This window comes from Pseudoalteromonas sp. CO348 (assembly GCF_004208845.1).
GTDB classification, from domain to species: Bacteria; Pseudomonadota; Gammaproteobacteria; order Enterobacterales; family Alteromonadaceae; genus Pseudoalteromonas; species Pseudoalteromonas maricaloris.
In genome coordinates, this window is the sequence record NZ_SGPI01000021.1 from 1 (window position 1) to 57,671 (window position 57,671).

The following is a 57,671-nucleotide window of genomic DNA, read 5'->3' on the forward strand; positions in this document are numbered from 1 at the left end:
AAGTAAGAAGTAAGAAGTAAGAAGTAAGAAGTAAGAAGTAAGAAGTAAGAAGTAAGAAGTAAGAAGTAAGAAGTAAGAAGTAAGAAGTGTTGTCGCTCCGAGCTGAATGTCCAGAGATATTCAATCAGTTGACTCAAGTAATCAAGGTAAGGCCAGCTATCACGCCAGCCTTACATTTTACTATTTCTAGTAGATGCACTCGGGTTACGGGCACCAAAATACGGTCAAATTAATATCAGGGTGATTTAATACAGCGCGCAGTGGTACTTCATACTCTGAGCCGGGTTGTTTTGCCGCTTCATACACCGCCTTTTTTTCATCACCAGAGATCAATAAAACAGCCGCCTTAGAGTTAGCTATTCCCGCCAAAGACAAACTCATGCGCTCGGTGATCTCACCTGTCACTTCGCTTTGATGAGCATTAATTGCGCACACAGTGTTTGTGGTCGTTAACGCGTGCTCTAGGCCCTTTGCATTTGGAAATAAACTGGCGGTATGACCATCCGGCCCCATTCCTAAAATGGTTACATCAAACGGTTTTTTCAACGCTGCATAAGCAGACTCACATAAATCAGCGCCCTCTTCTGCTGACAATGCAGCATTCTTCATCGTCACAAATCGAGCATTTGCCGCTTTGTCTTGCAGTAATGTCGACTTGATAAATGCTTCGTTAGACTTTTCGTGTTCCGGTTCAACCCAACGTTCATCAACCATAGCAACCGTAATTTTGTCCCAGCCTAGTTCAACACCAGAAAGGTAACGATACGCTGGAGCCGGTGATGAACCACCAGATACTAACAGCACAGCTTCACCGTCCTGCTCAATACCTTGACTGAGCCCAGCTTGAAGTAGCTCTGCAAGCGCTGCTGTCATCTCGTCTTTGGAGCTGAAATTTCTTTCTGTTAACTGTGCCATTACGCTTGCTCTCCCGCGTTGAACCAAACATGTTTGTTTTCTTCTAGCAGTTCATCGGCGTCTTCAGGACCCCAAGAGCCAGCACGATAAAGTGACGGAGCCCCTTTACTCTGCCAACGCTCAATGATTGGATCAACCCACTGCCACGCTTGGCGCACTTCGTCACGGTGAATAAATAAAGCAGGGTTATTTGCAGCGGCGTCAAGCATTAAGCGCTTATATGCGTCTGAATGATAGCCATTGTTATACTTTTCACTCAATGAGATATTTAGCGTCACTGGCTCTAGTTGCATTTCAAGGTTATCTAGACGCTTAGACATTAGCGTTAACTGAATACTTTCTTCAGGTTGTAATCTTATTACCAGACGGTTTGGCTGAATTGGACCCGCCGCATCGCCATAAACATTGTGAGAAACAGGCTTGTACTCAACCACAATTTCAGCACAACGCTTTTTCATACGCTTCCCTGTTCTTAAATAGAAAGGCACGCCAGACCAACGCCAGTTATCAATGTGAGCACGAATAGCAACAAATGTTTCTGTTTTACTCGACCCTTCGCCCAACTCTTCTAGGTAGCCAGGTACCAGCTTACCTTCAAGGTCGCCTGGCACATATTGACCACGCACAACATTATTATCTACATCCGTGTCAATTAGCGGTCTAAGCGCTTCTAATACTTTAAGCTTTTCGGTGCGAATACTGTTAGCATTAAGTTTATGTGGTGACTCCATGGCAACCAAGCAAAGTAGTTGCAATAAGTGATTTTGCACCATATCACGAAGTGCACCCGCTTTGTCGTAGAAGCCAGCTCTGCTTTCAAGACCGACTGTTTCAGAGATACTGATCTGAATATTATCTATGGCTTTAGCATCCCATAAATTCTCGAACAGTGCGTTTGAGAATCTAAGTGCCATCAGGTTTTGAACCGTTTCTTTACCTAGATAATGATCGATACGGAATACTTGCTCTTCCGAGAAGAACTCACCGATTTTGGCATTAATTTCTTCTGCAGATTTGCCGCAATAACCAATAGGCTTTTCAACAACTACACGTGATTGCTCAGTGATTAGCCCTTTGATTGACAATAGCTCACAACAACGGCCATAAACCGCTGGAGGAAGTGACAAGTAGAATACACGAGACTTATCTTCCCCATCAGCCAAAATATTCTTTAGCGTATCCCAGTGTTCATCTTCTTCAGTAACGTTGACTACCACGGGCACTAAAAACTGTTCAAATGCGGACCAATCTTTCTTGTTGTATTCGCCTTTGCCAAGGTGAGTTTGTAATGCGATATGTGCCGTTTCGATAAATTCTTGTTGTTTGTTTTGTTCACGAACGGTCGGTAAGATGCGAGTGCCTTCAGGTAAGTTACCTTCTTGATATGCACGATACAAGGCAGGTAGGAGTTTGCGAAGTGCTAAATCGCCTCCCCCACCAAAAATTACGATGTCAAAAGGATTAAGCATAATTCACTCTCATTAGGTTAGGCGTGCACTACAAGCACGCAGTGTTTATTTGATTTGGAGCCACTCCAAAGCCTACCAAACTCATTGTGTAACGGGTGATGATTTCGATTACAATGCACTAGTAATATCAATTCGACTTAAGACCTGCTCAATTTGAGAGATTAAGTAAGTTGGTATAAATGAGTCTTAGAAACCTGTATTTCCTCTCACAAAAATACAGGTTCTAAGTACTCCAGCGCTACCCGTTCAAAGGTATTCTGTTTACTTCCAGTTCCACTCGAAGTATTAATTTGTTCTCTTTTGCTTGTAATAAGCGATTAGACCCGCCGTTGAGCTATCATGCGGGTTAGTAACGCCTTCTTGCGTTAGCTCGGCTTCAATATTTGAAGCAAGCCCTTTACCAAGCTCAACACCCCATTGGTCAAATGAACACACATCCAAAATAATACCTTGGCAGAAAATTTTGTGTTCATACAAGGCAATTAGTCGGCCCACAGCTTTTGCATCTACCTTATCTAAGATAAATGAAGAGGTTGGACGGTTACCTTGGTGTATTTTATGCGGGATCAACTTGTCGATTTCCGCATCCGACTTACCTTTAGCTGTTAAATCTTCACGAACCTGCTGTGCATCTACACCCGCCATCATCGCTTCCGTTTGCGCGAAGAAGTTAGACAGTAAAATATCGTGATGCTGGCCTACTTTGTTTTGCGGTTCAATCGAAGCAATAAAATCAGCCGGTACAATCACATTACCTTGGTGTAAACACTGATAAAAAGCATGCTGGCCATTTATCCCTGTCATGCCCCAAATAATTGGCACAGTCGTATAGTTTACCTGCTCTCCTGCAAAAGTAACATGCTTACCATTACTTTCCATTTCACCTTGTTGTAAATACGCAGGCAGCATATGAAGCGCCTGATCATAAGGCAAAATCGCTTGTGCTTGATACCCCAAGAAGCTGGTATTCCAAACACTGAGTAACGCCATCAACAGTGGAATATTGTCTTCGTTGTTTGCCGTTTTAAAGTGCTCATCAATTTCAAACGCACCTTCAAGTACTTCGACAAACTTATCGAAGCCTAAATAAAGTGCGATTGGTAATCCTATCGCGCTCCAAAGCGAGAAACGACCGCCAACCCAGTCCCACATCGTAAACACGTTGTCATCGCTAATACCAAACGCTCTGGTCTTCTCAAGGTTGGTGCTCACTGCAACAAAATGCTTGGCGATTGCCGCTCTATCGCTTGCAGCATTCAAAAACCACTCAACGGCAGTCTTTGCATTGGTCATGGTTTCAGAGGTTGTGAAAGTTTTTGATGACACAACAAACAGGGTTGTTTCTGCGTCCAAACCTTTTAGTACTGAAGCAATCTGTACACCGTCAACATTCGAAACATAATGCACGTTTAGCGTGTCATCTGCATACGCAGCAAGCGCATCAGTTACCATTTGCGGGCCTAAGTTAGATCCGCCAACGCCAATCGCAACCACATCTTTGACAGCTTTGCCTGTATACCCTTGCCACTCACCTGAACGAACTCGGTTACTAAATGCTTGTAGTTTTTCTAATTCTGCATTGACTTGTTCAGTAACGTTTACACCATCCACATAAATAGGTGTATTAGCTCGGTTACGCAGTGCTGTATGTAAAACAGCTCGGTCCTCAGTGATATTTATTTTTTCACCTGAGAACATCTTTTCTCGCCAAAGCGCAATATCACTCTCTTTTGCGAGCTGCATCATCTCAGAGAATGTTTGGTCATCAATGCGTTGCTTGGAAAAGTCGAACAATACACCTGAGATTTGACGAGAAAACTTTTCAAACCTTTGTGCATCGTTTGCAAACATCGTTTTTAAATGCTGTTGCTCTACTCGCTGCGCAGAACCACTGAGCTTTTGCCAACTATCCAAATCTACACGACCACCCATTACATATTCCCCTAAGACGTAAGTGATTGTTAGTTACCTTACTTTTCAGGTAGTAACAACAAAGAAACATTATTAAACAAGCACATTATGCCAAAATGACAACGCTGTCAAATCGCTTCTTTTCAATTTTACATTGCGAATAATAACCTAAAATAAAATTTTTGACACCGGTATCATTCATTTATTTCTGCGAATTGTAGTGCTAAATTCTGTACTTATTAGATAGACTAAGAAAAACAGATGATCCTTTTATTAAGCCGATGGTCGCCTTAGCGGCTAAATATCTCAGAAATTGGGCGCTAGCTTCTGCATACATAAAGCGCTACTATTCCTCTGTGCTTAATAATGATCGATACAGACCTGTAAATAGAAGAACAACTACATGAAAGTCACTATTAATGATGTTGCCAAGCTAGCTGGCGTATCTATGAAAACCGTATCGCGGGTAATCAATAAAGAACCTTCGGTTAGAAAAAAAACCTACGATCAAGTAATGCAGGCTGTCAAAGAGCTTAATTATCAGCCTAATATCGCTGCGAGAAACTTAGCTGGTACTTCTTCATTTGCAATTGGCTTGGTCTACGACAATCCCAATGCGTATTATGTCATTGATATGCAAAACGGGGTGTTATCTCGCTGTAGAGATGAAGGGTATGAGCTCGTCATCCACCCCTGTGAATCCAATTCGGAAAATATGGCCGAAGAATTCGTCACTATGATCAAACGCTCACGTCTTGCAGGTTTAGTCTTGACTCCTCCTCTATCCGAGCAACAATCCATTATTGATATGCTAGATGAGCTGGGCATACATTACGTGCGTCTACTTTCTGGTCGAGCGCAAGAAGCGAAAAATAGCGCAAATAACTGTATCTTTGTTGACGACTATGCTGCAGCCTATGAAATTACTGAGCATCTGATCCAACTTGGACATAAAAAAATTGCGTTTGTACTTGGGGATGAAGAACACAAATCAACGACGGAACGGTTAGCCGGATATCGCGATGCCCTAAAAGCACACGATATAAAACAAGACGATACACTGCTCTATCACGGTACTTACTCATTTGAATCCGGGGTAAAAGGCGCTAAAGCGCTGCTGGCCGATGGCAATCCAAACCAAATCACTGCAATTTTAGGTGGTAACGATGAGGTAGCCGCTGGAGCTTTATTTGCTGCGCGGCTGATGAATATAGAGATCCCGGGTCAATTGTCTATCAGTGGCTTCGAAGACTCTCCATTCTCCCGCCAAACTTGGCCAAAGCTTACGACTGCACATCAGGCTAACAACATTATTTCTGAACATGCTGCGCGTTTATTGTTTTCTAAAACACGGGGACATCGAAAAAATGATAAAGAAGTCTCACATGTGTTCACACCGAGTATGGTGGTTCGTGAAAGCACGGGTAGGATCACACAATAGCTATTTATTTAGTCGGCTCTTGAGCCGACTAACATCAAAAATTCTCACTATTTCGCCAACAGTTCTTCACTCTTACTCGACCATGCATTGATCAGCGCCTTGACCAGAGATGCAAGTGGAATCGCAAAGAATACCCCCCAAAAACCCCATAAACCACCAAAAAATAGCACTGCAACAATGATATAAACAGGGTTAAGATCCACTGCTTCTGAAAACAATAACGGCACTAAAACATTACCATCTAATGCTTGAATAATGCCGTACGCGATGAGAATAGTCCAAAATTCTGGCGCTAGACCAAATTGAAACAAAGCAACTGCGGCAACGGGTAAGGTAACGAGTGCAGCACCAATAAATGGGATAAGTACAGAGAGCCCAACCAACGTCCCCAGTAGTGCGGCATAACGTAAATCCAAAATGGAAAAGGTCACAAAGCTCACTACACCAACGATAACAATCTCAAAAACTTTACCACGAATATAATTCATGATTTGTTGGTCCATCTCATGCCACACTTGTGAAATGAGCTTTCTGTCCTTGGGTATAATTTTTGACACTCCAGATGTAAGCTCTGACTTGTCTTTCAACATGAAAAAAGCAAGCAGCGGCACTAAGACTAAATAAATCATCCAAGCGACAACGTCTTTTAATGAAGTTAATGAGGCTGACACAATGACTTCGCCAAGCTCTAACAGTTTGCTTTCCACAGAACTCACAATTGCCTGTACCTGAGTTGTAGAGATCAGCGTCGGATAGTATTCAGGTAAATGTAAAAGGAAGTCCTTACCCTCTTCGACCATGGTTGGACTTTCTTGGAGCAGGTTACTTAACTGTTGCCACAAAACGGGAACGATACCAAATACCAGCCCCAAAGCGACCCCCACAAATACCGCCATTACCACTACTGCTGATAACATCCTACTGCCAGTCACTCGGGTAAGCTTGTTCACTGGCCATTCTAGTAAATAAGCTATGACAATTGCGACCAGTACCGGCATGACATAACTGCCAAAAAAGTACAGCAAAGCAACCGTAGCAACTAGCATCAGCAATAGAGTAACGGAATGTGGATCTGAAAACTTTTTGATATACCACGCTTTTACTAACTCAAACATCCATGATCTCCAAACACACTTCACCGCTTTCAATTTCAATAATTTGGTAACTCACCGAGTTACCATCCAAATATTTTTTTATGTCTAACAAGCTTTGATCCTGACTCATCAGCAACTTTAGTTTGCCTAGAGTATAGTCATGGCGCTTTAACCGCCACTTAAACTGAACAAATAATGCGGGACAGGTAAATTCTCGCAAATCATGCACAAATTTTGTTGTCTTGTCTCCACACAAATCACTCAATGCGGTAGCCCTCAAGGCGTTGATGGTTTATTCTTAATAGCATACTCTACTTCTTGGGAATCTTAATGCCAGGCGTTAATAATAAGGCCCGATTGCCAGCCAATCCAACACTAAAAGAAATAAATTGGTACAAAAAGCAAATTAATTGGGGTGAACTTCCGCCTTTTTATCACCTTGTCGCCTCAGCGGTAAGTGAATGTGAAGGTCTGCTCCATCACGGCTTTGATAATGCGGTAAAGCGTTTACTAGATAAGCGAAACTGGAATATAGAACTGTTAGGTGGTTATGAAGATGACAGTGGCATAATTCACTGTGACAATAAACCTCAAATAGCATTACATCAAGCATTTACTGATAGAGGCTTTGAGCTTTGGGCTTACCCAATAGCCAAAGGCACCAAGATTGATGCCTATGTTAAAGATAATCGTTTTTTAGAATTCCGAGTGTGGGATCCGCACACGATGAAAAACTTACTGCGCATCAACCAGCTCCATAAATTCATTGCGTTTTACTTTGAACGTGGTGATATAGCCGACAAAGCTTTAATACTTCATGCGCACAAAGTGCTACATATGACAGTGACGTTTTTGCAAAAAGAATTGAACATCACAGGTGTTGATGGGGTCTCAATAAAAGATTTTTACCAACTTTGCGAAAAAGATGCTCGAGCATGCAATGATGAAGTCGACTTAGCTAGGATCATGCTCGGAGAAGACCTTAAAAGGGATTAAAATGCGGTTAAAACCCCTATTAAATTCAATCGTTTTAACATTTGTGCTCGCTGCATCAAGCAGCGCTATTGCACAAACAGAGCTGAAACTACCAGATTTAGGCACTTCAGCTCTCCAAGTACTACCTATTGAAAAAGAGCAAGCGATCGGCGAAGTCATGATGATGCAGCTACGCTCGCGCTCCCCTGTGGTTGGCGATCCGGTACTTGAAGAGTACTTAACTAGCCTGGGCAATCGCCTCGTCGCCAATGCTAATGACGTACGCTTTCCATTTACCTTTTTTTGGATAAATAACAAAGATATTAATGCCTTCGCTTTTTACGGAGGCCACGTTGGTGTACATACGGGACTCATTGCGCAATCCGATAACGAGAGTCAGTTAGCATCCGTTATTGGCCACGAAATTGCGCACGTTACCCAACGTCATTTAGCACGCCGCGTACAAAACGCAAAAGACAACAGCGCCTTGACCATAGCGGGGCTTATTACTGGCATTTTAGCAACCGTTGTTGCCCCAGATGCGGGTATCGCCATTTTATCCGCAAGCCAGACCCAGTCGTCATTGAACCAACTAACGCATAGCCGAAAAGCGGAGCAAGAAGCCGACCGATTTGGTATGAATACACTACATAAAGCAGGCTTTGACCCCTATGCGGCCAGTGAATTTTTAACTAAGCTCTCGGATCAAATTCGCTTTAAAAATAAACCACCCGCATTTTTGCTTACGCACCCGTTACCCGACAGTCGAGTATCGGACGTTAGGCTTAGAGCACAACAATTCGAGAAAAAGCATTACCCCTCAAGCCTTTCCTACGCGTTAGCTAAAAGCCGTGTGCTTGCACGATACTATTATTCAGAAGATGCTGGAGAAGCATTTTTCAGAAACGCGCTAAAACACTCAGCAGAGCTCGACAAGCGCGCTCTACAATACGGATTAGCAATCACGTTACTCGACCAAAAAAAATACAAGGAAGCTGGTAAACTATTGGATGAGTTGTTAGAAAAGGATCCGAATAACCTGTTTTATCTTGATGTGTATACCGATTATTTAATTGCGACAGAGCATTCTGGCAAAGCCGTTGAGATGCTTCAGGCCCAGCATCAATTTAGGCCCAATAACCAAGTTATCACGCTGAATTATGCTAATGCCGCCATAAAAGCAAAACAGTATGAAGTTGCTGAGCAATTGCTCAAGATCTTTTTGCTTGAGAAACCGGATCATATTCTCGCCCGCGATTTACTCACACAAACCTACGAAGCCCAAGAAAACAAGGCTGCGTATCATGAGTCAAAAGCCGGGGTTTACGCACAATATGGCGCATTTACTAAAGCTGCGGATGAAGTCCAGCGTGCACTCAATCATGTCGAAGATAACGAAGATATCAAACGTACCAGATTAAAAGCGCTACTTAGCCAATACCGTAATATGCAAAAAGAAATCGCTAAGCTATAAAGCTTAGCGATTGCTTACGGCTTCAGTTTAATGGGTATTTAAGCCAATTTTCTTGCACATCACTTTTCGTCCTCACGACATTAAGCTATGATCCGTTCACATTACGAATTAGAGCAAAATAGAGCGAAATCATGTCAGTAGAAATCTATCACAACCCGCGTTGTTCAAAGTCACGTGAAACCCTAGCTTTACTAGAGTCCAATGGCGTTAATCCTACCGTTATTGAATACCTCAAGACGCCAATCGATAGTGACACTTTGGCTAATTTACTGTCTAAGCTTGGATTTAGTTCTGCTCATCAGCTTGTACGTAGCAAAGAAACGCTCTACAAAGAGCTTGGACTATCGAAAGAGTCGGATGAAGCGACACTGCGCACTGCCATGCTTGAAAACCCTAAACTGATTGAGCGTCCTATCGTTGTTAAAGGTGATAAGGCGGCGATTGGCAGGCCTCCAGAGTCGGTGCTTGATATCCTGTAATGAGTAAAATTCTTATTTTATACCACTCTAGTCATGGCTCTGTGGCAAATATGGCGCACGAATTTGCAGACACCATAGTGTCACAAGGTGGTGAAGCTGTAGTACGCGTATTTGAGAAACGCCAAGACCATGATGTGGTCGTAACAAAGCAAGACTTAATATCCTGTGACGGTTTGGCGTTTGGCACTCCAACACGCTTTGGTATGATGGCGGCTCAAGCGAAAGCGTTTTGGGAAACCACCAGCGATCTGTGGCTTAAAGGCGCGCTCATCGATAAACCAGCCTGCGTATTTTCTTCTTCAAGCAGTATGCACGGTGGCAACGAGGCTACTCTACTCAACCTCTCCTTACCGTTATTACACCACGGCATGATGTTGTTAGGTATCCCCTATGATGTTCCAGAGCTTTTGGCAACCGAAATGGGCGGAACGCCTTACGGTGCAACACATGTTGCGGGCAGCCAAAACAATACTTCTCTCACTCAAACAGAAATCAAAATTTGTCGTGCAGCAGCGAGTCGACTGCTACGCGTCGCGGAAAAGTTAACATGAATGAAATTGCAAAAAAGCCCATCACTAGACGCTTTCAACTCTGTGCGCTAGTTGGATATTTTGGTCTCCTGATCCTGATGCCACTGTGGCTCTTTGTGCTTGCACCAAGAGAAGGTTACAGCTTGGGCTTTGTCTTTGTGGTGTACGTTTTACCTTTATTACTCCCGCTTAAAGGTATTTTACAGGATAAGCCATACACTTATGCGTGGGCAAACTTTATCGTGATGTTTTATTTTATCCACGGCTTTACCCTGTTGTGGACATCTCCTGACGAGCTAGTGTTAGTCCTGCTTGAGATTGGCTTTGCAACATCCATGTTTATTGGTTGCACTTACTATGCAAGACACAGAGGCCAAGAGTTAGGATTGAAGATCCGCAAGTTAAAAGAAGACCTTGCCGACGAAAAGGCAGCTCACGAACATAAAGAGTCATAATCTCGCTTGCGTAACTCCATTAAAAAAGCGCAGTCTTCAATGAAGTAGCTGCGCTTTTTTCGTATTCATGCCTTGGTATTATTCGATATGGTAAGCTACTGCAACGAGAGTACGGCTATCAACACCAATACTGAAAACAATACCTGCACACCAATACTGAGCCAAGCTAACGCATTTACCCCGATGAGTGACCAAGGTGTTGAGCTGCTCGGATAGAGGGGATTACTGCGTTTTCGTCTCGCAAAAACAAAAATTGCGATAGAAGCAGCCGTAGTGACAAGTGTTGCAATGGTTTTTTCATCAACCTCATCAGTAAAAAATAAAAATAACTGAAGTGGTAGCAAAATCGCAGCAAAGGCATAAAGAATATGGACGGTTTTTATTTTTTGATACTTTGCTTCGTTAGAAAGCTCGATAATACCGCGCTGTTCAAATGTTTGCTTAGAAGTAAGTGCCTGATTTTTCATAGCAACACGGTAAGGGGTGTCGCCATGAATATCCGCAAGCGTCGGGTCATCACCATGTTCAAAAATCATTTCGATCATAGCAGCAGAGTTCGATGCCGCCGCATAATGCATTAAGTTCCTGCCCGATTCGTCCAACTCATTTACTTTATGGTGCGGCAACATGGTTTCAACTGCACTCACAAAACCATTTTCAACCGCTAACATAATGGCAGAGCGCCCGTTGCTATCTCTTGCCGTTCCTTTCGCGCCCTGCGTTACCAGCGTAATAATAGCTGATTGCTTCACCTGTTGCTGGGTTAGCTGGAACAATAGCGCTTGTTCCAAAAGACCCGTCACTTCATCTTTGTCACACATAGCGCAAAGCAGCTCAAAGGTCTGCTGTCCATCCAGCAAACTATCCGTTGCTAGTTTAGCAGTAGCGGCTCGGTCAAGCAGACAAGTATCAATATGAGTCAATAGTACCGTCTGTGTTGCCTCCGAGCTGTTGCACCACAGAGCAACAATTTCTTTCGCGCTAAACTTAAGTCCTTTCTCCAATAGCCATATCAGCGTCTTTTCATAATTTTTGTCATAGAGCAACTCTACAAACGATAAACTTTGCTCTTGTACCTGAGCTTGAATGTTAGAGTACTGACCAAGACGCTGAATAAGAGTTTTTATTAGCTCATCCTGATCAGTATCATTTTCCTCAATGTGTTGAATTACGCTATTAACGTATTGACGCTGTTTATCGTCATAGTCATCAATATGCTGAAAATAACAAGCTTCGAACGGCTCTAGCGGTCGTAGCCAAGCGAGGTAAAATAAAGGAGGTAGAACAGTGGTCGTTACGCCCTGCTCATCTTTCATTTGTTGGCAATTCGGCCATGCCTCTATGGCATCTAGAATGTAAGCACCGTTTTGTTCGATTAACCCCTTTAACAGCATGGGATACTGGGCAGGCCAAATTAACACTTGTTCCATGAATGCGCTATTATCCTCAGAATGTAAATATATGCAGCATAATTATCGCGAAATGACTAGGTGGTGAATAATATCAACAGTCGCGCTAAAATGCTCACCTATTTCAGGACAAATTTAAAAAATAGGGCTTTTTTGAGGAGCTAGAATGGGCAATCAATTAGAAACATGGCAAGTGATCTTGATCATTGCTGGTGTGTTAGGGGTGATTTGGAGCAATATTGCGTTGTTAAAATATTCCGCCAAATTTGAAATGAAAAAGAAAATAGACGAGCAAACGGCGCCTTTTGACAAAGATAAGGTAACGCCCAAAAACAACACGCCTCAAAATAATCCAAAAAAGGATGAAGATTGAAGCATGTTGCGACGTTAGACGTGCTGACTAATCATTCATCCACATTTGAAATTTAATCGCACATCATAAGGATTACCGAGCGCACCATCGGCTATTCCTCCACCTATGGTCATTGCAGCCCCTGCATCATCGACACTATTTCGACCAAAAATCCACATCGCCATACCAGCAGCCTCAACGGCGTTAGCTACGCCTTTTTGCGTGATATAAGTACTCTCAGGCGTATCGCTGTTATAAATAATATCTAGATCCACAACATACGCGACCATATCGGCTTGTTTGCAATAGTGCTTGGCCTGCTTTAATGCTTCTTTACTACCCGCATCACGGCTGTCGGAAAATAACATAATATTATGCACACCATCAGACGATGGACGCACATCATCATGATGAGCACACCCGGATAACCAAACCGCTAAACCAACACTTAATAGAATTCTTTTCATCACACTCTCCTATTCATTAAGCGCAAGCTTAGGGGTTATTTCGGTTTAGTTCCGTTAGTCATTGTTTAAATTTGTAATAAGCGACACAATTGACCAATCACAGCGGTCATTTAACTTCCACGTCTACCCAAACTAAACGGTGATCGGAGCTGGCATGACGACTTTCCACTAAACGGAATAATTCATCTTCTTTGCTTGGCCAGAAAACCCCGCTGCTAAGTACTCGAAAACCGAACTTGGATGGCAATACGTAATCTACACGAGCCCCCCAATGTGCGGTATAACTGCGACTCTCACTTTCCTTGCTATGTTCACTTCCCCCTCTGCTTTTTGGCGTAAAGTTCGAGAATACTTTAGGATTATCTAATAATTGTTCTATCACGCCTAGTCTATGTTTATCGCCTTTATCAGCAGCGTTTAAATCACCGACGATGATAAATCGTGTATCATTTTTAAGGCCACCTTTAACACCATTGTCATCATAAATGTACTGGCTACGTTTAGGGTCGATATAATCAGCCATTAAGCGGATCTCATCGTGATTTCTGTTGCCATTCCTATCCTCTTCACCATCAAAGACAGGAGGCGTTGGGTGCATAGCCAGCAGGTGAAATAATTTACCGTTCACTTCAATTGGCAGATCCCAGTGAGATTTTGAGCTTAGCCTCAAGCTTTGCCACTCTTGCTCACTATACCAAGGCTGTCTCGTCGTCGGATCTATTGTCACCATATGGTTTGGCATATCTTTCCAAAGAAATGCCTGCAGAGTTCGGGCCTGCTCTTTTTTAATCGGATACTTTGACAGCACAACCATCCCATATTGCCCCTCATATAGCCCAAACCCTTGGGCATCACCGCCATAGTTAGATTGCTTACCGTCATTATCTAAATCAAACGGTGTTGGTAATCCAGTATTGACTGGCGCAATATAAAAGTAAGGGTACGATATCGGCTGCTGATCCGCTTGAGGTTGTGCTAGATAGTTATTTACAAATGCCTGTACACCTTTATTTGGTTCAGCGATGTAATCAAATTCATTAAGTAGAATCACATCTGGACGAACACGCTGAATGATTTCTGCAATATTCTTGATTTGTTGATGTTGACCATTTTGTAGCAACTTACTGAGCTTTTGAGAGTCCAGTGCTTGCCCTTTTTGTTGATAGTTCGTTGCTTCCATACTGACATTAAAGGTAGCAACACGAAGTGTTTGTGCACTCACGACCGTTGTCATTAATAAAAAAAGTAGACCTACGTATTTCATAGACTTGCCTTAAAAAATTGTGATAAATCCCGCGATGACTATTTTATTCATAATCCTTTGAAAAACGGAAATTATCTCGACAGACTCAAACGATTTAATGTTGGCAAGTTAGCAAAGAGCGGTTAAAGTTAAATGATTAACTGCCTTGTACTGCCAATGTGAAATTTGTGAGTATTTTAAAACGATTACACCTCATCACCACAAACCAAGACACCACATTTGAAGAAAAAGTGACGGCGCTGCTGACTCTTGGCCTCGATGTATTTGAGCTTGATATTGCAATCGTCAGTGAAATCCAAGCTGATGTATACACAGTAAGGCATGTGATCACTCCAGATAATTCTTTGTTAGTAGGTACGGATTTTGAACTGGCAAACACCTATTGCTGGCACACTTTACAAGCTGACAGCGCACTGTCTTTTCATCACGCTGGTACCAGCGAAATTGCCACTCACCCTTGCTACGCAAACTTTGGCCTAGAAAGCTACATTGGTGCGCCGATTATTGTTGATGGTAAACGCTATGGTACCGTCAACTTTTCCGCATCAAGCGCCAAAGCCCAAGCGTTCAGTCAAGAACACTTAGATTATGTGAGTTTATTAGGTCAATGGATTGGTGTTGAAATTTCTCGGCAAAAGGCGTTAAAAAAAATACAACACCGATCACAAGCATTAGCAGCGATGAGTCGTCTTGCTGATATTGGCTCATGGGAAGTCGACTTTAAAAAGAACAAAGTGTATTGGAGCCAACAAACGCGACTCATTCATGGCGTTGATGATAACTTTACACCAACACTCGACAATGCCATCAGCTTCTACAAACCCGGCGTTCACCAAGGAAACATTAAACAAGCCATAGACGACGCCATCACCTCCAAAACCAAATGGGACATAGAATCCATTATTATTGATGCCAACGGCAACGAAAAGTGGGTCGCCTCTCACGGTCAAGGTGAATATGAAAATGGCGAATGCGTTCGGGTTTTTGGAGCAATTCAAGATATTGATGAACAAGTCAAAATGCGTATTGCATTAGAGCAAAAGCGCGAAGAAGCGGAGCAACTTCTTAAGACCCGGAGTGAATTTATCGCCAAAATCAGCCATGAATTAAGAACCCCGCTGAATGGTTTAGTCGGTATGCTTCATGCGTGCAAAAAAGAAACCGACATAAAAGAAATCAAGAGTAACCTGAGCGTCGCGGTCAACAGTGCAGATATGTTGATCACATTGATAAACGATGTATTAGACTTCAGTAAGTTAAATAGTAACAACCTGAAGCTAGACAATACCGCATTTGATCTCCATCAGCTAGTCGAACAGGTAGTAGGTCTATACAGTCCAGCCTGTCGCGAAAAAGGGCTTGCAATCAACTTCCATATTCATAATCAAGGCACAAATTGGCTCTATTCAGATCCGACTCGAGTTAAACAAATTATTGCAAACCTCGTGAGTAACGCCGTCAAATTTACACCAACGGGTAGTATCGATATTTATGCCGACGTGCTGGGAAGTGAAACTTCACCGTTGCTACAATTAAGTGTCTCAGATACAGGCATTGGGATTGCTAAGACCAATCAAGTGCATCTTTTTCAGCCATTTAGCCAAGGCGATGCCAGTGTAAGTCGGCATTTTGGTGGTACTGGTCTTGGCCTTTCAATCGTATTTGAACTTTGTAATTTGTTGCAAGGCGAAGTACAGGTAGAAAGTGAGTTGGGTAAAGGAAGTACCTTTATCGTTACCTTCCCAATAGAATTTGCAGACGAGGCCGACGACGTACAAGCGCAAAAGGCTGAAGAGCAGCGTATTTCCTTATCAGAATGTAAAATCCTGCTTGTAGATGATAATCAAATCAACGTACTGGTGATGGAAAAGTTACTGAATCAGTTTGGTGCAACGCACATCGACAAAGTTTATAACGGCGAGCAAGCCGTAAAATCATGCCAAGACAAAGCTTTTGATATTGTTTTTATGGATTGCGTCATGCCGATTATGGATGGCTTTGAAGCCACTCGCAGTATTCGTCGGCTTGAAAAAGATAAACGCCAAGGACCACATATTATTGCGTTGACCGCCAATACTTCTGAGTCCGATAAGGCAGCCTGTTATGAGGCCGGCATGAATAACTTTCTGTCTAAGCCTATTCAGCTTGACGCACTAAGAGGCGCGCTTGAGCCCTTCACGCAATAAAAAAGGAGCTTGACCTAGCTCCTTTCGTGTTATGACGTAGCGGTATTATTCCGCTGCTTTTTCTTTGCTCGCTTTAGTGCCGTTACTGCTCTTCTTTGATTGACCAGTGCGATTAAAGATCCCTAAGCGAATTCGAATAAAGTGTAAAATCTCTCTCGCCACATCAATGTCTACAGCCTGTTCTAGCCCTTCAAAACCTGGACTTGAGTTTGCTTCACAAATTTTAAAATGCTCTTCATCGAATAATAAGTCGATGCCAGCAACATCTAGATTCAGGATATTAGCGGTTTGTGTTGCTAGCCATTCGATTTCAGGGGTGATCGGGTGTGGGCTACCTTTTGCACCTAAACTCACGTTGGCCTTAAAGTTCTTACCGCCAGAATTACGCTCCATACAAGCAACAGCACGGCCGCCAATGGTCAATACACGTAAGTCTCGACCATGACTCGACTTCACAAAACGCTGCAAGATGATATTTGCTTTTGGATTTGTTGCTTCAATAAGTTGCATCAAATCATCAAATTCACCGCGTGATTTTGACAAAAATACGCCGCTGCCCTGCGAGCCTGATAGCGTTTTAATCACAACCGGGAAACCAATTTGCTTCTCTACCAGTTCAATATTTACAGGGAACTTAACCAACATAGTTTTTGGTGTTGGTAAGTTTTGCTCTGCAAGGATCTGCTGCGCATACAGCTTATCTTTTACAGTTTCGATAGACTGTGAAGAGTTAAAACAATGTACGCCTAAACGCTCAAGGTGACGGATAATCGCAAGCGTAAAGTAAGTCGTGCCTGCACCCATACGCGGCAGAACAAAGTCAGGTAACGCAACCGGCTGGCCATCGATTAGAATACTTTCTTCATCTTCTCTGGTTACCAATAGATCGAATTGATCAGGTGAGTAAACTTGAAGATCAATACCTTCTTCCTTTGCCACCGCCATCAATCTATCTATTTCATAAATTTCAGGTTTTAACAAACTGGCAGAGTCTTTGTAAATGATCCAACCGCGCATACGAATTGCCCCTTGAGTAGCGGATTAAGAGGGTCGCTGTCGACACGAATCGTTAAGTGAAAACACCTAAGCAGGTTCGTGTATCACCGGCCCCCAAACAAAAGCGCGATTATGTGGACTCACCCGAAAACAGTACAGCAAAAAAAATTTATCGACACAATCTAAAAAACTACTCACGATTTTCAAAGTAAGATTGTGTCCCGTGAGCTTCCAAGGCGCTCTCAATCCGTTTTAACGCCAGTTTGTATACGGCATCTCGCATCTCAAGCCCTTCATCACTTCGCAGCTGCCACGCCGCTTCAAATGCATTCGATAAATATCGCGCCAATTTATCTTGCACAGTTTGCTCGTCCCAAGCCTCTCCTTGGCGATTCTGACACCACTCAAAATAGCTTACGATGACGCCGCCGGCATTAGCTAAAATATCAGGGATCACTATCACGCCCTGTTCATGCAAGATTTCGTCGGCGTCCGCCTCAACCGGTCCATTGGCAATTTCGACAATATACTTTGCCGACACTGCTTTGGCGTTATCTCGGGTGATTGCGCCGGATAGCGCTGCGGGCACTAAAATGTCTACATCCAGCGCAAGCAGCTCTTCATTACTCAGCACTTTATGTTCAACGCTTTCACATACTGAATCATCACAATACACGGCTTTAAGCGCTTTGTTGCGTTGCTTTTCTTGATAAATGCTTTCTATATCTAAGCCATCTTTACAGTAAATCCCGCCTTTTGAATCGCTTACTGCAACGACTTTATAACCCGCTTGCTGCAATAGCCTTGCACAGTGATAACCACCGTTACCAAAGCCTTGGATAGCTACTGTTTGTTCCGCTTTATTCCAATTATTTTTTTCACTAAGCCGCTCTATCATTAAAAATGCACCGCGACCTGTGGCGGACTCTCGCCCTTCACTCCCTCCGAAAATAAGCGGTTTACCAGTGATCACGGCTGGACTTTTTTTACGGACGATTTTCTCGTATTCATCCATCATCCAACCCATGATCCTGGCATTAGTGTACACATCCGGTGCGGGAATATCTTGATCGGGTCCAATAAAATCAGCATTAGCTCTAATATATGCTCGAGCAAGGCGCTCAAGCTCCATCGGACTCAGTGATTTAGGGTCAACGGTTACGGCACCTTTACCACCGCCAAATGGCACGCCAACCGCCGCACACTTTAGTGTCATCCAAAGGGCTAAAGCTTGCACCTCACTCATATCAGACTCTTGGTGAAAGCGTATTCCGCCTTTTGTTGGGCCTAGCAAATCATTGTATTGACAACGATACGCCTTAAAATAATCAAGCTTACCGTTGTCACGACGAATTGAAATGTTGCTCGACAGCGTTCTTTGAGGCTGGGCTAACGCTTGATAGGTAGACTCGTTAATTCCTGTTTTTTCGACTATATGGTTTAATCTTTTCAACGCGTCTTTTAGTAGATCCGTACTCATCCTTTCCTCGCTTGTTTTTTATTCAACAAGTAATTGTATGAGTGCATGGCACAAAAAGATCAAGTCCATCAACAGGGATTAATAATTATGCGATTTCCTCTAAAAAGTAAGAAGGTGCATCGTTTGGCGCTAATAAAAAGCATTGTTTCTTCGCTCTGGTTAACGCCACATAGAATAAGCGTCGCTCTTCTGCGTCGGGAAATGCCCCTTGTGCAGGTAAAAGCGCATCGACAAATGCTGGCGTTTTTACCTGTGACGGAAAGTTTCTATGCTTGAGACCAAATACTATCGTAAAGTCTGCTTCAGTCCCTTTAGCACCGTGAAAGGTGTTATGTGAAATAATAAGTTCTGGATAGAGCTGCCGCCACTGCGCAATCTTTGATTTATCAGGTAATGCTCTGTGATTTCTTGCCAGTAGGGCAACGGAAGCTTTTCCTTCGTTGCGCTGCTCGATAAGATTGAGCAGTTGTTGCGCCTGCGACAATTCCTCATCCACCATAACTTTCACCACCCCCTGCCCTGCCACGCCGGAGGTATGAGAAGTGATATGCTTGGTTATTTGTTCTGGGTTGCGGCAAATAAACTCACTCGCCGTATCTAAAATGGTTTGAGGATAACGGAATGTTTTATCCAAATATGTGGTCGTCGACTTACCAAAATAGCGAGTAAATTCGGTAGTTAGGCGCATATCGCCACCACTAAAGCGATAAATAGCCTGCCAATCATCACCAACGGCGAACAATTGCGAGCCAGCTTTTTTATCTAGCAGCACCTGAATGAGCTTTGCCCGCACACGGGAGATGTCTTGAAATTCGTCGACCAAGATGAACTTCCACGGTGAAATAAACTGACCAGACTCTACGTAATAAATAGCCCGCTCCAGCATGTCATCGAAATCGATGCTAGATTCATTGCTTAAATACAGCTGATATTCCGCAAGAACTGGCATGATAACACTCATTTGATTGCTAAATTGCGTCAGCAGTTGCTCAACCTCACCCATTATTTGAGCATGCTTCATCAAAGGTAATACCTGACTTATCAGGTCTATCGCCTGTGACGCTTGCTGTGTGCTCGAACTTTTCAGAAATAGCGCAAAGTCTCGCTCAAAGTGGCTTTCTTGTCGCAACGACTGCACGGTGTCTGCAATAAATTGTTTAAATAGTTTTTTATCCGTTGCTAGAGTTGAAATTGTCGGCTTTGCCCCGGTAACCGCTTCGATGATCTGCATGCCAAGCGAATGAAAGGTAGAGCAATTTAAGGTATCACAGAGAGGCTGACAGCGTTGACGCATCTCCGTCGCGGCATCATTACCATACGCAAGCAATAACAGCTCATTCGCCTGAGCTAATTTACGATGCAAAAGATACCCAACTTTGGCCTTGATAACGCTTGTCTTACCCGTGCCTGCGCCAGCAAGCAGTAATTGCCTGTCATCCTGGATCACACAAGCCTTACGCTGAGCTACTGTAAGGGGATTTGATTCAACGCTGTCAAAATAGTTAGCGTCTTTTGCCAAGTAGTGTTCGACAAAAGCAGACCGAAACTCAGCAATATCACGCTCATTCCAAAGGGCAATTTCTCGTACTGTTGCTACTTGAGGCTTTAACGAACTTGGCACGATATTGTCATCTAGGTGCTGCCAGCTGGACCATAAGGCACTGCAAACATGACGTACTAGAGTTTGATTATGATGGCTGAGATATCGACGCGTTAATAACTGCTCGATTTTACGAATTTTGACTTGCAAGTGCTTGCCATGGTGTAAGATCCACAGTCGTTGCAATTGTTGCACTAACTCATCTGCACCTTGATTTTTAACACTTAACACATAGGTCTCGTGACCCTGTTTGATCAGGACTTTTTGAGCAAGCCAACCACGCTGAGGTGCTGGCGGAACTGTCATAGCGCTAAAGGGGATGAAACTGTCAGCAGATTTCGACTTAAGGTGAAGGCCTTCTTTCATACATTTGGCACCACGTACCCCATAAAACAGCCGACTAAAGAGATGTAATGCTATCAATTGGTCAATCAGACAAAGTAATTCCGTTGCAGCCATGCTAGCACGAAACCCAAAAACGCGCTTAATGAAATTTTGTCATCGCTATTAATTTTTTATTAATTTCAACGAACTAATCTAATACCTAGCTAACAAATTGTGCGACTCAATATTTGAGAAGGCAGGCGAATAAAGCCTGCACATCAACATATCAAGCAGCTGTTACTGTAGTTAGCTTTGTTTTAGCCGCTAACGTTGCTTTACCAACCAGTACGAGCACCACGGCGCCAATAATCACAGGCGTAAATAAAAAGCTCCATCCCTCTAGTGCCAACATGATCAGTATTGGATTCGCGCCAGCCGGTGGGTGAGTAGTTTTTGTTACTAACATACTAAATACGCCAAGCCCCGTTGCTGATGCCAAAGTGAATTCGTTAACACCGATATACTGCGCAAAAATAATCCCGATTGTAGCGGTAATGATATGTCCAAAGATGACATTTTTAGGCTGCGCAAGTGGACTTTCAGGCACACCAAATACCAGCACTGCCGTTGCGCCCAAAGGTGCCATTAAAAAAATATGCTCAGCACTTATCGTTTGACTAAACGCCAATATTGCAATTGCGATAAACGCCCCTGCTCCAGCAATTAAAGCAAGTTGTATTTCTCTCATTGTATTCTTTCCCTTTCCAAAAGGTAGACCAGCTTGTCTACCACGCAAATAGTAGACAAGTTGGTCTACTTCTGTCAACCTATAATCACGCTAATAAACATGACTGACTGATGAGTACAAAAAGACAACAACTGATCGATTGCGCAATGGGACTGTTCTATCAACATGGCATTCATGCCATTGGCATTAACGAAGTATTAAAGTCATCTGGCATTGCTAAAAAAACCCTGTACAACCATTTTGAGAGTAAAGAGGCACTGGTGCTTGCAACACTTGAGCAGCGGCATCACCTATTTATATCTTGGTTATCTCGTTGCCTTGAAAATGCTCAAACGAATGAACAGCTCACAGAGCAGCTAATTTCAGCACTAGATCAGTGGATTAATAATAAAGTGGCGGTGCTGGGAGATTTCCGTGGTTGTTACTTTATCAACACGGCGGCAGAATTTGGTGAGCTTACCAATCCAATAAATCAACTATGCCAGCGGCACAAACTTGCGGTAAAAGCGTTACTGAAACAAGCGCTCAACGACGCTGATGACGCCGCTGTCGAGCGCTTGTTTCTATTGAGCGAAGGGATTATTTCAACGGCCTATACCTGTCATGATACGGACGTGGCCAAGCGAGCACTCAAGAATTAAGGTATTTCTCCACTTCTGTAAAGCAAGATGAAAACTTGCTTGGTACAAACTCGATAATGTCATACCGAGCCACCTCGGCGACATAAAAGGGATCTTGACGAACAATATCAAGTAGCTCAGCTTCACTACTCGCCTTTGCCAAAATAACCCCACCTGTTCGTGGGATTTTTCTGCCAGAGGCGATAAAGGTACCATTGGCATAGAAGCGATCTAAAAACGCAATGTGAGGAGCGAGCAGCGGCTCTACCTGTTCAATTTCGGTAATATAAGTAAGATTAACAATAAATATTGAAGCTGACATTAAACTATTTTCCTGTGAGATTATGGTTCTGATTTGGGGGCTTTTTTACGTTGTTCTTGTTTGGCTTTCGCGACATTTTTAAAAACGGGTGGTGGAATAGGGAAAAGCGAAATGAGCGGCATTAAAGCCAAAAATAGATAGGCGCCTTTTGGCATTTTTTTGGCCCATAGCACGACCTTAAAAAGTAAAAAGGACGCGATAAAAATCGCCGTAAATAACAACAATACTTCTGTGATCCCTATATCCATTATTATCTTCTCATCTACTCAATAAGCTGGATATGGAGATAAAATGGGTAAAAAGCAAGCGACGTAAAATAATACCAACTTGCTTAATTAAGTGGTCTATTTTGAGGCGAGAAAATCTTGTCGATAACTAGGCAAAAATTTTGCTATTTAGTTGTTCTAAATGAGGAATTTTTAACGCTGTTAGCGTCAGATTTACTCCTTCAAATTGAGCAAGTATTAAGTCAAATTGGTATAAACTAAGATAAGAACGAAAAAAGGCCCCGTGGGCCTTTGGATTTTAGTTACTTTGGGATAATCTGCGATCAGTACAGCATCGCAGAAACTGTGCTGTGATTATCAATCGCCATCGCGATACTTAGGACTGTGATATTGACTATTGAGAATGCAAATACTTGCCTCGCCCAACCATGTAAATCTAAGTCTCTTTGGTATCCTTTTAGCGCCATCAATAACCACCAAAAACTGGTTGTACAGGCCACCGCCATAAATGCTATGCCGGTATAACCGCTAAGTGGTAGTAACATCACCACGAGTGCATAAATGGCGATATACAAAACAATGTGATGCTTGGCCTTTTCAACACCTTGCGCGACTGGTAACACCGGAATATTCGCGGCCCGGTAATCTTCAAAACGGAAAATCGCAATGGCGTAAGAGTGCGGCATTTGCCAAAGACAAAACATCAATAATAAAATGGCAGCGCCAGAGTCAAACGCCCCGCTTACTGCGCAGTAACCAACCACAGGAGGCACTGCCCCAGACAGGCTACCAACCACCGTGCCATACACTGAGTTTCGTTTCATGTATAAGCTGTAAACACCGACATAAATAAAAAACCCAAATGCGGCAAAACCCAGCGCAATCCAATTGGTGAAATAGGCTAAGAGCCCAAAGCCAGATAATCCGAGTACCAGACTATGTGACAGTGCAGCAACTGAGGAAATTTCCCCAGTTACTGTCACGCGAGTTTTAGTGCGAGCCATTGCCGCATCGATATCCCTGTCGATGACATTGTTAACTACACAACCTGACGCAACGACTAAAGATAGCCCCAGTAGAGTCAAGGCAAATAGCAGCCAATCAACTTCACCTCGAGAGGCCAATAAAAAGCCTCCTGCGACTGAAATCAAGTTTCCCATAATGATCCCAGGTTTTGTCACCTGAAAATAACGACGCAGCATGACTACTCTCCTGTTAATACATCATCATGGCGTTCGATTCGTAGATGATCCAGACCGACAGCCCCACTACCATCACAATAATCAACGCACTAAAGATAAAGGAAAGCGTGCTTGCCTTGCCTTCTTCCGTAACAAAATTCAGGTGTAAAAAGTACTTTAGGTGCACCCAAATTTGCACTAACGCGGTTGTCACTAACGTCCAAAATGTCGTGCTAGATGACAAGCTGCCACTCATCACGGCAGCAAAAGGAATGGCTGTCAAAATAACGGATAGCACAAAACCAATTAGATACGACTTCACACTACCGTGGCTGTCGTGTTCATGCTCATGAACATCCATCTGTGATAACGCTTGAGATCCACTATGGCTCATTACATTGCCCCCATTAAATAAACAACGGTAAATACACAGATCCACACGATATCTAAAAAGTGCCAGAACAAGCTTAAGCAGCTCAAACGCGTTACCGTTTGTGGTTTAAGACCACGGCGTGTCACTTCAATCATCATCACAGTCATCCAAATCAAGCCTGCCGTCACGTGCATGCCGTGCAGACCCACCAATGAGAAGAAAGAAGTCAGAAAAGCACTATGCTGCGGTCCATGACCATGTGCTATTAAGTGATGGAATTCATATACTTCCATACCAATAAACACCGCACCAAAGGCAAATGTCACCGCAAGCCAAGATAAGGTTTGCGACTTTTTCTGTTTGTTTGCCGCTATCATGGCAAAACCAAAGGTAATACTACTTAACAGTAGGGCCGCGGTTTCAACCGCAACAAAACCCAGTTCAAATATGTCTTTGCCAGACACGCCACCTGCCGTGTTCATGTACAACACAGCATAAGTGGCAAAGAAAGAAGCAAACAACAAACAGTCCGTCATCAGATATAGCCAAAAACCGAATACGGTATTTGAACCTGTGTCATGATCTGCATGCTCGTGAGCATCTTCTAACGCGTGCAGCGTAGCGGGAGTAATTGCACTCATGAATTAACCCTCCTGTAATGCGCGAGAAAGGTGGGCAGACTCAATCTGCTCAATCTCGTCAACCTGAACATAATAATCAACGTCGCTGGTGTAACAACGCTTAATAAATACCGCGATAGCGCTGACAAAACCCACCGCCGCTAACCACCAAATATGCCAAATCATGGCAAAGCAAAACACGGTCAATGACGCGCTGATAAGCACTCCAGCCGGGGTATTTTTTGGCATGTGAATAGGCTGATAATGTGCAGGCTTTTGATATGCCTGTCCCTGCTCTTTCATTTCTGTCCAAGCGTCAATATCGTCAACTACAGGGGTTTTCGCGAAGTTGTAGTACTGCGGAGGAGAGTCCGTAGACCATTCCAGCGTATGCCCATTCCACGGATCGCCTGTGGTGTCTTGCAATTGCTCGCGATTTTTGTAGCTCACCACTAGCTGTACCACTTGGAAAACTATCCCAAACATAATGATAAAGGCACCAATGCACGCGATGTATAGCCAAATGTTCCACTCTGGCGTGTTGGTATGATTAAGGCGACGTGTCATGCCTAAGAAGCCAAGCACATAAAGCGGCATAAAGGCCACAAAGAAGCCAACCAGCCAGCACCAGAATGAGGCTTTACCCCAACGCTCATCAAGCTTGTAACCCATTACTTTAGGGAACCAGTAAGCAAAACCCGCTAGATAACCAAACACTGCCCCACCGATAATGGTGTTATGAAAGTGTGCAATTAGAAAAAGACTGTTGTGCAGCACATAGTCCGCGCCAGGAATTGCAAGCAGTACGCCAGTCATCCCACCAACGGTAAAGGTCACCATAAACCCTAACGTCCAAAGGACCGGTACCGTGATCCGCAAACGACCGCGATACATGGTAAATAACCAGTTAAAGAGTTTTACTCCCGTCGGGACCGCAATGACCATCGTCATGACCCCAAAGAAAGCATTAACATTGGCGCTTGAACCCATAGTAAAGAAGTGATGTAGCCAAACAATAAAGCCCAAAATAGAAATCGCACCGCTGGCATACACCATCGACTTATAGCCAAACAGGCGTTTACCTGTAAAGGTTGAAATAATTTCTGAGAAAATCCCAAACGCAGGCAAGATCAAAATATAAACTTCAGGGTGACCCCATGCCCAGAACAGATTGATATACATCATGGCATTACCACCGGCTTCATTGGTGAAGAAGTGGAAGTCCATATAACGGTCAAGCGTTAGCATCGCTAGCACCGCAGTAAGAATTGGGAAAGATGCCGCAACTAGAATATTTGCCCAAGTACAAGTCCAAGTAAAAATAGGCATTTTCATTAGCGTCATGCCAGGTGCACGCATCTTAAATACGGTTACCAAGAAATTCACGGCGGTGAGCAATGTCCCAAGTCCGGATATTTGCAGTGCCCAAATATAGTAATCAACCCCAACACCCGGACTAAACGACAACTCCGACAATGGCGGATACGCCACCCAACCGGTTTTTGCAAACTCACCAAATGCCAAGGATAAATTGATCAGAATTGCCCCGCCCGCCGTCAGCCAAAAACTGAGGTTATTCAAAAACGGAAAGGCAACATCTCTAGCACCAATTTGCAGTGGCAAGATGATATTCATCAAACCAATCATAAATGGCATCGCCATAAAGATGATCATGATCACCCCGTGTGCAGTGAAGATCTGGTCATAGTGCTCAGGAGGTAAGTAACCGGCAGCGCCGCTTGTGGCCATCGCCAACTGTGTGCGCATCATGATGGCGTCGGCAAAACCACGCATTAACATAATTAATGCCAAGATAATGTACATCACGCCTAGGCGTTTATGATCGATTGAAGTGATCCAATCGTGCCACAGCACACCCCATTTTTTGTGTTTTGTGACCATTACCGCCACAATTAGACCAACAATCGCCACCACAGCTAACGTCACCATAATGATGGGTTCGTGATAGGGGATTGCCTCTATGGATAATTTACCAAACAACGACATAATTACTCCTCAGCCTTGCCGTGATGTGGATGCGCAGCATGCTCTGGTTTGGCGTAATAACTCATTTCGCCATGGCCCTGCATGTACTTCATAACTATGGTGTGGAATAAGCCCTGCTCTACCGAACCAAAATATTCAACGGGGTGATATTCCGAAGGCTCAGCCAGTTTCGTATAACGACCTGCGGTTAAGGCTTCGCCGTTTGCTTTGACATCGGCAACCCAGCTATCAAAACTTGCTTGATCTTTGGTCGCAATGGCATCGAACTTCATTCCCGTAAAGCCCGCTCCGCTGTAGTTAGCAGAAAAGCCTTTGAACGTCCCCGGCTCGTTGGCAATCAGGTGAAGCTGTGTTTCCATCCCAGCCATCGAGTAGATTTGGCTACCAAGCTGTGGAATAAAGAAAGAGTTCATGGTGCTTTCGGAAGTGATTTTGTACTCCACTGGTACATTCGCAGGAAACACCAGCTCATTCACTGTGGCAATGCCTTGCTCTGGATAGATAAATAACCACTTCCAGTTTAGCGATACCACCTGAACAGTGAGGTGTTCACCCTTACCTTCCAACGGCTTGTACGGATCAAGTGATTGTGTAGAGCGCCAAGTGATCACCCCAAGTACAATAATAATCACAATCGGAATGGTCCAAACCACGGCTTCTATTTTGTTAGAGTGAGCCCATTTAGGTGCATAAATCTCGTGGTCACGACCGTCTCGGTACTTCCACGCAAAATATAAGGTAAGAATAATAACTGGTACTACAACGAGTAACATCAGTACAGTGGCAATGATGATCAAGGACTTCTCATCCATGCCAATTTGCCCCTTGGGATCTAAAATGCCACCACTACAGCCGGTGAGCATAAGCCCCAATGAAGCGAACGCATAATTCACAACACTACGTTTATTCAATTGATTACCCTTCAACGATAAGCTGCGGCTTATTTATCAAGCGCGCTGAGTATCTATTTGTGCAAGCTATGCTGCACAAGTTCGAATTGCACTGTATCCATCAGGGAAAATGTATTAGTGAAGGGAAAAGCTCCTTTGATACCAGTCACTAACCATTTACCAAATAATCGATACAGTAAACGGACAATCACATTTACTAAGCTTACAATTCGCCCTAAAAGGACTGTAAGTAGCCGATTAATGTAATTGAAACTGAATTGCTGACTGCAGATCCAAATCGCGTAAATCAAACGCACTGGACTCAAATATTGCGATTACGCAAACAGACAGCGGTACCCAAAAGGAGGAGCACGACAACCATGTGCGCTAGGCACCGGTTGAGGTTGAATAGCCTCAGTAGAGGCGAATGCCGTTTTACGCAGGACAACGCCAGCGCGTGTAGGCAAAATAGTATGGAAAACTAACCAATAAAGACCTATCAATAATTGTAATGATAAGATAGGCTGAGCCCAAAACTCTCCAAGCATCACCAAAACAGAGTCAGGTAGTGAATTATCTGCAAAAAGTGCTTCTAATTCAGCTACATCACCTAGCATGCCAGTGAATAATAATGCCGTGTTAAACATCATCAATGCGCTTAGCACACTGAAAATACGACCGAATAACTGCGCACGCGTGATCGTACAACCTTGATAGGTTGTGTCGTCAGTAGTAGCAGTATGTCGAACATAGCTTAACAGTGGCACAGATTATCCTGATGTTTTTATCTTGATAGAATTGATTAGTTCAGAACTTTCAGTCTAAACTGAAAATTCGCAGCGAGTATAACAAAGTCGCTATTCGATTCAAGCGATATCTGCAATGATCTATATCAAATTTTCTTGATCTATCCCTAACGTCCACCCTTCCCTAAGACAAAACTCTTAAACGCACTTATTAACAATAGTTCTCATTCACAATCATTTACAAAATGTGAATATTAACATTTTTATTAACTATCAATTAGATAACCGTCTACACGGCCCAATGTTTTATTCACCTCTTGTTCATGCTATTTATTTTTGGTTCGTTCTAAGTATGATCCACGCCAACTGACATCGCTGTCATTTTAACTAATTCTTTGTTATTAGAGGAACTCATGAAGCAGCTGAATAAACTCCTAGGTTTAATGAAAGTGCCCAATAAACTCAGACTTAGTCTGCTTTTGTCTGTCGTGATCATTGCCCTTGTGCAACTCTCATCAGCACTCGTTTTACGAGACAGCTTAACGCAAGAAAGACGTATTAATGCAAAAAACCTAATGGAAACCACAGTTGCACAACTTAATATGGTTGCCACCGAGGCCTCACTCTCCCCACAACAAAGACAAGAAAAAATAAAAAAACTCATTGATGCTGCACGCTATGGTGATGCTGGCTACTTCTTCTTATTTGACTTAAACGGGAATATGGTAACACATCCCATTAAGCCACTACTCAATGGCACCTCAATGACTCACCATCATGAACGCTTTATTCGCGAGGCATTCAGCCAGTTCGTCGTCATTGCTAATCAAAATCAACAAGGCTTTGCCCGATATGAATGGCCAAAACCGGGGACAAAGGAGCTTGAGGGCAAGCTTTCTTATATTGTTAACTTAGGGCACTATAACTGGGCAATTGGGACAGGCATTTACCTTCAAGACGTTGAAGAACAGTTTTATGACCGACTCATGTTGATGACTGCTGAAACGCTCGGCTATGCGATATTACTTATTTTCCTCTCGAGCTTGATCAGCAAAAATATTACCAAGCCACTGGATAAGCTCACCCGCACTATGGGACTCATTTCAGCGCAAAAAGACCTCACCATTGCACTGAAAAGCCACGGTAAAGACGAGCTTGCCCAAATGGCTATCGCATTTAATAAAATGAACTCGCATTTTCGTGATGTACTGCACGATATCAACGAAAACACCCATTCTTTGGCTTCCCAAGCAGAGGAGTTATCCTGTATTACCGAGCAGATCCAAGCTGGTATTGGACAACAAAACAGTGAAACAGAATCAGTGCAAAACCGCATGCAATCGCTTAATCAAGTGGCGCAAGCTGTCAATAATGAGTCAAAGCGTGCGCTTGATAAAGTGACAGAGACAACCACATTGACGACCCAAGGGCTGACGCATGTAGACGAAAATGTGGCAGTCATAGCGCATGCCTCTCGTAGCGTCGACTCAGCGCAACAAGCTGTGCTCGAACTACAACGCTCATCAACCGAGATTGGTGCAGTACTTGACGTCATCAAAAAAGTGGCAGATCAAACTAATTTATTAGCATTGAATGCGGCCATCGAGGCTGCGAGAGCAGGAGAACAAGGTCGCGGTTTTGCCGTGGTGGCCGATGAGGTAAGAACACTAGCTCAGCGTACGCAACAATCTACCGATGATATTCAAGCGATCATTGATAAACTGCACAATGGCGTCACCACAACCGTTGAAGAAATGGAGAGCTGCCGTGCAGCATCCGAGCAAAGCCTCAAAGTGAGCCAAGAATGTAAGCACGCACTAGAGCAAATCAACCTCTCCATCGCAACGGTGCATGATATTAACGTTAATATCGCCACCTGGAGTGAAAAGCAATCCGAAGATCTTATTGACATGACTGACAACATCAGTGGTATCGCAACAGTGGCAAACCAAACCGCCCTTGGCGCTGAACACACCAAAGCGTCGAGCCAGCAATTAAGCGAAATGTCACAACAACTCTCACAAATGGTAAATGAATTTAAGGTGTGACCTTGCACCTGTTTGCAGACGCGGAAGTGCATACTTCCGCTGAGAAATGTCGGGTAGCAAGGGATTTAGCGCGCCAGTCACAAAGTGCTCGGCGGGTAAACCACCGTTATATCAGACTGGTTTTACTCCAGAGTAGGAGCTGCTTCATGCAGCGATCTTTAAAGCCCTTTCCCACCTCTAAATACACACCAGTTACAAAGCTTCTCAGCGGATAAACCACCCACCAAACTGATTTTACTTCAGAGTAGGAGCTGCTTTACGCAGCGATCTTTAAAAGCCATCGTCACACAACCCCACCCAACAAAATCCACAGCAATTAATCAGCATAAGGATAATGGACGTGACGCTGCTCTTGTAATTTCATACCCAAATATTCAAAGGTCCCCACCAGCATCTCAGTAAATGGTGCCGGTGCTTTTTCTTGGCATGAGGTCGACAAGATAGAAAACTGCTTTTCACGTAGCGTTCTAAGCTCAGGCTTTAACGCTTCTATGTCCATAAAGTCAGTTATTCTGTCGATAAATGCCTTCATTCTTGGTGTCACTGCATACCAATAAACGGGGGATGCAAAAATGATGTGCTCAAAACCAAGTACCCATCTAAAAAGGTTAACAAAGTCATCATCACTGTGAGAGTGTTTGTAGCAATACTCACCAATTTTATAACGGTCTAAATAGATGAGCTCAGCTCTTTTTTCTTCTGCTAGTGCCTTTGCAGATTGGTAGGTATTTCCATTGGGGTTTGAGCTTGAGTAAATAACGACTGTTTTCATAATCTTCAATTCCAGTTGCACTAATAATAAATTGGGTGCTACCTTAAAACCTCACCTTAAGTTAAGGTAAAGTACTAATTTATGAAAACTGAAAAATTATTAAGAGACGAGCCAAACCTCAGTGTCGGTAAGGTTGCCCAAAGAGCTGACGTTGCGGTGTCTGCACTGCATTTCTATGAGAACAAAGGGCTTATTCGTAGTTGGCGTAATAACGGTAATCAGCGCCGTTATAAAAAGGATGTGTTGCGCCGAATTGCCATTATTAAAGCTGGTCAAAAAATGGGGATAACCCTAGGGGAGATAAAAGAAACCCTTGATACCCTACCCGATTCAAGAACACCAACCAAAGCGGACTGGGCCAAACTTTCTACAGCCTGGCAAGCAAAGCTGGACGAAAAAATCGCTTACATGCAGCGCTTAAGAGACTATGTCGATGGTTGCATTGGCTGTGGCTGTTTGTCGATGAAATCATGCCCTATCTACAACCCCGATGACATCGTTGCTAAAGAGGCTAACGGTGCGGTGTGGTTGGATGAGCCAGACAAAGCAAATAAAGCAAAATCTTGTTATGATAGCGAAAACCATTAAATAGGACACAATAATGAAAAAGACTGCCTTGTGCATGGCGCTAGCCATGGCAATGGGCCTGACTGGCTGCTCACTTTCTCCTTCGTCTGTCGAGACGACGCCTTCAGCTTCACAGCAAACAGTAGCAAAAAATGCACAATTCGCTGATTTTTCTCAGCAATTTATCAATGACTTATGGAAACAGTACCCAGAAGCGTCGCTCTGGGCAGGCTTTGGCAAGTACGACGATATTATCACTGTACCAACCCAAGCGACTCGTGATGCAAGTGTTGCCTTCTCTCAGGCGCAACTGGCTAAGTTACAACAGTTCGATCTTGCTAACTTAAGCAATAGTCAAAAAATCGATTATCACTTAATTGAGAATCGCTTAAAACGCGATATCTGGCATATTGAAACCTTCAAAAGCTGGCAGTGGAATCCGTCAAACTACAATGTTTCTTATGGCTTTGCGACGATACTCAACAGCCGCTTTAAAACGGATGACGAAAAGCTCAAGCTCGTTTTAGCACGTCTTCAATATGTGCCAGCGTATTATGAAGCTGCACAAAACAATATTAACAATCCAACGCTTGAATATACTCAGCTTGCGATTGCACAAAACCAAGGCGCATTTAGTGTATTAAACGATGAGTTGCTTGATAAACTCGCGACTTCATTATTAACAGCCGAGGAAAAAGCCCTATTCAAACAGCGCTTCGCTGCCGCGAAATCTGCCATCAATGGATATGTATCTTACCTTAGCAACCTTGAAAAAGAGTTAAGCGATAGCGGCAATGCGCGCTCATTTAGAATTGGTGAGAAGCTGTACGAAGAAAAATTTGCCTTTGATATTCAGTCTGGCTATACCGCCAAGCAAATGTATGAAAAGGCAATGGCCGACAAAGCCCGTGTTACTAATGAAATGGTTAAGATTGTTGATCAACTCTGGCCAAAGTACTTTGCTGACAAGCCACGCCCTGAATCTGACATTGATGCGATTGCCACGCTTATCAAGCACCTTTCAGTCAAACACGTAAAACGTGAAAACTTTGTGAGCGAAATCAAGGCGCAAATACCAGAACTTGAAAAGTTTGTGATGGAAAAAGATCTCATCACGCTAGACCCAGAAAAGCCGTTGGTTGTTCGCGAGACGCCTGAATATATGCGTGGCTTTGCTGGTGCTTCAATCAGTGCTCCGGGCCCATACGACAAAAAAGAGAACACCTATTATAACGTCTCTCCACTGGACTCAATGAGCGACGAGCAAGCTGAATCGTATCTACGTGAATACAACCACTGGATCCTGCAGATCCTAAATATTCACGAAGCCGTGCCAGGTCATTACACTCAGTTGGTTTACTCTAACGAATCCCCGTCTTTGGTGAAGAGTATCTTAAGCAATGGCGCGATGATTGAAGGCTGGGCAGTATACACTGAGCGCATGATGCTAGAAGAAGGCTATGGTAACTTTGAGCCTGAAATGTGGTTAATGTACTACAAGTGGAATCTACGCGTGATCTGTAACACCATCCTAGATTACGCTATCCAAGTAAAAGGAATAAGCAAAGAAGAAGGCTTAGATCTGCTGATGAATGGGGCTTTCCAAGAGCGTGCAGAAGCCGAAGGTAAATGGCGCCGTGCAACCTTGAGCCAAGTACAATTAACCAGCTATTACTCTGGTTATCGCGAAATTTACGACTTTCGTGAAACGCAAAAACAAAAGCTTGGAAAGGAATTTGACTTAAAGACATTCCACGAAGAGTTCTTAAGCTTTGGCAGTGCTCCGGTGAAATATATCCGCCAGTTAATGACAAAGTAATCGAACACTTCTATCGCTATTAGCTTAGCTTCCTCACTCTTGTGTTGGAGCTAAGCACTAGCAAAAAAACATAAAAAAACATAAAAAAACATAAAAAAAATAACACAGTAACACTTTAATACATTTAAGACTTAACTTTTATATTAAGCTTTTGTTGCATTTTTAACTAGGAAGTTAAGCGCAATGAAATTAAGGAAATGTATATTTACCCTCGCTGTGGGTATGTGTGCAACGGCTTTGCCCGCTGCGCCCATTAACACTGAATACCAATACGATGAACTTGGGAGGCTGACGAAAACACTGGACACAAAAAATGGTGTTCGTTCTTATGAATACGATGCCGCAGGCAACCGTAAAAAAGTCACGGCTGCCGATGATAACAGCAATTCACCACCGAATGCACAAGACGATAGCATTACCCTAAACGGTCTTTACTCACCAAAAACACTGGATGTGCTAGCAAATGATAGTGACCCTGATGGTGATACACTGCAAGTCAGTGCAACCGATGCTTCAGGCACTCTTTCCGTCACCATAAATGATGACAATACGCTAACAATTACCGCCGTTGGCTTCCAACACCCAGAGCAACGATTTATCTACACCATCACCGATAATAATGGCGGCGTATCACAAGCAACCGTGACGGTATACACCCAATAACTGTAAAGGATTACACATGAAATTATTCACATACTTACTGTGCCTCTGCTGTATCTATCTGATGCCCCCCCAAGCTTATGCACAAATTCAAATGGCGATCCCTGGCCCGCCAGAGTACAGCTTAACCGACAGTAATCAGGTTAATATGACCACAGGAAATATTGAAATTAATGAGCAAGGTGTGAGCATCGGCAGTGGCGAATTTGCCCTTGAACACCGCCTGCTCTCTTACTCCAATAACCTCAAGCTGTTTGCCGATAACTTTTCAGGAGCACTCTACGTTAGGCACTCAGATATGCCGCTACCCGATGTCCGCGCAACTTTTGGCTCCCTGTCTGAGTCGGGTTTTCAAGCACCATCGACCACGCAGCGCTTTGTTGGCCGTAATGGTGGCGTCATCGAGAAACACAGTGACTTTATTTGGAAATACACCAATAGCCAAGGAGTCGAAGTGACTTATGATTCACGCATCCATTATCATTATGAACCGCCAAGTTCGGCATTAGAAACGTATCGCAAGCATGCTGTTGCAACTCAGATAAAGTACCCCAGTGGCTTAATCATAAAGGTGAACTTTAAAGACGCCAATTATGACGGTGACATCATTCATCGGATTCAGTCTGTCACTTCAAGCGCTGGATACCAATTGCAGTATCGGTATCAACTTAACAGCAGTAGTGTACCCAGCCACCACAGCGATAAATATGCCTATTACCAATGGACAAGGCCGACACAAATTAAGGCATTTGTTAGTGAGTATGAGGCCTGTGCACCGCTTGCAGCAAACTGTGATTTCAGCAATGACTGGCCAGAAGTTAGTTTCTCTTGGGTAGATCCTTTTAATGGCGGCGATACGACGATTACTTTCGCCAATCAGGCCTACAAAAAGTTTAAACATGAGCGTTTTTGCTCATCTGGCGAAGGTCGCGCGGCTTGCTCAATTGGTCGTAATCATTTGCGCATAACTACAATTTCAAGTAGCTCTAGCCAAGGGCAAGCTGAGCGCGAGTATCAGTACACCAACACTTACCACTGCACTTTCCACGGCACAGAGCGACAATGTCAGACGTTTAAACTAGGAGTGGTATATCTTTCCAAGTATCGCAGTGCTTCGTGGCGCTATAATTACCCCCCTCAGCAACACCAATATAGCGGTAGCTACAGCGAGTCGAAAGACTCTAATGGCGCAGTTCTAAAAGTTGTTTATGATAGCCATTCGAAAATGGTTGGCTTTCAAGATGAAGTAAGAGGTATCTCTGGTACCTATGATGATAATGGCCGTATTGTGTCAATCCAGTACAACTTTGGTAGCCCAGGTACTATTTCACAAGGGCTTTATCGCTATGGCGATATGACGGAGACTTTTACCTATGACGACCATGGCAATATTATTAAGTCGGCTCGCACTAATAAAGAAGGTGAAACGCAGTTTTATAGTGCCGGCTATGAGAACCATTGCAACTCCATGAGCACTCGCGGCAAACCGAGCTGGATTAAAGACCGCAATGGCAATGTTACCTACTATGGTTATGATTGTAGGAACGGCAAAATAGCAATAGTGCTTAAGCCTGAAATCGATGGCGTTCGGGCCGAACAGCGCTATTATTATGGCCAAATAAACGCGCATATTGTCAATGAAAATCCGCCACACCTTTCCCCTGAGCAAGGTATTTGGGTGAAGCAACGAGAAAGCTTTTGTAAAACGGGTAACAGCGGTCAATTTGGCTGTGCTAAAACGGGTGATGAAGTGATTACCATGTTTGAATATTCTACCCAACCAAAGCCCGATGGCTTGCTCGTACATGGCATTGTTGTCTCGGACACCGGTAAAGGAGAAATACGTAGGACCTGCTTTGATTATGATATCTACGGTAACAAAACGTCTGAAATCAAACCCAAAGCAAACTTGACTCGTTGTCAGTAACATCAAAATGGAATTTGGATTATGCATAAATTTATATTTATCGCTGTGCTGTTTGTTGCAACCACATTAAATGGCAATGTAAATGCGGGCCCCGCAGCTTATAAAACTGGGTATCACTACAATATAGCCAGACAAATCACAGGAGTTGTTCACCCTGACCCTGATAACAGTGGCTCTCTTCTCTTTCAAGCAATGAGGAAAAGCTACAATTCAGCAGGCTTACTAGAAAAAGAGCAATGGGGTGAGCTCGCTTCATGGCCTAGTTACCAAATTGAGCCTAAGGATTGGCATGATTTCAGCGTACATCGCAGTAAAACTTATCGCTATGACAAGTACAAGGTGCTCGTTGCCAACGTAGAAAGAAACCGTCATGGCACTATCAAGAAAATTACTCAGTACAGCTATGATGAGTTTGGCCGTTTGAAATGCGAAATGGTTAATATGTCGACGACCATGGCGCCAGACCCCTGTATAGCTCGGCACCATAACGTAAATTCACAACACAGCGTTTGGGACAGAGTGACTAAGTATGAATACAACACCCATAACCAGCCACTGCGTGTAATTAAAGCCTATGGGACCCCATTACAGCAGGACTATCAAAGCTATACTTACTCAGGTTTATTAAAAGATACGGTTAAAGATGCTAACGGCAATTTAACTGATTACCAATATGATGGCTATGGTCGATTAACTCATATTTATTACCCCAGTAAAACAGAACGCGGCACAGCAAGTAACAGCGATTATCAGCAATACTGGTATGATGCCAACGACAATAAAAAGAAGCTTAGGCAACGCGATGGCACTGTTATTAGCTACACCTTCGACGCCTTGAATCGCATCACAAAGAAAGACTTATCAGGTACGGTAGCCGACGTTTACTACGGCTATAACAATCAAAATTTAGAGCGATATGCTCGCTTTGGCTCAGCTTCAGGACAAGGGATCAGCAATAGCTACAACGGTTTTGGTGAGCTGGTTAGCACCACTGCTAACCTAGCAGGCAACACCCGTACCTTTAGGTATGCTTACGACAAAAATGGCAATCAAATCACAGTCACCTACCCCGATGGCGAGTCCTTTGCCAGTACATACGACGGCTTAGATAGATTAAATAATGTGACAGAAGGACAGAATAATGCCGTGTACCAGCTCACATATGGCAGTAATGGGCTGCGCTCAAAGACCACTCGGTTAGGTTACAACACCACAGAAACCCTTTACCAATTCGATGACATTGGTCGCTTACAATCACTAACTCATGATTTAAAAGGCCAGACATATGACTTGGCAACCAACTTTAGCCACAATCAAGCAAACCAAATCACGGCTATAAGCTTATCAAACGACATCTACCACTATAGCGGCAACGATAACTTAACTGGCAACTATATTGCTAATGGCCTAAATCAGTATACTCGAATTAACGGAAAAACAATCACTTATGACGAAAAAGGCAACCTCAAAAGTGATGGCGCTAAAAGTTACTCTTATGACCACGAAAACCGCCTAACAAAAGTGACTGGTGATGTTACTGCCCTTTTAAAATATGATCCTAAGGGCCGACTTTACCAATATACCGTCAACGGTATCACACGCGAATTTGTATACGATGGCGATAACCTTGCAATGGAATACAATACCAATGGCACCCTCGCCAACCGCTACGTGTATAGTGATAGCATTGACGAACCTTTGTTACGCTACGACTCTGGCGCTATCAGCAACCGAAAATACTACTACCAAAACCACCAAGGTAGCATCATCGCCACCAGCTATTTAACAGGTGACAAAGAGCACATCCTCGCCTATGACAGTTATGGGATCCCAGATAAAGACAACATTGGCCGCTTTGGTTACACTGGCCAAGTATATTTAGATCAGCTCGATTTATACTACTACAAAGCACGGATTTATCATCCAAAGCTAGGGCGTTTCCTCCAGACTGATCCTGTAGGTTATGAAGATCAGATGAATCTTTATGCTTATGTGGGGAATGATCCGATCAATCACACAGATCCTACTGGGAAATTTTTGAATTTCTTAGTTGGTGCCGCTATTGGTGGTGGTCTTGATTTGGGAATGCAGTTGTATAGTCAAATGAAGAATGGAGCTAGCTTAGGTGATGCATTATCTAACGCTGATTATGGGAGTGTTGCCACATCTGCTGCATTAGGGTCCGTTGGAGCAATGGGGACCCAACTTGTAAAAGGTGGTGTAACTGGCGCAATAAAGATTGGTAAGGAAACTGTACAATTGACTTCTAAGACTGAACGAGTTATCGCCGCTACAGATGGGGTAACAAAAGTAGCTGCTGTTGGTGCAATTCAAGCAGGTAGAAAAGGGCAGGATTTAGCTACAGGTGCAGCTGTAAAAGTTACAGATAGTATTACTAGTCCAGTTCCTTCAGGTACAATTATTCAAAAAGGGATGGAATATTTGAATCAAGAGTCACAAGCTAATACAAATAATTGTGGTACAGATTACGATAAGCAAGCAGGAAACAAGTGTTAAATGAATAATCCAAGTTATCTTTCTGAAACATTATTTAATCGAAAAGTTTTTGGGTATGCAGCAATAACTGCATACAAGCACTTGATGTGGCCTATGTGTTTCATAGGACTTCCGTTGGTATTGTTTGGTCTAGAGGGAAATATGATAGAACAAATAACATTTTTTTTAGGTATGTCTTTCGTATTTTTTATACCATATTTAGTACTTTGCTTTACTATGCATCGCTTTTCTCTAAAGAGTCAAAAGCAAAAAGAATCGTTTCTAGCTTTAGATCCAATAGAAAGAGGGAAAATCATTGGTGATGAATTATCTGGTTGGTGGTAAATTTTGAATCCAAAGCCAGCGGAAGCTGGTTTTGTTTTTTTGTCAATGAAAATAGTCGCTTGGTGCCAAATTCAATTGGGTGATCTGCTTAGGTGAAAATCCGTGCCTAAGGTGAATTAGTGTGATTATGTCAAAATCGCTTGGTACTTATACCGTCAATATCCCTTAGTAATCACACTAGTACACTATTATAGAGTATGAGCAGATCGTACATAGTTGGATGAATTGGGAACATTGGGCGGTGCTTTTAAGCATAGGCTTTTTCATGCTCTATTATTCCGTGTTTAGTTTTCGAAAGCTCAGGTTTAAATAAATTTTGAATCCAAAGCCTCGCTAGTCGGGGCTGGGACTCAACCAAACTAGCAATATTTGTGCTACGCAGAATTCTGAACGCCCTCGATATCACCCATAGGTCGGCCTTTAGGCCGACTAACGTTTAAACCTAGAGGGTACCCTATAAACCCAAGGGCTACCCTTTAAACGTTGGGGGGATTGTCGACCTAAAGGTCGACCTACTTTACTATCTTCATTTCATCTAGCAGGTTTTGCGCATTATCAACCTTGTCCATTACCCATAACATGTAACGCGAATCAACATGGATTGAGCGGTTTAGGTTTTTATCGTAATCCCAGTCACCAATAATGCTTTCATATACACCGTCAAATAGTAAACCTACTAACTCCGCTTTCCCATTTAAGGTTGGCGAGCCCGAGTTACCACCTGTGGTATCCACGTTAGAAAGGAAATTCACCGGTACGGTATTCATGCCCCCTGTATATTGACCATATACTTTTTCGCGGATCAACTGCTGTTGCTTTTTCGGCGCGTTAAATGGTTCAACATCGGTATTTTTAGCCAGTAACCCTTCAAGCGAGGTAAATGGCGTTGCCACTAAGCCATCTTGCGGTGAATAACCACCTACCGTACCGTAAGTGACACGGAGTGTGCTGTTAGCATCTGCGTAAACTGGCTTATTTTGCGACTTGTTGTAAGCAATAATGGCTTCCATCAAAGCAGGACGAGCAGATTGCTGCTTACCAGCCAATTCTTTTTCTTCATCTTCGATTTGCTTCATCACTGCAAAAATCGCTTTTGCATATTGAATAAATGGATCAGAGCTCTGATTTAACTGCTCAAGCTCTAAATCTAACATCCAAAGACGGGCTTTTTCATCAGCAAGCTTAGAGTTAGCATACATCTCATCTAGCAGCGCTTGGTGCTTTGCTTTATTGAAGCCGCTTTCAAGTTGAAGCTGCTTATCGACTTCAGCTAAACGCGCTTCTTTTGGCAAGGCTGCATAAAGCTCCATGAAGTAAAGCATAATCGCTTTATCAACTGTTTCATCATAGCGGCGCGTCATACGCTGAAGCCCCGCTTTGATTTTTGGCATATCGCGTTCTTGATAACCACTCTCACGCTCAGCATCAGGCTTTTGTTTTTCAACCGCCAAGCGATAAAGTTGACGCGCAGTAGACATCATTTGCGAACGGTGGATATAGCCAACCATCATATCACGCTCATAATGGGCTTGAGATTGAGCAACCAACTCGCTCAATTCATTTAGCACAGCGCCATACTTTGCTTTACGGTCTGCATCGGCATTAATCCATGCACTCAGATCGCGCTCAAATTGCTGCTTGCGGCTGTACATACTGCCTTTTTTGAAGCTCTCAATCATAGAGCCAAAGTTTTTGATGTAATTGTTGTAACCTGCAATGGTGCTTTCATAAGCGATACGAGCTTGAGAACCTTCTGGTGCATTTTCTTCAATCAGTGCCACATACTTAGAGTTATGTTTACGTACCATGGGGTAAACCGTGTTAAACACATAATCTACTTCAGAAGCAATACGATAACGGTTGGTACGACCCGGATAACCCGTTACCATCACAAAGTCGCCCTCTTGCACGCCTTTTGCACTCACACTCAAAAACGACTCTGGGTTATAAGGTACGTTATCCTTAGAAAACTCAGCTGGCTTACCATCTTTACCCACATATGCACGGTAAAAAGCAAAGTCGCCAGTGTGACGAGGCCACATCCAGTTATCTATATCGCCACCATATTTGCCCACGCCCATCGCAGGTGTATATGCCAAACGAACGTCTTTTATCTCTAGCGATTTAATGAGGTAATATTCCAATCCACCATGAAAGGTGTAAACGTTACAGCGATAGCTTTCATCTTGCTCACACTCAGCAACAAGTTGCTTGCGCTTACTGTCAATGGCATCAAAACGTGCTTTACCGGTCAGTGAGTCCGTCCCAGCATTAACTTTATCCGTTACGTTCGACACTTCTTTAGTCACATAAACGCGTGAGCCCGGTGCCGCCGGCAAGTCTTCACTTGGCTGTTTTGCTAAAAAGCCATTCTCAAGAATATTGTTATCTGTTGTTGAATTGTATTGAATAGAGCCGTATGCACAGTGATGGTTTGTCACCACCAGACCTTTAGGAGAGACAAATGACGCCGTACAACCACCTAAGCTAATCACCGCATTCATCGGGAACTCAGTGAGTTTTGAAATTGACTTAGCATCTATCTCTAGCCCTTTAGACTTTAAAATAGATTCAAGTTCAGGTAGCTGATGTGGTTGCCACATGCCTTCATCGGCAGCAACATACTGAGAAAAGGCCAACACCATGGCCGCGGAGATAGCTTTAATACGCATATTCCAATCCTAAATGTTATATTATTTTAATTGCGGTCAGTAATGTGACCCAAGATAGCGCCAAATAGCAATTTATTTCGGTGGAATTCGATAAACCGATGTAAATATTCTTCCTCAGACTCTCCACTTTACATCGTCTCAAGTGCTAAAGGTAACCCCCCTCTCAGGGTATCTTGTTGGCCTGCCATAGATCATTTATACTGGCTCGAAACAAAGGCAAAGATCATCCATTCTTCAAAAGAGTTGAAGAATACGTATTCTAAGGAAAAGGAAATCATGGAAGACAAATCAAGTCGGCGTCCACTCAAGGTACGCTCAAGCACATATGCTCAGCGCGTTGCCAAATGGCTTAGCAATAAAAATGTCACTCCTAACACTATTTCATTACTCAGCGTGCTATTTGCAACCTGCTCAGCAATCTGTCTTGTGTTGTTACCACTGTCTTCTGGACCACTCATTTGGCTTTTGCCTCTGCTTGCTGCCACATGTATTCAATTTCGCTTATTGTGTAATTTGTTCGATGGCATGGTCGCTATGGAAGGTGGGAAAAGTACCGCATCTGGTGAACTTTTTAACGATATGCCAGACAGGTTTGCCGATGCTTTTGTCATTGTTGCTGTGGGCTATGCACTCCCACAGTTTAGTTACGCAGTCGATATTGCTTGGTGTGCGGCAATACTTGCGATTATGACCGCTTACGTCAGAACCTTGGCAACGAGTACAGGAGCACCTGCCAATTTTTGTGGACCTATGGCAAAACAACATCGAATGGCTTTACTTACATTTGCATGTATTTTTACAGCGATAGAGCCTCTATTCTGGCAACAAGGGGCTGTGTTATACACGTCACTACTTATCATTAGCGTCGGTTCATTCATCACGGTATGTAAACGAGCTATCCTTGCCTACCAATATCTTGAGGACAAACACGATGTTTAATGTCCCTGATCATTCTTTGTATGCCATGGCGTTGGTGGGACTCATTTTAATCACCGCAACGCTTGCTTATTTAGTTATTAGCCGAATACAACGAGATACGGATCATCAAGAATTAAAACTCAGGATCCAATCTTGGTGGTGGATAATTGGCGCTTTTTTTGTCGTACTAGCCTCCAACACACATTTCGCACTTGCCTTTATTGGCTTTTTAAGTTTTCTCGCATTAAAAGAGTTTTTGTCCATTGTGCCAGGACGGCAAACCGATAGACGCGCTATTTTTTGGCTATATTTGAGTATCCCACTGCAATATTATTGGGTTGCAACTCAGTGGTATGGCATGTTTATTATCTTTATTCCTGTTTATATCTTTCTATTTATCCCTATTAGAATGGTGCTCATCGGTGATACAAAAGGATTCATAAAGTCAGCTGGGATCCTTAACTGGGCCGTCATGTTGTGTGTTTTCTCTATTAGTCACCTTGGCTACTTGTTAGTTTTGCCGGTCAAAAACAGTGAGGCGGGTGCCATTGGTCTGGTATTGTATTTACTGTTTACGACTCAATTTAACGACGTTTGCCAATACGTTTGGGGAAAGCTACTCGGCAAACATAAAATCATCCCAAAAGTAAGCCCCAACAAAACATGGCAAGGTTTTATTGGTGGCGTATTTACTACTGCCACATTATCTTGTTTTGTAGCACCAGCACTTACCCCACTATCGACTTTGCAAGGCGCAGGCGCTGGGATCCTTATAGCCGTTACTGGCTTTTTTGGTGATTTAGTTATTTCAAGTGTGAAGCGCGATTTACAAATTAAAGATACAGGGGTCATGATCCCCGGTCATGGTGGTATTTTAGATAGGATGGACAGCCTACTTTACACTTCACCACTATTCTTCCATTACCTATACTATTTGCATTATTAGACTATGTTTGCACATATTGTAAAAATACTTTTCTTTGGATTGATAATAAAACCGGTCGTGTTAATCGCGCTTGGGCTCAACGTTGTTAATCGCAATAAGTTACCAACGCATGGGCCTGCGATCCTCGCGCCAAACCACAACAGCCATTTGGATACCATGGTGTTAATGAGTTTGTTTCCGTTAAGGATGATACATAAAGTTCGACCCGTAGCCGCTGCCGATTATTTTCTCGCCAATAGAATTATCGCTTGGTTTGCACTCCATGTCATTGGCATCATTCCCTTAAATCGAAAGCAAGTGACACGCAAAGCACAGCTATTTGAACAATGCCATGAAGCGTTAAAAAAGCATGAAATCTTAATTTTTTTTCCTGAAGGTTCTCGTGGCGCACCTGAAAAAATGGCGCAGTTAAAGAAAGGCATTTTTCATCTCATTAGTGATTCTAAGTCGGTGCTCGTTTACCCCGTTATGATGCATGGACTTGGCCGCTCCTTACCCAAAGGAGAAGCCCTATTTGTACCATTTAATTGCGATGTCATCGTCGGCGAACCGCTTTCATGCACAAGCCACGCGAGCGAACTAGTACAGGAAATAGAACGACAATTTAAGTTGATGCGACCACTTTGCTTAACATACAGGGCGGACGAAGAGTGATAAAACTTCCCTCTCACAAGCGAAACGCCTATAAAACTGTTCGTTGCCGTGCTCTCCTACCTTACTGTCATATGCTTAAACAGCGGGAATTTGCTTCAGCTAATTAAACATCTCATCGGTTAATTCAAAGGGTTCCCAAGTCGCTTGCGCCGATCCGATTTCTTCTAAAATGCGTCCTTCGACGCCATCAAATGGTGCATTAGAAATCCACATTTTTACTTCACCCTTTTCACCAAAACCGAAGATAATATAGGGCTCAACATCGGTTTCTGTTTCGCCTGTGTAATGGGTAATGCTAGGTAAATTACCCGCGATTTTGTACGCCTTGTCACGCTGTACAGTTAACGCTGCACGATAGTGTTTTCCCTGCTTATAATCCCACCACTGCGCTTTTACTTTATATGGGATTTCGGCTCCCCAAAATGTCCCACTTCCTACGGCATTTCCCCAACCACCGCCTACCGCACCAGCAGGGGGAGAAAATTGTTCGTCAAATATCAATTTCACCATCAAATCGCTTTTTTCGTACGAAGAAATACCTATATGTAATTTTTCTAGCTCGGTATGTGAAGAGCAACTGCAAAGTAACATTACTGCCAGTAAAACGGTATAGAGCCTATTAATCATCCTTTTCTCCAAATTGATTTATTTCCATTTTTATACGCTTTCCACACTCGCACCTGCGGTAGCGCTTTTGCATTATTGTAAAACATTTCCCTTTGTCCATTTTCAGTCACGTACTTTGCTTTCGTTTCCTCACCGTGAGCCAGTTTATCCGTAGTTCCCGTAAACCGAGAACTAATATGAATATAATGCTCGTATAACTTCTGCCAAGCTTGGCTTGTTGGCCCAGCTTTAAGAGCTTTAGGTACCAAAGTTGCGACCTCATTGCTAAGTTCAAAAGGGTAGATACTTTGAAGACGCACCATAGCTCTCAGCGGAACGCCATGTTGAACCGCCTCGTTATACATTTGGTGCAGTCCATAATGGGCAAGGGTATTATCTATTTTACGTCTCCAAACGGGCCGGTATGTGGTGTAAAAATCCTTGTCTCTTCCCGAGCGACTTGCGCCATATCTAAGTCTTTTGAAGCGATAGACCATATCCACATTAATGCCAGGCCACTGATATTTATGTTCAATTGCCAATTTTGCCTGTTGTACTTTTGCTTCATGCTCTGGATTTCCGGGAATACCACGAATGCGCTTTAAAGGATACTCAATATCAATACTGATAGGGGCATACCCGCCCCCAATATCAGAATGAACGCCTGGCAGATAATCTTCTTTATGGTTAGCAAACAAACTTCCACCTTTATTTTTCAATGAGTTTAGTGGGAATTTATCACGCCGCTCATCCCAAGCGGTTAAGTGATATACAGCCCCTGCGCTGGCCTGATTGAGATCGAGTCTAGCCGCCTCCTCTAACTCATCTCTAGCATACAGTTCACTATGATCATTATCTCCATCCCCTCCGATAGACGCAACGGTATCGAAAATACCAACAAAACGAAATACCACCTCTTTATTCGCTAATTTAGTATCTTGCTTTTCTCTCATTTCATTGACCAGATTAACAAACGCTCTTGCTGCCGCTGCGCCACGACTAAAGCCAAAACAATCTACAAGTATCGTATTAGTTAATGCGATACTTGCATTCCTTAAGTTAGAAACAAGTACTTCAACGGCTTTAACTAATCTTTCATCAAATGAATAGGCAACCGCTAAGTCCAGCGTAGTATCCTCTTCGCCGGCTTTGGTCCCAACTCCCTCAATATATCTTTTAAAAAACAGCTTTCCATCAGATTCATACAACTCATGGAGCTTAGCTATATTCGTCGGCTCTTTATCATCAAATGGGTCCAAAATATCGTTGTACTTGTTGTTGCCTGTACCATCAAAGAAAATTCCAATACTCGGTGGCTCGCTAATAAAATATAGGTGTACATTACCCTCATCTGACACTCTGTGTTTAATCAGCTGCACTCCGCCATCAGCACCAATCTTAAGTGCTTTTACTTTTTCTATATCAAGCAAGTCAGCATATGGCACATTGTTAAAAAGCACCTGCTCCGGCACACCCAAAATTTTTGCTTTTAGACTATAGCGACCATCTTCACTCAACTTGCCGAATATCAGAGGCGTTTGTGTTGCCCCTTCAGAGGCTCTGGACAATGTGGGAGTATTAGCACCTTGGATCACAAAACTCACCGCCAACTCCCCTTCCAGCGACACCAATATGCGCTTTTCAGCCACCTCAGGTGATTTATCGACGTTAATCGAGGCCAATACCTGTTCAACCGGTGTTAACGGGTCTAATTGGCTTGCGCCAATGGGCTGATTAGGATCAACCCCACCACTGCTTGTAAAGGCATTGTTTCTAATCTCTGCTTTGAAATAAGACTTGCGTTTAACGATGATTAGCTGCTCTCTAGAACCGGCAGCACTGCCAGACCTTACACTTTGTAAGCCCTTTTTGGTCTTTATAAAAACACGAGTAAATTCGTCACGCTTAACATGGCGCCAATTATGTCTTTGTTGCAATACTATCCAATCACTGGCATGAGGCTTTAGTTGCGTTCTAATTTCTGACGGTAAATGAGCGGTTGTGGTATGGGGTGGTAAGACTTCCAGCTCATCGATTTGTTGGTCAATCAACCAATTATGTTTTTCTTCAACTATTTTCATCCTTGTTCACCAGAGTTAGTTTTTTATATCATCCTTTCGCATTAAAACAGGCTAACATTTAACCACTCAATTGGTAAATAAAATTTAATAAAATCGTAAATAAAACGTCTTATGGCGATAAGTTTTCAACGCCTAGGTCTTTGCTATATCAGCCGCAAAAGTAATGTGTGAGTTAGCCAAACTTTTTACATCATTTGTCACCCATAAATGATAGGATCGCCGCAATTGTCAGTAATGAGTCAAATTTATGCTTTCGTGTAACAACATCACTATGCAGTTTGGTGCAAAACCACTGTTTGAGAATATTTCCGTTAAGTTTGGTGACGGCAACCGCTATGGCCTAATAGGCGCTAACGGCTGCGGTAAATCCACCTTTATGAAAATCCTAAGCAAAGAGCTAGAGCCAAGTGCAGGTAACGTAAACTACGATCCAAACGAGCGCATCGCTAAGCTAAATCAGGATCAATTTGCCTACGAGCAATATACGGTTGTAGACACAGTGATCATGGGTCATAAAGAGCTGTGGGAAATCAAGCAAGAGCGCGATCGCATTTACTCATTACCAGAAATGAGCGAAGAAGACGGCATGCGTGTTGCCGACCTTGAAACGCAATTTGCTGAAATGGATGGCTATTCCGCAGAAGCAAAAGCGGGTGAATTACTCCTCGGTGTGGGTATTCCAACCGAGCAACATTATGGCTTGATGTCAGAAGTTGCTCCGGGCTGGAAACTGCGTGTACTACTTGCACAGGTATTATTTGCAGAGCCAGATATCATGCTCCTAGACGAACCAACCAACAACTTGGATATCTATACTATCAAGTGGTTGGAAGACGTATTGAATCAGCGTGATTGTACTATGATCATCATCTCGCACGACCGTCACTTCTTAAACTCAGTGTGTACACACATGGCGGATATCGACTATGGCGATCTGCGTATTTACTCAGGTAATTACGATGAATACATGTTTGCTGCGACGCAAGCTCGCGAGCGCCTGTTGTCAGACAATGCTAAGAAAAAGGCGCAAATCGCTGAGCTACAGCAGTTCGTTTCGCGCTTCTCTGCAAACGCCTCAAAAGCGAAGCAAGCGACATCTCGTGCTAAGCAAATTGACAAGATCCAACTGGAAGAAGTTAAAGCATCAAGTCGTCAAAATCCATTTATTCGCTTTGAGCAGGAAAAGCCGCTATTCCGTAACGCACTTGAGCTTATCTCGCTATCACAAGGTTATGACGACACCCTATTCTCTGACCTAAATGGCCTTGTTGAAGTTGGCGAGAAAGTTGCCATCATCGGTGAAAATGGTGCCGGTAAAACGACACTACTCAACACCTTAGCAGGCCGTAAAGCGCCACAATCAGGTGAGTATAAATGGTCAGAAAACGCCAATATTGGTTACTATGCGCAAGACCATGCTGACGAATTTGAAAAAAATCTGGATCTTTTCCAATGGATGGAACAGTGGCAACAGCCAGGCGATGATGAGCAAGTCGTACGCGGCTTCCTTGGCCGTATGCTGTTCTCTCAAAACGACATCAAAAAGTCAGTTAAGGTGATCTCAGGTGGTGAACAAGGCCGTATGCTATTTGGTAAAATCATGATGCATAAGCCAAATATCCTACTAATGGACGAACCAACGAACCACATGGATATGGAATCAATTGAGTCTCTCAACTTGGCACTTGAACAATACGAAGGCACGTTATTCTTCGTATCGCACGACCGTCAGTTTGTCTCATCACTTGCAACGCGCATTTGGGAAATTAAAGACGGTAAGATCACCGACTTCCATGGTACGTACGACGAGTACCTCGCGAAGAAAGCCGCTGAAGCCGTATAGGATTAGACTGTTAAGGGCCAATGATTGGCCCTTTTTATTTTCTTAAAAACAGCAGATCATTCCCCCCTCACTCACCAGCACAAAAAATAGACAAACCTGCAATTTTGCTGTTAGGATTGTTCTCGCAAAAATTGGAATAATAAAAGGGTCGGCTATGGAACGTTTACAGAATATGTATTCAATAATGTTGCTGTCTAAGCTGAAAGCAAGCTTTCCAGAATCGTGCGATATCAATCACCACACTTTTTCACTCCCACACGCAGATCAACAACTACTTGAAGATGTTGTGACTACTCACCTCAATGAAGGGCTTATCCAAGCGGATGGCCGTGATCAGTATAGTTTGACGACAAAAGCAATTGCACTGTTTGGCGAAGACGAATAACGAAAACAATAACTTAATAACAAAGAAATAAGCGCACCGAAGTGCGCTTCCAAGTTATTAACCTGAGATCAGGTTAACTAGGGACTGTGATGCTATCGTTAGCATCTGTAACCAAAGTGACTTGGTTACCTATGAAATCTACGTCTAAATCCGACAATACCAGCCAACAACATAAGGCCGGCAAACATTGAACCGCCAGATGAATCAGAGTCAGTTGAAGGCTTATCAGGCACTTGATCAATCAAGGTATTTGCTTTTGGACTTAAGCCTTGAGCTGATTTGGGGTCATCATCCAGCACAGTAATTGCGTTTATGGTCACAAAGTTAGCTGCCCCCGGCTCACTATTGCTATCTTTACACTGTTCATCAGTGAAGTTAACTAATGGCACATTACCGCAACGAGGAATTTTTGCTATCGCTGCTAATATTTCCATGCCATTACCAGTCACTTGACCAAAAACTGTGAAGCCACCGTTATCAACGTCCAAATTCTTACTGTTGTCTACCAAGTTAAAGAACCATTGGCTTGTCGCACTGTCAGGTCTATTTGCTACCTTTGCCATTGCAATGGTGCCTTTTACGTTAGACCACTCAGGTTCATTTTTTACAGCATCGTAAGTAGCGATGGCGTCAAGGGGCACGTCTCCTTCATATTTGAAGCCGCCACCTTGCACAACAAAATCTGGAATAACGCGGTGAATAACCGTATCAGAATAACGCCCGTTATCTACGTATTTCAAAAAGTTTTCCACGGTTTTAGGCGTGCTTTCATCAAATAGATTGACCTGAAAGCTACCATGAGAAGTTTGAAATTCGACAATCGTTGCATTAGCAGCAAAGCTTCCTAACAAAGTTGAAGCGAGCAATAGAGAGTTTAGCTTGAACATACTTTTCCACTTGGTTATTTTAATTCTCTTTGCAAACTAGAATAAAAATTTATTTATAAGTCGGCTAGCAATTCATTGTCAGTGGTAACAATTAAGAACATTTGCAGACTTAGATTTACAAAAACCGGTTAGGAACCCACCACATCTTGAGCAAGTTTTAGTCAAACAAACGTAGTTCACCGCATAACTCCTCGGAGTAGACGGTTTATACATGCAACACTTCGTCATTTTTTATATGATGCGCTCGATTATAATTCTAAATCCAGGACAACAAGTATATGAGTAATTCCTCTGAAGCGACGATGGAGATGAATACCATCAGCGATGGGCGCTGGACCCAACACGACACCCATTGGGTGTTAAGTTTATTTGGCACTGCGGTCGGCGCAGGTATTTTATTCTTGCCAATTAACATTGGTATTGGTGGTTTTTGGCCACTACTAATCATGACCGTGCTTGCCTTCCCTATGACCTTTCTAGCACACCGAGGATTGGCACGGTTCGTCCTTTCATCAAAGCAAAAAGATGCCGATTTTACGGATGTAGTAGAAGAGCACTTCGGCGCAGGTGCTGGCCGTTTAATTTCCTTACTTTACTTTTTCTCTATTTTTCCTATTTTGCTTATTTATGGTGTTGGCCTAACCAATACCGTCGACAGCTTTATCGTCAATCAACTTGGCTTTGAGTCACCATCTCGTATTTTGCTCTCTGGTTTGCTCGTTGCTGGCATGATTGCCATCATGTTAGGCGGCGAAAAGCTGCTACTGCGTGCTTTTGCTATTTTGGTTTACCCACTGGTTGGGGTATTACTGTTTTTGTCACTCTATTTAGTGCCTAACTGGCAAATGCCAGTGGTAAGCACGCCTGATATTGCGAGCTTAACCGAATTGCTTTGGCTATCCGTTCCTATCGTAGTATTTTCATTTAGCCATGCAGCCGCCATTTCTAGCTTTGCTAACGTACAGCGTCGTCACTACAAAAGTGAGGCAGTTCAAAAATCAGAAGCGATCCTTCGTACGACCTCCATTATGTTGATAGTGTTTGTTTTGCTATTCGTATTCTCCTGCGTATTCTCTTTAACACCAGAACAAATGGAAGAAGCAAAATCGGCGAACGTGTCTGTTTTATCCTATTTAGCTAACGTGTATAACAATCCATTTATTGAAATGCTTGGCCCTCTTGTGGCATTTATCGCGATTACTTCGTCTTTCCTAGGTCACTTCCTTGGTGCACGTGAAAGCTTTAACGGCCTTGCAACCAAGCAAACGAGCATGAGCTACAAGCTTGCTGATAAGCTAGGCGTGGTATTTATGTTTATTGCTATTTGGGTTTGCGCCGTATTAAACCCAAGTATTTTGGACATGATGGGAGCTATCTCAGGCCCGATCATTGCGATGATCTTGTTTATCATGCCAACCATTGCCGTGTTTAAAGTACCGGCACTACAAAAATACAAAAGCCACATTGGCACTTACTTTGTACTATTCGTCGGCTTGCTGGCGGTTTCTGCATTACTATATAACATGCTAGGCTAACCAAAAGGGAGGCATCGCCTCCCTCATCTCCCTTTCTTTCTTGTTGCTTATCCTCATGGCAGTCCAACCTATATATAGTACTAGTTTTCAGTGCATTGAATGAACCACCACAGCCCAAAGACGGACTTTGGCTTTGCTTGTCTTCGTGGCAGTCCAACCTTTATTATGGTAGTTTTCAGTGTCTTAAATTGAATACGATAACCAAACGATGAATTTTGACTTTCCACCAGCAATTAACGAAGAAATCACAGCGCTAATCAATCAAGTGCATAACCTACCTGTGCACGAGCAAACGCTGTTGAGTGTGCTGGCGGTCGTCTATAAACCCGTTTCAGCAATCAAACTCAAACGCCTAGTTCAAGCACTCGTGGCAAAAGAGATCATCCCTGAAAATGATTTTGAACAAGGTGTAAGTCATAGCCAAATTATGAAATGGCGCTCAAACGGATTAGTGACTTTTAACGAAGATGGAGTGCAAATAAATCTAAAACTCGCGACCAGTTTAAGCCATCGAGTCATGGCTGACGGCCAGTTTTTAGCAATCCTTAACGCTGCTGAAGAGTTTATCCCTGTACTGAATGCTTATGAATGGGAGCGCCAATTTGCCGATGAACAGCGACTCATTCGAGACTTTTTATTTATCAATCAACTACCAAAAGCCCGCAATCATTTAGGACTGGCGAAAGACCCACAGGCGGTGTGTCATAAGACCAATCAAGTGCTATTACCACTGTATTTTTATCCTTTTTCAGTTGAAGGATTTTCGGCGCTTGCTGATGACTTGCAATATCAAGCTTTTGCAACTTTGCTCTATACCTTACTACAAGGTGGTCACAGCATTAGCTATGCACTTGAAATACTCACACAGGTTCAAGCCAAGACACAAAGCACGCTACTGACCTGTTTATTAGCAGAATATCAAATCTATACCCTACAATTGGATAAGGCTCAGGCGTTGGTAGCCAATATCCAAACCGCTTATAGTTCACAAATTATGGCGAGCATTGCTTTTTTACAACAACACGACAACCTTATCGTTTGTTTTGAACAAGCACTAAAAGCAAAAGACAAAATCACCAAACGTAAAAAACAGTACCTAGGTAGAACACTGGGTTTGTTTCATAAGTTGGCGTTATTGCAACAAGCCAATAGCCATGATGCCGCATTATTTGACACCCTCTCGCAACAGCTTGAGTTTGCAAGCCAAGACAGCAAAGCACCTTATAACAACTTCTTTGCCAATAACGTGCTGTTATACTGCGCGGAGAGCTTGTCGCAAAACAGTAGCTACAGCAGCGCCCATTTAAATTATTCAAGTCTGAAGAAATCTCATGTTTTTGACTATTACTTAGGTCGCTTACTCGACTGCTTTGCACACTTCTGGTGTAATCAAAGCTTAGATGCCAAAGCACTTACCAATCTCGACGACTGCATCGCAACGTTTGAGCGGCTCTCTTTACCTCTTTTTGCTGGGCTTGCAAAGCAGTTGATGCTGGCAATGCACGGTGAGCAATATCCGCTTGCGTTTAATCCCGAGCTGAATGTTAGCCATCTCGTTGCCAAAAAGACGGCGTGGGATCTGGCACTGGACAAGCTTATTGCGCTAAACCCGAACGCAAATACCAGCCAAGAAGTTGACGAACAATTTCGCCTGATTTGGCAAATTAGGCAAGGTCGCTTTGATATTGAGTTTTTAGCACGCGAGCAAAAACGGGGTAAAACAGGCTGGGGAAAAGGTAAGCCGATTTCCTGCAAACAACTGAAACAGCACCCTGAGCAATTTAGTTATATCAGCCAGTCTGATAAAAAGCTGATCGAAGCCATCGCACCACAGTCAGGTTATGGCTACAATGCTCGTGCGGACTACGCCCTTGCGGGAATTCCCGCGTTAAAAGCCGCAGTCGCCGCCACCAACCTATACCATGAAGAAGACTTAAAACAAGCCATTACCATTGCCGAGAAATCTCCCGAGTTACACATCCGTCAACATGGCGACGATCTGCTACTCTCTATTCCAAATTTACCCAGCTATTTTGGTCAACCGCAAACCTACTCATTTATTCAGCAAGCTGAGCATCACTACGAGTTTATTGTGTTTAACCAATCACATATACAGGTCGCTGAGATTATTGGTGAATCCGGATTAACCGTACCTGCCAGTGCAAAACAAAAAGTGCTGTCGAGTATTAAAGCCATCGCACCTTATCTTAATGTACAGTCTGATTTAGCTGATATAGATACTGGGCTGGATAGTATCGAGGCGCAATCGGCGCTCGTTATTAACATTCAACCTTATCATCAAGGCCTCGATTTTCACTGTGTGGTCATGCCCTTTGGCGAAAAAGGGCCGATTTTTCATCCCGGGCACGGTATTGCCACTGTCAGCGCCGAGATCAATGGTAAACGCTTATCCACCACCCGAAACTTGCTACTTGAGCAGCAAAGACTGGATGAGTTAGATACGCACTGCCCGCTATTTTTGGAAATGACGGATAATCGCTTAAGTTTAGCTGAAATGGACGAAGCGCTAGAGGTGTTGCAAGAACTTGAGCTGGTGATCAATCAAGAGCCTTGCCCTATGGCGCTCAAGCTCAGATGGCCTAAAGGTAAAAAGGTTAAGCTCAGTAGCAAGCTCGAAAGCCAACATTTGCAACTTGCCATGAGCAAGAAAAATGAATGGTTCGATATGACCGGCGAGCTACAAGTAAGTAATGACCAAGTTATCGAACTTAAACAACTTCTCAAAATGGTTGCCACCAGCAATGGCCGCTTTATTGCGCTGGATGGTGAGCAAGTACTCGCCCTTTCAAGTGAGTTAAAAGCGCAACTTGACCAGCTCAATAACGCAACCGAAGGCGGAAAATTTCACCCGCTAGCTGCGCCGTTAATTGCTGAAGCCACTACCGGAATGCGGATGAAAACCTTGCCGGCTTGGGAAGAGCAAAACGAAAAAATGCAGCAAGCCGTCGCATTGACTCCAACGCTTCCTTCAACATTACAAGCCGAGCTGCGCGACTACCAGCAAGCGGGATTTGACTGGGCAATGCGACTTGCCCATTGGGGTGCAGGTGCGTGCCTTGCCGATGATATGGGATTGGGTAAAACCATCCAAGCGCTGGCGATGATATTGGCCCGAGCCAATGTCGGCCCAACGCTTGTCATCGCGCCAACATCGGTCTGCTTCAACTGGCAACAAGAAATCCAAAAGTTCGCTCCAACCTTGTCGGTGAAACTCTTTTCTGACTATCCACATTCTGATGCCAGAGCTGAGATGCTGAGCAACTTGCAACCACTGGATTGTGTGATATTAAGCTATGGCCTGCTACAGCGCGAAGTTGATATCTTAAAGCCTATAGCTTTTGAAACCATTGTCGCCGATGAAGCCCAAGCGCTAAAAAATCCTTTAGCAAAACGTACTCAAGCCGCCTGCGCGCTCAAAGGCAAGTTTAAGCTGATCACCACAGGGACCCCAATAGAAAATAACCTCACAGAGCTGTGGTCACTCTTTCGTTTTGTAAACCCGGGGTTGCTCGGTAACCTCAAACGCTTTAGCGAAAAGTTTTCCGCCCCCATTGAAAACGCCAATGAAGATAAGCTCGCAGCACACCGTGCCCGTAAAGGCCTCAAACACCTGATCCAGCCTTTTATTCTGCGCCGTATGAAGCATCAGGTATTAACCGAATTGCCACCACGCACTGAGATCAATGTACCAATTCAATTGAGCCAAGAAGAACAAACCTTTTACGAAGCGCTGCGCCAAAACGCCATTGACGAAATTTCACAGTCAACACAGCAAGACAGTGCCAATGAACAACGCTTTAAAATGCTGGCAGCACTAACCCGCTTGCGCCAAGCCTGTTGTCATCCAAAACTGTTAATGGCAGAAAGTCAGATAACCAGCTCGAAATTGGCGGCATTGGATGAGCTTCTGACTGAGCTGCAAGAAAACAATCACAAGGCACTTATATTCAGTCAGTTTGTAGGCCACTTGCAACTCATTAAAGCTCGCTTGGAAAAACGGGGGATCCAGTTTCAGTATTTAGATGGCAGCACCCCAAGCAAAGCTCGTCAGCAGGCCGTGAATGCCTTTCAAAAAGGTGAAGGCGAGGTATTTTTAATTAGCCTCAAAGCCGGCGGCTCTGGTTTGAACCTTACCGCGGCAGATTATGTTATTCACATGGATCCTTGGTGGAATCCTGCGGTTGAAGAGCAAGCATCAGACCGCGCACATAGAATGGGACAAACACGCCCCGTTACTATTTATCGCTTAATTGCCAAAGGCACGATTGAAGAACAAATTGTCGAGCTCCATCACCATAAAAAAGACCTCGCAGATCAATTGCTCGCGAACACCGATAAAGTGATGAAACTAGACGTAAACGATGTGCTATCCATGCTCAAGGAGACGCTATAATACAAATCTCTGGCGCGCGATAAGGTAAATCTAACAGCGAAAAATAGTTTTGACCTAAGGCGATCTGGCGAAAGGCATTATCGTCAAGTTCGGCGAGAATTCGACTATTGATATCGACTTCTTCTAAATAATCGAAAAAGCGTTTATTTTTACTAGCGACGAAATCACTGCCTGGCAAAAAGCGCTCAGCATGGGCATTAATAAATTCAACATACTGCCCCTGAATTTTCGGGTCGCTAAAATAATAGTCGTACAAAATTCGCCATGACAGATCGGCCTTTAAGTTTTTATATAGGGAGAATAACCGCTCCATGGTGTTTATGTGCAGCTCTGGGTCAATTTGGCTTAGCTCTTTTGAGACTCCCATGTGCATCCAAATAATATCATTATCAGGATAGCGTTTTAACACTTCCTCAAGCAAAGGTAAGTATTTAAGTGGCGTGTTGTTATCGCCCAAGTCAGCGTGCAGAGCAAGCGGAATACGCTTTTCTTTTAGCACAGCCATAAATGGCTGCCACTTGGCGATAGTCTCTTTATCTACCGCTTGATGGCCGTTACCAAAATGCGCCGCTTTGACTAAATTCACTTCTCCCATCCAACGAAATAAGCCACCAAACTCGTCTTCTAGTAGTGCCATTTTTGGCAAAATAGTCTCTGGTTTGTGTAAGTCAGCAAAGGTCATAGACAAGGTAATATGCACGTTATCTGCGCCATATTTAAGATAATTGCTCGCATTTTTAAAGTCATTTTGAATGCTGGGTGAAATCAACTGGCTGTAGCACCCACGCTCACCAAAGCAATCAGGCTTTCGCTCGTAGGTTTGACCAATGCCATAAACGTTGATAAACACCACTCCCGCACGCTCTGCCCAAGTAACGAGCTTATCAAATGGGACCGCATCTCCCCGAAATGGCTGAAAATGGTGATGAGAATCAACGGCAAAATAACTAGATTGCGCCTTGCGGTCGTAGCACTGAGTATTATCTACACTAAAAGTTGCTAGCGTGCGTGTGCCAGTGGCTGACACACTTTGGCAACCAGCCAGTAAAACGGCACAGCTCATAGCAATAACACTTTGTTTTACATTCATTTTTATTATCTACTGAGTCTCCTTTACCAAGGTACTTTACCACGGATAATGTCCTTGTACATGACCCAGTCACCCATCAAGCTATACAGTGGATATTGAAATGTCGCAGGCTTATTTTTTTCAAAAAAGAAATGCCCCACCCAAGCAAAACCATAACCCGCGATTGGCAACAACCATAGTAAAGACCAATATGCAAAAACCAGCGCAAAGAGCAAAACCAAGAGCACTAAGGTTGAGCCAATAAAATGCAAGCGACGACAGGTTTTGTTTTTGTGCTCCGCGAGATAATAAGGGTAAAACGATGCAAAAGAATTGAACTCTTTGTTATTATTTTTGGTCATGAGAGTATGCGATTCGTTATTCGACTGTAATACTCAGCATAGTGCAAAGTATTTACGTTGAAAATAAAAAAGGAATGAGCGTGGCAACAGGCTCAAAAACAGTATGTTGA

The 57,671-nt window shown here is 43.4% G+C and carries 50 protein-coding genes (1 of these 50 running past the window's edge); 24 read left to right on the forward strand and 26 right to left on the reverse strand.

Annotation, left to right across the window (positions count from 1 at the left end; translation table 11 throughout):
* Window positions 1-204: 204 nt before the first annotated feature.
* From pgl to pgi, 3 genes are all read right to left on the reverse strand, one after another.
* Window positions 205-915 (reverse strand): 6-phosphogluconolactonase, encoded by a 711-nt coding sequence (gene pgl / locus EXT48_RS10270; protein ID WP_130164399.1) that lies wholly within the window; start codon window positions 913-915, stop codon window positions 205-207.
* The gene (gene zwf, locus EXT48_RS10275) at window positions 915-2,384 is read right to left on the reverse strand and encodes a glucose-6-phosphate dehydrogenase (RefSeq protein ID WP_017218883.1); all 1,470 of its coding nucleotides are present in this window, start codon (window positions 2,382-2,384) and stop codon (window positions 915-917) included. Before zwf ends, pgl begins: the two co-directional genes overlap by 1 nt.
* A gap of 285 nt (window positions 2,385-2,669) precedes the next feature.
* Window positions 2,670-4,316, reverse strand: a complete 1,647-nt coding sequence (pgi, locus tag EXT48_RS10280) for a glucose-6-phosphate isomerase (RefSeq protein ID WP_130164400.1) — start codon at window positions 4,314-4,316, stop codon at window positions 2,670-2,672.
* Between the two features lie 382 nt (window positions 4,317-4,698).
* On the opposite strand from pgi, the gene EXT48_RS10285 reads away from it, so the two are divergent.
* Window positions 4,699-5,736: a LacI family DNA-binding transcriptional regulator gene (locus tag EXT48_RS10285; protein ID WP_102056569.1), complete on the forward strand. Its 1,038-nt coding sequence runs from the start codon at window positions 4,699-4,701 to the stop codon at window positions 5,734-5,736.
* A gap of 47 nt (window positions 5,737-5,783) precedes the next feature.
* Here the strand turns inward: EXT48_RS10285 and EXT48_RS10290 are convergent, their stop codons facing one another.
* Window positions 5,784-6,851, reverse strand: a complete 1,068-nt coding sequence (locus EXT48_RS10290) for an AI-2E family transporter (protein ID WP_045989076.1) — start codon at window positions 6,849-6,851, stop codon at window positions 5,784-5,786.
* Window positions 6,852-7,160: 309 nt separating this feature from the next.
* Here EXT48_RS10290 and EXT48_RS10300 point away from each other — a divergent pair, with 309 nt between their 5' ends.
* The 5 genes from EXT48_RS10300 to EXT48_RS10320 all read left to right on the forward strand — a co-directional run bounded on the left by EXT48_RS10300 (window position 7,161) and on the right by EXT48_RS10320 (window position 10,743).
* Window positions 7,161-7,826, forward strand: coding sequence for a hypothetical protein (locus EXT48_RS10300; RefSeq protein WP_045989077.1), 666 nt, complete (start codon window positions 7,161-7,163; stop codon window positions 7,824-7,826).
* Between the two features lies 1 nt (window position 7,827).
* Window positions 7,828-9,279 (forward strand): M48 family metalloprotease, encoded by a 1,452-nt coding sequence (locus EXT48_RS10305; RefSeq protein WP_130164401.1) that lies wholly within the window; start codon window positions 7,828-7,830, stop codon window positions 9,277-9,279.
* A gap of 131 nt (window positions 9,280-9,410) precedes the next feature.
* On the forward strand, window positions 9,411-9,758 hold the full coding sequence (arsC, locus tag EXT48_RS10310) for an arsenate reductase (glutaredoxin) (RefSeq protein WP_130164402.1): 348 nt from the start codon (window positions 9,411-9,413) through the stop codon (window positions 9,756-9,758).
* Entirely contained in the window at window positions 9,758-10,309 is a 552-nt protein-coding gene (gene wrbA / locus EXT48_RS10315) for an NAD(P)H:quinone oxidoreductase (RefSeq protein WP_130164403.1), read from the forward strand. Before arsC ends, wrbA begins: the two co-directional genes overlap by 1 nt.
* A complete protein-coding gene (locus tag EXT48_RS10320; protein ID WP_045989079.1) occupies window positions 10,306-10,743 on the forward strand; it encodes a DUF2069 domain-containing protein in 438 nt (145 codons plus the stop codon). The genes wrbA and EXT48_RS10320 overlap by 4 nt, the downstream gene beginning before the upstream one ends.
* 95 nt (window positions 10,744-10,838) lie before the next feature.
* On the opposite strand, the gene EXT48_RS10325 is transcribed toward EXT48_RS10320, so the two are convergent.
* Window positions 10,839-12,173, reverse strand: a complete 1,335-nt coding sequence (locus EXT48_RS10325; protein WP_130164404.1) for an ankyrin repeat domain-containing protein — start codon at window positions 12,171-12,173, stop codon at window positions 10,839-10,841.
* Window positions 12,174-12,318: 145 nt separating this feature from the next.
* Between EXT48_RS10325 and EXT48_RS10330 the strand changes: the two genes are divergently transcribed.
* Window positions 12,319-12,525, forward strand: coding sequence for a DUF2897 family protein (locus EXT48_RS10330; RefSeq protein WP_039492319.1), 207 nt, complete (start codon window positions 12,319-12,321; stop codon window positions 12,523-12,525).
* Window positions 12,526-12,560: 35 nt separating this feature from the next.
* On the opposite strand, the gene EXT48_RS10335 is transcribed toward EXT48_RS10330, so the two are convergent.
* Together EXT48_RS10335 and EXT48_RS10340 are read right to left on the reverse strand one after the other, a co-directional pair.
* Window positions 12,561-12,971: a hypothetical protein gene (locus EXT48_RS10335; RefSeq protein WP_130164405.1), complete on the reverse strand. Its 411-nt coding sequence runs from the start codon at window positions 12,969-12,971 to the stop codon at window positions 12,561-12,563.
* 106 nt (window positions 12,972-13,077) lie between these two features.
* Window positions 13,078-14,235 (reverse strand): endonuclease/exonuclease/phosphatase family protein, encoded by a 1,158-nt coding sequence (locus EXT48_RS10340; RefSeq protein ID WP_130164406.1) that lies wholly within the window; start codon window positions 14,233-14,235, stop codon window positions 13,078-13,080.
* A gap of 167 nt (window positions 14,236-14,402) precedes the next feature.
* Between EXT48_RS10340 and EXT48_RS10345 the strand changes: the two genes are divergently transcribed.
* Window positions 14,403-16,421, forward strand: coding sequence for an ATP-binding protein (locus EXT48_RS10345; protein WP_130164407.1), 2,019 nt, complete (start codon window positions 14,403-14,405; stop codon window positions 16,419-16,421).
* Window positions 16,422-16,466: 45 nt separating this feature from the next.
* Here the strand turns inward: EXT48_RS10345 and EXT48_RS10350 are convergent, their stop codons facing one another.
* The 4 genes from EXT48_RS10350 to EXT48_RS10365 form a co-directional block, all read right to left on the reverse strand.
* The gene (locus EXT48_RS10350; RefSeq protein WP_010375495.1) at window positions 16,467-17,438 is read right to left on the reverse strand and encodes a RimK family alpha-L-glutamate ligase; all 972 of its coding nucleotides are present in this window, start codon (window positions 17,436-17,438) and stop codon (window positions 16,467-16,469) included.
* Window positions 17,439-17,607: 169 nt separating this feature from the next.
* A complete protein-coding gene (locus EXT48_RS10355; protein WP_130164408.1) occupies window positions 17,608-18,897 on the reverse strand; it encodes a Glu/Leu/Phe/Val dehydrogenase in 1,290 nt (429 codons plus the stop codon).
* Window positions 18,898-18,982: 85 nt separating this feature from the next.
* Entirely contained in the window at window positions 18,983-20,956 is a 1,974-nt protein-coding gene (locus tag EXT48_RS10360; RefSeq protein ID WP_130164409.1) for a UvrD-helicase domain-containing protein, read from the reverse strand.
* A gap of 151 nt (window positions 20,957-21,107) precedes the next feature.
* The gene (locus tag EXT48_RS10365) at window positions 21,108-21,569 is read right to left on the reverse strand and encodes an HPP family protein (protein WP_130164410.1); all 462 of its coding nucleotides are present in this window, start codon (window positions 21,567-21,569) and stop codon (window positions 21,108-21,110) included.
* Between the two features lie 110 nt (window positions 21,570-21,679).
* On the opposite strand from EXT48_RS10365, the gene EXT48_RS10370 reads away from it, so the two are divergent.
* On the forward strand, window positions 21,680-22,210 hold the full coding sequence (locus EXT48_RS10370; RefSeq protein WP_130164411.1) for a TetR/AcrR family transcriptional regulator: 531 nt from the start codon (window positions 21,680-21,682) through the stop codon (window positions 22,208-22,210).
* Here the strand turns inward: EXT48_RS10370 and EXT48_RS10375 are convergent.
* The 8 genes from EXT48_RS10375 to EXT48_RS10410 all read right to left on the reverse strand — a co-directional run bounded on the left by EXT48_RS10375 (window position 22,200) and on the right by EXT48_RS10410 (window position 28,576).
* Window positions 22,200-22,511, reverse strand: coding sequence for a YciI family protein (locus tag EXT48_RS10375; protein ID WP_128727789.1), 312 nt, complete (start codon window positions 22,509-22,511; stop codon window positions 22,200-22,202). The two genes, EXT48_RS10370 and EXT48_RS10375, sit on opposite strands and share 11 nt — an antisense overlap.
* A 20-nt stretch (window positions 22,512-22,531) precedes the next feature.
* The gene (locus tag EXT48_RS10380) at window positions 22,532-22,759 is read right to left on the reverse strand and encodes a hypothetical protein (RefSeq protein WP_017218863.1); all 228 of its coding nucleotides are present in this window, start codon (window positions 22,757-22,759) and stop codon (window positions 22,532-22,534) included.
* A gap of 302 nt (window positions 22,760-23,061) precedes the next feature.
* A complete protein-coding gene (gene cyoE / locus EXT48_RS10385; protein ID WP_130164412.1) occupies window positions 23,062-23,940 on the reverse strand; it encodes a heme o synthase in 879 nt (292 codons plus the stop codon).
* Between the two features lie 13 nt (window positions 23,941-23,953).
* On the reverse strand, window positions 23,954-24,313 hold the full coding sequence (cyoD, locus tag EXT48_RS10390; RefSeq protein ID WP_130164413.1) for a cytochrome o ubiquinol oxidase subunit IV: 360 nt from the start codon (window positions 24,311-24,313) through the stop codon (window positions 23,954-23,956).
* Window positions 24,313-24,933, reverse strand: coding sequence for a cytochrome o ubiquinol oxidase subunit III (cyoC, locus tag EXT48_RS10395; protein WP_130164414.1), 621 nt, complete (start codon window positions 24,931-24,933; stop codon window positions 24,313-24,315). Before cyoC ends, cyoD begins: the two co-directional genes overlap by 1 nt.
* A gap of 3 nt (window positions 24,934-24,936) precedes the next feature.
* Window positions 24,937-26,919 (reverse strand): cytochrome o ubiquinol oxidase subunit I, encoded by a 1,983-nt coding sequence (gene cyoB, locus EXT48_RS10400; protein ID WP_130164415.1) that lies wholly within the window; start codon window positions 26,917-26,919, stop codon window positions 24,937-24,939.
* A gap of 2 nt (window positions 26,920-26,921) precedes the next feature.
* Entirely contained in the window at window positions 26,922-27,830 is a 909-nt protein-coding gene (gene cyoA, locus EXT48_RS10405) for a ubiquinol oxidase subunit II (RefSeq protein WP_130164416.1), read from the reverse strand.
* Between the two features lie 314 nt (window positions 27,831-28,144).
* Window positions 28,145-28,576 (reverse strand): hypothetical protein, encoded by a 432-nt coding sequence (locus EXT48_RS10410; protein WP_069019791.1) that lies wholly within the window; start codon window positions 28,574-28,576, stop codon window positions 28,145-28,147.
* A gap of 392 nt (window positions 28,577-28,968) precedes the next feature.
* On the opposite strand from EXT48_RS10410, the gene EXT48_RS10415 reads away from it, so the two are divergent.
* Window positions 28,969-30,603 carry a methyl-accepting chemotaxis protein gene (locus EXT48_RS10415; RefSeq protein WP_130164417.1) on the forward strand — a complete coding sequence of 545 codons (1,635 nt, stop codon included), beginning with the start codon at window positions 28,969-28,971 and terminating at the stop codon, window positions 30,601-30,603.
* A gap of 316 nt (window positions 30,604-30,919) precedes the next feature.
* Here EXT48_RS10415 and EXT48_RS10420 read toward each other — a convergent pair whose 3' ends face one another.
* Window positions 30,920-31,375: a flavodoxin family protein gene (locus EXT48_RS10420; protein ID WP_010375468.1), complete on the reverse strand. Its 456-nt coding sequence runs from the start codon at window positions 31,373-31,375 to the stop codon at window positions 30,920-30,922.
* An 81-nt stretch (window positions 31,376-31,456) separates the two neighbouring features.
* Here EXT48_RS10420 and soxR point away from each other — a divergent pair, with 81 nt between their 5' ends.
* The 6 genes from soxR to EXT48_RS10450 all read left to right on the forward strand — a co-directional run bounded on the left by soxR (window position 31,457) and on the right by EXT48_RS10450 (window position 39,189).
* Window positions 31,457-31,963, forward strand: a complete 507-nt coding sequence (soxR, locus tag EXT48_RS10425) for a redox-sensitive transcriptional activator SoxR (RefSeq protein ID WP_010375466.1) — start codon at window positions 31,457-31,459, stop codon at window positions 31,961-31,963.
* A gap of 13 nt (window positions 31,964-31,976) precedes the next feature.
* Complete coding sequence (locus EXT48_RS10430) at window positions 31,977-33,761, forward strand: DUF885 domain-containing protein (protein ID WP_130164418.1); 1,785 nt, start codon at window positions 31,977-31,979, stop codon at window positions 33,759-33,761.
* A 183-nt stretch (window positions 33,762-33,944) separates the two neighbouring features.
* Window positions 33,945-34,424 (forward strand): Ig-like domain-containing protein, encoded by a 480-nt coding sequence (locus tag EXT48_RS10435; RefSeq protein ID WP_130164419.1) that lies wholly within the window; start codon window positions 33,945-33,947, stop codon window positions 34,422-34,424.
* Between the two features lie 16 nt (window positions 34,425-34,440).
* A complete protein-coding gene (locus EXT48_RS10440; protein ID WP_130164420.1) occupies window positions 34,441-36,348 on the forward strand; it encodes a hypothetical protein in 1,908 nt (635 codons plus the stop codon).
* A 21-nt stretch (window positions 36,349-36,369) separates the two neighbouring features.
* Entirely contained in the window at window positions 36,370-38,865 is a 2,496-nt protein-coding gene (locus EXT48_RS10445; RefSeq protein ID WP_130164421.1) for an RHS repeat domain-containing protein, read from the forward strand.
* Window positions 38,866-39,189: a hypothetical protein gene (locus tag EXT48_RS10450; RefSeq protein WP_045989102.1), complete on the forward strand. Its 324-nt coding sequence runs from the start codon at window positions 38,866-38,868 to the stop codon at window positions 39,187-39,189.
* Window positions 39,190-39,701: 512 nt separating this feature from the next.
* On the opposite strand, the gene EXT48_RS10455 is transcribed toward EXT48_RS10450, so the two are convergent.
* A complete protein-coding gene (locus EXT48_RS10455) occupies window positions 39,702-41,861 on the reverse strand; it encodes a S46 family peptidase (protein ID WP_130164422.1) in 2,160 nt (719 codons plus the stop codon).
* Between the two features lie 276 nt (window positions 41,862-42,137).
* Between EXT48_RS10455 and EXT48_RS10460 the strand changes: the two genes are divergently transcribed.
* From EXT48_RS10460 to EXT48_RS10470, 3 genes are read left to right on the forward strand one after another with little or no spacing between them, the layout of a single operon-like run.
* Window positions 42,138-42,800: a CDP-alcohol phosphatidyltransferase family protein gene (locus tag EXT48_RS10460; RefSeq protein ID WP_130164423.1), complete on the forward strand. Its 663-nt coding sequence runs from the start codon at window positions 42,138-42,140 to the stop codon at window positions 42,798-42,800.
* Window positions 42,793-43,725, forward strand: a complete 933-nt coding sequence (locus tag EXT48_RS10465; RefSeq protein WP_130164424.1) for a phosphatidate cytidylyltransferase — start codon at window positions 42,793-42,795, stop codon at window positions 43,723-43,725. Before EXT48_RS10460 ends, EXT48_RS10465 begins: the two co-directional genes overlap by 8 nt.
* A 3-nt stretch (window positions 43,726-43,728) precedes the next feature.
* Window positions 43,729-44,379 carry a lysophospholipid acyltransferase family protein gene (locus tag EXT48_RS10470; RefSeq protein ID WP_130164425.1) on the forward strand — a complete coding sequence of 217 codons (651 nt, stop codon included), beginning with the start codon at window positions 43,729-43,731 and terminating at the stop codon, window positions 44,377-44,379.
* 99 nt (window positions 44,380-44,478) lie between these two features.
* On the opposite strand, the gene EXT48_RS10475 is transcribed toward EXT48_RS10470, so the two are convergent.
* Together EXT48_RS10475 and EXT48_RS10480 are read right to left on the reverse strand one after the other, a co-directional pair.
* Window positions 44,479-45,006, reverse strand: a complete 528-nt coding sequence (locus tag EXT48_RS10475; RefSeq protein WP_130164426.1) for a DUF2931 family protein — start codon at window positions 45,004-45,006, stop codon at window positions 44,479-44,481.
* Window positions 45,003-47,066, reverse strand: coding sequence for a DUF2235 domain-containing protein (locus tag EXT48_RS10480; protein ID WP_130164427.1), 2,064 nt, complete (start codon window positions 47,064-47,066; stop codon window positions 45,003-45,005). Before EXT48_RS10480 ends, EXT48_RS10475 begins: the two co-directional genes overlap by 4 nt.
* 247 nt (window positions 47,067-47,313) lie before the next feature.
* Here EXT48_RS10480 and EXT48_RS10485 point away from each other — a divergent pair, with 247 nt between their 5' ends.
* Window positions 47,314-48,909 (forward strand): ABC-F family ATPase, encoded by a 1,596-nt coding sequence (locus EXT48_RS10485; protein ID WP_045989109.1) that lies wholly within the window; start codon window positions 47,314-47,316, stop codon window positions 48,907-48,909.
* A gap of 154 nt (window positions 48,910-49,063) precedes the next feature.
* Window positions 49,064-49,294: a hypothetical protein gene (locus tag EXT48_RS10490; RefSeq protein WP_130164428.1), complete on the forward strand. Its 231-nt coding sequence runs from the start codon at window positions 49,064-49,066 to the stop codon at window positions 49,292-49,294.
* A 125-nt stretch (window positions 49,295-49,419) separates the two neighbouring features.
* Here EXT48_RS10490 and EXT48_RS10495 read toward each other — a convergent pair whose 3' ends face one another.
* The gene (locus tag EXT48_RS10495) at window positions 49,420-50,181 is read right to left on the reverse strand and encodes a peptidylprolyl isomerase (protein ID WP_130164429.1); all 762 of its coding nucleotides are present in this window, start codon (window positions 50,179-50,181) and stop codon (window positions 49,420-49,422) included.
* Between the two features lie 278 nt (window positions 50,182-50,459).
* On the opposite strand from EXT48_RS10495, the gene EXT48_RS10500 reads away from it, so the two are divergent.
* Both EXT48_RS10500 and EXT48_RS10505 read left to right on the forward strand, forming a co-directional pair.
* Window positions 50,460-51,716 carry an aromatic amino acid transport family protein gene (locus EXT48_RS10500; protein ID WP_130164430.1) on the forward strand — a complete coding sequence of 419 codons (1,257 nt, stop codon included), beginning with the start codon at window positions 50,460-50,462 and terminating at the stop codon, window positions 51,714-51,716.
* A 208-nt stretch (window positions 51,717-51,924) separates the two neighbouring features.
* On the forward strand, window positions 51,925-56,130 hold the full coding sequence (locus EXT48_RS10505; protein ID WP_130164431.1) for a DEAD/DEAH box helicase: 4,206 nt from the start codon (window positions 51,925-51,927) through the stop codon (window positions 56,128-56,130).
* Here EXT48_RS10505 and EXT48_RS10510 read toward each other — a convergent pair.
* Entirely contained in the window at window positions 56,114-57,220 is a 1,107-nt protein-coding gene (locus tag EXT48_RS10510; RefSeq protein WP_130164432.1) for an amidohydrolase family protein, read from the reverse strand. The two genes, EXT48_RS10505 and EXT48_RS10510, sit on opposite strands and share 17 nt — an antisense overlap.
* Before the next feature lie 23 nt (window positions 57,221-57,243).
* Window positions 57,244-57,561 carry a DUF962 domain-containing protein gene (locus EXT48_RS10515; RefSeq protein ID WP_095727714.1) on the reverse strand — a complete coding sequence of 106 codons (318 nt, stop codon included), beginning with the start codon at window positions 57,559-57,561 and terminating at the stop codon, window positions 57,244-57,246.
* Window positions 57,562-57,664: 103 nt separating this feature from the next.
* Between EXT48_RS10515 and EXT48_RS10520 the strand changes: the two genes are divergently transcribed.
* Window positions 57,665-57,671, forward strand: partial view of a hypothetical protein gene (locus tag EXT48_RS10520; RefSeq protein ID WP_039492389.1) — the start only. It continues 467 nt past the right edge of the window; the window shows 7 of its 474 coding nt (coding positions 1-7); its start codon is at window positions 57,665-57,667; its stop codon lies off the right edge, out of view.

Bases quoted from the DNA above. Each gene is read 5' to 3' on its own strand.
- EXT48_RS10325 (WP_130164404.1), bottom strand. From the start codon at position 12,173: ATGGAACAAGTGTTAATTTGGCCTGCCCAGTATCCCATGCTGTTAAAG.
- cyoB (WP_130164415.1), bottom strand. From the start codon at position 26,919: ATGTCGTTGTTTGGTAAATTATCCATAGAGGCAATCCCCTATCACGAA.
- pgl (WP_130164399.1), bottom strand. From the start codon at position 915: ATGGCACAGTTAACAGAAAGAAATTTCAGCTCCAAAGACGAGATGACA.
- EXT48_RS10505 (WP_130164431.1), top strand. From the start codon at position 51,925: ATGAATTTTGACTTTCCACCAGCAATTAACGAAGAAATCACAGCGCTA.
- EXT48_RS10480 (WP_130164427.1), bottom strand. From the start codon at position 47,066: ATGAAAATAGTTGAAGAAAAACATAATTGGTTGATTGACCAACAAATC.
- EXT48_RS10440 (WP_130164420.1), top strand. From the start codon at position 34,441: ATGAAATTATTCACATACTTACTGTGCCTCTGCTGTATCTATCTGATG.
- EXT48_RS10380 (WP_017218863.1), bottom strand. From the start codon at position 22,759: ATGGATATAGGGATCACAGAAGTATTGTTGTTATTTACGGCGATTTTT.
- EXT48_RS10485 (WP_045989109.1), top strand. From the start codon at position 47,314: ATGCTTTCGTGTAACAACATCACTATGCAGTTTGGTGCAAAACCACTG.
- EXT48_RS10370 (WP_130164411.1), top strand. From the start codon at position 21,680: ATGAGTACAAAAAGACAACAACTGATCGATTGCGCAATGGGACTGTTC.
- EXT48_RS10335 (WP_130164405.1), bottom strand. From the start codon at position 12,971: ATGAAAAGAATTCTATTAAGTGTTGGTTTAGCGGTTTGGTTATCCGGG.
- EXT48_RS10495 (WP_130164429.1), bottom strand. From the start codon at position 50,181: ATGTTCAAGCTAAACTCTCTATTGCTCGCTTCAACTTTGTTAGGAAGC.
- wrbA (WP_130164403.1), top strand. From the start codon at position 9,758: ATGAGTAAAATTCTTATTTTATACCACTCTAGTCATGGCTCTGTGGCA.
- arsC (WP_130164402.1), top strand. From the start codon at position 9,411: ATGTCAGTAGAAATCTATCACAACCCGCGTTGTTCAAAGTCACGTGAA.
- EXT48_RS10360 (WP_130164409.1), bottom strand. From the start codon at position 20,956: ATGGCTGCAACGGAATTACTTTGTCTGATTGACCAATTGATAGCATTA.
- EXT48_RS10515 (WP_095727714.1), bottom strand. From the start codon at position 57,561: ATGACCAAAAATAATAACAAAGAGTTCAATTCTTTTGCATCGTTTTAC.
- pgi (WP_130164400.1), bottom strand. From the start codon at position 4,316: ATGGGTGGTCGTGTAGATTTGGATAGTTGGCAAAAGCTCAGTGGTTCT.
- EXT48_RS10500 (WP_130164430.1), top strand. From the start codon at position 50,460: ATGAGTAATTCCTCTGAAGCGACGATGGAGATGAATACCATCAGCGAT.
- EXT48_RS10475 (WP_130164426.1), bottom strand. From the start codon at position 45,006: ATGATTAATAGGCTCTATACCGTTTTACTGGCAGTAATGTTACTTTGC.
- EXT48_RS10355 (WP_130164408.1), bottom strand. From the start codon at position 18,897: ATGAGTACGGATCTACTAAAAGACGCGTTGAAAAGATTAAACCATATA.
- EXT48_RS10470 (WP_130164425.1), top strand. From the start codon at position 43,729: ATGTTTGCACATATTGTAAAAATACTTTTCTTTGGATTGATAATAAAA.
- EXT48_RS10290 (WP_045989076.1), bottom strand. From the start codon at position 6,851: ATGTTTGAGTTAGTAAAAGCGTGGTATATCAAAAAGTTTTCAGATCCA.
- cyoD (WP_130164413.1), bottom strand. From the start codon at position 24,313: ATGAGCCATAGTGGATCTCAAGCGTTATCACAGATGGATGTTCATGAG.
- EXT48_RS10510 (WP_130164432.1), bottom strand. From the start codon at position 57,220: ATGAATGTAAAACAAAGTGTTATTGCTATGAGCTGTGCCGTTTTACTG.
- cyoE (WP_130164412.1), bottom strand. From the start codon at position 23,940: ATGCTGCGTCGTTATTTTCAGGTGACAAAACCTGGGATCATTATGGGA.
- EXT48_RS10445 (WP_130164421.1), top strand. From the start codon at position 36,370: ATGCATAAATTTATATTTATCGCTGTGCTGTTTGTTGCAACCACATTA.
- EXT48_RS10460 (WP_130164423.1), top strand. From the start codon at position 42,138: ATGGAAGACAAATCAAGTCGGCGTCCACTCAAGGTACGCTCAAGCACA.
- EXT48_RS10350 (WP_010375495.1), bottom strand. From the start codon at position 17,438: ATGCGCGGTTGGATCATTTACAAAGACTCTGCCAGTTTGTTAAAACCT.
- EXT48_RS10430 (WP_130164418.1), top strand. From the start codon at position 31,977: ATGAAAAAGACTGCCTTGTGCATGGCGCTAGCCATGGCAATGGGCCTG.
- EXT48_RS10305 (WP_130164401.1), top strand. From the start codon at position 7,828: ATGCGGTTAAAACCCCTATTAAATTCAATCGTTTTAACATTTGTGCTC.
- EXT48_RS10375 (WP_128727789.1), bottom strand. From the start codon at position 22,511: ATGTCAGCTTCAATATTTATTGTTAATCTTACTTATATTACCGAAATT.
- EXT48_RS10340 (WP_130164406.1), bottom strand. From the start codon at position 14,235: ATGAAATACGTAGGTCTACTTTTTTTATTAATGACAACGGTCGTGAGT.
- EXT48_RS10450 (WP_045989102.1), top strand. From the start codon at position 38,866: ATGAATAATCCAAGTTATCTTTCTGAAACATTATTTAATCGAAAAGTT.
- EXT48_RS10420 (WP_010375468.1), bottom strand. From the start codon at position 31,375: ATGAAAACAGTCGTTATTTACTCAAGCTCAAACCCCAATGGAAATACC.
- EXT48_RS10320 (WP_045989079.1), top strand. From the start codon at position 10,306: ATGAATGAAATTGCAAAAAAGCCCATCACTAGACGCTTTCAACTCTGT.
- EXT48_RS10365 (WP_130164410.1), bottom strand. From the start codon at position 21,569: ATGAGAGAAATACAACTTGCTTTAATTGCTGGAGCAGGGGCGTTTATC.
- cyoC (WP_130164414.1), bottom strand. From the start codon at position 24,933: ATGAGTGCAATTACTCCCGCTACGCTGCACGCGTTAGAAGATGCTCAC.
- EXT48_RS10435 (WP_130164419.1), top strand. From the start codon at position 33,945: ATGAAATTAAGGAAATGTATATTTACCCTCGCTGTGGGTATGTGTGCA.
- soxR (WP_010375466.1), top strand. From the start codon at position 31,457: ATGAAAACTGAAAAATTATTAAGAGACGAGCCAAACCTCAGTGTCGGT.
- EXT48_RS10300 (WP_045989077.1), top strand. From the start codon at position 7,161: ATGCCAGGCGTTAATAATAAGGCCCGATTGCCAGCCAATCCAACACTA.
- zwf (WP_017218883.1), bottom strand. From the start codon at position 2,384: ATGCTTAATCCTTTTGACATCGTAATTTTTGGTGGGGGAGGCGATTTA.
- EXT48_RS10465 (WP_130164424.1), top strand. From the start codon at position 42,793: ATGTTTAATGTCCCTGATCATTCTTTGTATGCCATGGCGTTGGTGGGA.
- EXT48_RS10285 (WP_102056569.1), top strand. From the start codon at position 4,699: ATGAAAGTCACTATTAATGATGTTGCCAAGCTAGCTGGCGTATCTATG.
- EXT48_RS10455 (WP_130164422.1), bottom strand. From the start codon at position 41,861: ATGCGTATTAAAGCTATCTCCGCGGCCATGGTGTTGGCCTTTTCTCAG.
- EXT48_RS10415 (WP_130164417.1), top strand. From the start codon at position 28,969: ATGAAGCAGCTGAATAAACTCCTAGGTTTAATGAAAGTGCCCAATAAA.
- EXT48_RS10330 (WP_039492319.1), top strand. From the start codon at position 12,319: ATGGGCAATCAATTAGAAACATGGCAAGTGATCTTGATCATTGCTGGT.
- EXT48_RS10490 (WP_130164428.1), top strand. From the start codon at position 49,064: ATGGAACGTTTACAGAATATGTATTCAATAATGTTGCTGTCTAAGCTG.